This is a genomic window from Croceibacterium soli, assembly GCF_009828065.1.
GTDB classification, from domain to species: domain Bacteria; phylum Pseudomonadota; class Alphaproteobacteria; order Sphingomonadales; family Sphingomonadaceae; genus Croceibacterium_B; species Croceibacterium_B soli.
Genome location: NZ_WTYK01000004.1, coordinates 1 through 53490, shown reverse-complemented (window position 1 = coordinate 53490; position 53490 = coordinate 1). Strand labels below are relative to the sequence as shown.

Sequence of the window (53490 nt, the reverse complement as noted above, 5' to 3'; positions counted from 1 at the left end):
GGGTTTCCGGACTTGCCGATCGCGTCGATCAGTTCGCGCCGGGTCAGGACGCGGTTGGGGTTCTCCGCAAAGAAGCGCAGCAGGCGGAACTCGTTGGGGCGCAGGGTGACCGCCGCGCTTTCCCAGAACGCCCGTTCGGCGACGAGGTCGATCCGCAAGTTGCCGGCGCTGATCACATGGCCGGCGCCGCGCCAGCCAAGCGAGGGGTGCAGCGCGAGCACGCGGTCGAGGATCGTCTGCCGGTCGACCGAACCGACCAGGTAATCGTCGGCCCCGGCCCTCAGGGCGCGGCGGCGATCCTCCGGGTCGTCGCGTTCGAGCACCATGGTGATGTGCGCGTCCTCGGTCCGCGGATCGGCGCGCAGGCGGCGGCACATTTCCAGCCCGGAAAGATCCGGCATCACCCAGTCGACGAATACCCACACCGCGCCTTCGAGCAGCATCGGCGGACCATCGGCCGTGAGCCGCCGGAACGCGAACAGGGTATCGTTGTGTTCGAAATCTTCGAATGTTTCCGCGGCACTGTCTGTGGCGAGAATGATGACACGATCCATACGCTGGCAATTTCCCCTGCTTGGGGCGCCGTTGTGCGTCGGCGATATGACTCACTTATGACGACGGAGACGGTGCCGTTCGGCGAATTTGCGAGCTGGCCGTTCCCGCCCCTTAAACCTGCCGCGCTCGCGCCGTTCAGAAGAGCACAACCTGAGACAGGAAGGACCGGTGTTGGAGTCGGGACTGGCAACACGCTGGCTGAAGAGAGGCCCCAGGCCGCCCACCGCGGGCAGTTCCGCAGATGCGCCGGAAACCAGGCTCGCCCGCCTGGCGGGGGAATCGCGCCGCGAGCTGCTGACGGCGATCAGCGAGTTCATGATGCTGCATCAGCTGGCGGTCAGCCCGGAGAACCTGTCGGCCGCCTACAACGCCGTTTCGGGCGCGTCCCCCAGCCTGACCCGGCGCGTCGCCGCGCGGATCGCGGAGGGGGAGCCGGTGACGCAAGGCTGGCTGCAGGAGGCCAGCGGCATTCTCGACACGGAAGCGGAGGACGAAGCCTCGCGGCGGCTTTCGACCGAGCTCGACCGCTCGCTGAACCTGTTCGAGCGCAGTACCAGCGCGGCGCGGAGCGCGACCAGCGAATACGGCGACCAGCTCGACCGGCAGGTATCGCGGCTGTCCAGCGGCGGAGTGGGCGAGACAGTTCGCGAACTGGCGGTCCTGGCGCAGCAGATGGCCGAACGCGCGCGCATCGCCGAGGGCGAGCTGCGCGCCAGCGAACGCGAGGCCAAGGCGCTCCGCCGCCGGCTCAACCGCGCCCGGCGCGAAGCGGAGCGGGACCATCTGACCGGCCTGCCCAACCGCCGTGCCTTCGAAACCGAGATGGCCCGGCAGTACGCCGAAGCCAGCGAGCAGGGCCACAAGCTGAGCGTCGCCTTCTGCGACATCGACCGCTTCAAGCTGATCAACGACCGGCATGGTCATGCGGCCGGCGACCGGATCCTGAAGCTGATCGCGCAGACTTTCACCGCCATTTCGGACAACAACTGCCACGTGGCGCGCCACGGGGGCGAGGAGTTCGTCCTGCTGTTCCGGGGACAGAGCGTGCGCGAGGCGATGAGCCGGCTCGACGCCGCGCGGGAGGACTTGGCCGCGCGGCGGCTGGTCAACCGCGAAACGGAAAACCCGGTGGGTCAGGTCACCTTCTCCGCGGGGGTCGCCGATGCGCTGGCCTTTCCCACGCCGAAGGAGGCCTTGCGGGCCGCCGACCTGGCCCTCCTCCGCGCGAAGGACGAAGGGCGCAACAAAGTCGTCGCCGCCGACTGCTCCGTGTAGCGGAGCTCAGGCGGCGCGGGCCTCCAGGAGGCCGGCCTGGATGGCGATCCGCACCGCGTCGGTGGAGGATCGCGCGGCGAGCTTCTTGACCACCCGCTTGCGGTAGATTTCGACGGTGCGCGTGCTCAGGCCGAGGTTCGCGGCGATTTCCTTGCTCGAATTGCCCTGGACGAGCGCGAGCAGGACTTCGTTCTCGCGCGCCGTCAGCGTGCGCGTGAGGGCCCGGGCGGCGGCTTTCTGCTGCTCCTCCGCGCGGCGGCGCTCGCCCACTTCGGACAGGCGCTGCAGCGAGAGATCGAGCAGCCCGATGTCGAAGGGCCAGCGGAGATAGTCGATCGCGCCCGCGTGGAGCGCGCTGACGATCCGTTCGGGCCTGGGCTCGTCGGAGTAGAGCGCCACCGGAAAGTAGCGGCCGCGGGTCCGCGCCTGTTCGAGCAGGCTCGCAAGCTCGTCGCGATCCTCGATTTCCATCATCAGGACCGGGCCTTCGGCGGGCAGACCCCCGAGGAATTCGCCCACGTCTTCGTAAATCTCCGGGTGGAGGGCGCGCGCCAGGAGATCGCGGGAGATCTGCGCGCGGCGCCGGAAGTCGAAATCGATCACGTGCACATGCGTGGCTTCGGGCATCGGCGGAAGGGCTCTCCTAAGGGAAGTCCGTCGCGCCAGAACGGCGCCGCCGGTGCTTAGTGCTTCTGCGCGGGGACCGCACCTGCCGGCGGGCGGATTTCCACGGTGTCGCGGCCTCACGGGCGGGCGTGGAGCGCCTTTTCGATATCGACGAGGTCCTGCCGCACGGAAGCGAGCAGTTCAGGCTGGAAGTTCACGACGCTGCCCAGCACCGCGTGGCGGGCGGCGCCGTACATCTGCAGCAGGGCTCCGGCCAATGGCGCATTGCGGTCCACGCCCATCTCGAGCGCGGTGATCGCCGTCAGCGCGCGGGTCAGCGCCTTGCTGCGGCCGGCGGCATCGCTGCGCTGGTGAGCGAACAGCGCCCCGCCAAGGCCGGTGATGGCGTGTTCCAGGCACAGCTGGACCAGCGCGGCGGTGTCGCCGCCCTGGACGCGCGCGTCGAACACGCTGCGGCGGTAGGCCTCCTTCGGATCGGTCAGCGCCAGCATCTCAATCCCTCTGCGAATTCCACGCGTCGATCTGCGACTGCAGGAACGACAGCGTCGATTTCGAGGCACTGATCCGGGTGTCCGCGGCCGCGAACCGGGAGACGAGCGTGGCGCGCAGGCGTTCCTGCTGCTCGGTCAGCTTGGCTTCGGCCTTGTCGAGCTGGATCGACTGCTTCTGATAGCGCGCGATCGAGCCGCCGAGGGAGCCGGGATCGCCGGTGACGGAGGCCGCGCGGGAAACTTTGTCGAACGTCGCGTAGACGCCGTAGAGCCCCGCCGTGAACATCGCGGCGGCGCCGGCCGGATCGGCCTCCAGCGCGGCCTTCAGCCGGACGGTGTCGAGCCGGAAGCTCCCGTCCCGCTCCGTCGCCAGGCCCAGGTCCGCCAGGGTGCGCGGGGTGCCTTCGGCCGCGTTCGGCATGATGACCTGACCCGCGAGCTCGGAGAAGGTCCGCTTCAGGGCGCGGGCGCCTGGATCGCGGGCGAGATCGCCGCCCATCGGGTCGGTCGCGGTGCGCAGTTCCCCGGCGATCTCGTTGAGAGCGCCTGCAAGGTCCTGCATCGCCGTGGTGATGTTCGCGACAGGGCTGGAGAAGCCGATCGTGGTCGGCGCGCCGGCGTTGGTGCCGGTCAGCTTCAGCGACAGGCCCGGAGCAATGGCGCCGGTGGTGTTGCTGGCGCTGGACATCGCCAGGCCATCGAGCTTGAACTGCGCGTCGGCGGACGCCGCCAGCAGGCGAGCCGGGTCGCCGCCGGCCGAAGGGTTCCAGGCCAACGCGGCCAGGCCTTCCTCGCCCGCCGTCTCGGCAGCTTCGACGATAAAGCCGTTCTGCGCGCCTTCGGGCCCTTTGAGCACGAGTTGCGCGCCTTGCGAGGTCTGCGCGACGTAGGCGGTGACGCCGGCCTTCTTGGCGTTGATCGCATTGGCGATGTCCGCCAGCGTCGATCCGCTGGCGATGTCCACCGTCACCGCGGCGTGGGAGGTATCCTCGGTGAACGCCGAGCCGCTGGTCTGGCCGAAACGGAAGGTGAGCGATCCCGCGCCGACCACGTCGGTGGAAGCGGCAAAGGCGGGGCTGGCCAGCGTCTGCGTCTTCGCGAGCGACAGGACTTCCAGGCTGTAAGTGCCGGAGCCGGTCGCCCCCGCCGGGCTGGAGGCGGTCGCCACCGAAGCGTTGGCCACGGTAGGAGTGACTGCGAGGTCACCCGTGCGGACCCGGTCCCCCAGCGCGCCGGCCAGGAGCGAAAGCGAGCTCTTGAGCGAGGAGGCGGTCGATATCTGCCGTTCGAGTACGTCGCCCTGCGCAGCCAGGCGATCGGCGCGAAGCTGGAACTGCGCATCGGCGAGGTTGTTCGCCAGCGCGACCATGTCGACACCGCTCCCCCCACCGAGGGCGAAAGCTATGGAAGAGGTTTGCGTCATGGAAAGGAGAACGACGCCCGCGCCGGCCGCTTAAGAGGCCAGCCGCCCCTCGGCGTCGAAACGCAGCTCGACGGGGACTTCGATGGCCGGGACAGGGCGGTTCTCCCCGCGCTTGAGCGAGAACACGAAGGCGAGCACCGCAGCGATCGCGCCATAGAGCTCCTCGCGGATCGTCTGGTTCTCGCGCGTGGTGAAGTAGACCGAGCGGGCGAGCTGCGGGAATTCCAGCATCGGCACGCCGTATTCGCGGGCCAGCTCCTTCATCGCCTGGGCCTTGTCGCCGCGGCCCTTGGCCAGGACCAGCGGGGCCGATGCCTTGTCCGGATCGTAGATCATCGCCACGGCGAAATGGCTGGGGTTGGTCAGCACGAACTGCGCCTCCCGCATCGCGCCCGCGACACCGCCGGCGGCGATTTCCCGCTGGCGCTGGCGGCGGTGCGCGCGGGCTTCGGGCGAGCCTTCGGCTTCCTTGTTCTCGTCACGCATTTCCTGCATGCTCATCATCAGCCGCTTGTTGCGGCGGACCATCTGGATCGGCAGATCGACCAGGGCGATGAGCACGAGCCCGCCGGCAAGGGCGAAGAGCAGCGAGGTCAGCGCGCCCCAGCCGGCGGAAAGCTGCTGCGAGAGATTTCCGCTGCCCATGCCGGCGATGGTCTCCAGCCAATTGCCGCCCCAGGCGTAGGCGATCGCGCCGAGCAGGACGATCTTGAGCAGGCCCTTGCCCATTTCGATCCAGCCGGTCGGGCCGAACATCCGCTTGAGGCCGGAGAGCGGGTTGATCCGCGAGCCCTTGAAGGAGAGGTTCTCGCCGACCCAGCGTCCGTCGCCCGGGCCGAGCTGGGTGAGCAGCGCCAGCAGGGCGATGGGCGCGGCAACCGTGACCACCGGCGGCAGTGCCGCCATGAGCCCGATGGTGAGCATCTGTCCGGGGCGGAAGTCGACCAGGTCGGAGCGGCCGAAGGTCAGCCCTTCGCGCATCAGGGCGCCCATTTCGCTCAGCAGCCAGGGGCCGGCGAAGGTGAGCCAAGCCGCCCCGAACAGGACCGCCGCCGCGGTGGCGAACTCGCGCGAGCGCAGCACGTCGCCCTTGCCGGCGGCATCGCGCTTGCGCTTTTCTGTCGGGGCAAAGGTCTTTTCGCCGCTCTCGCTCATCGCAGCAGGACGCTTTCGGTCTGGCCTAGCGCCACGTCGATCAGGTCGGCGAACTGGTCGTAGAGGATCGGGGCGGCGATGATCAGCGCTGCGATCCCCGCCAGGACGCCGGCCGGCAGGCCGAGCGCGAACAGGTTGAGCGCCGGGGCGGAGCGGCTGAGCACGCCGGTGAGGACTTGCACGAGCAGAAGCACCAGCGTGACCGGCAGGGCGATCCGCACCGCCGTCTCCAGCATCGTCCCGGCGAAGGAGGCGATCATCTCGAACCGCGCGGCGCCGAGCCAGGTGTCGCCGGGCGGGAACACGCGGTAGCTTTCGACCAGCAGCCCGATCCAGTGAAGATGCGCGCCCATTGCCAGGAAAATCAGCGTCAGCACGATCGTGAAATACTGGCCGAAGGCCGTCGTCGAGCCGCCGCCGCTGGGGTCGGCCGAGATGGCCATGCTCATGCCCATGCCGCCGCTGATCAGCTCGGCGGCGACGGCGGGTGCGGCGAAGGCGATCTGCAGCACGAAGCCGAGCGTCAGCCCGACCAGGACTTCGCCGGCCACGGCGAGCAGACCGTCCGCCGAGAGCAGGGCGGGCGGGGCGGCCACGGGAAACCAGGCGGCCACGAAGATCGCCAGCGCGGCGGTCACCGCCACCCGCACGGTCATCGGCACGGAAGCCGCGCCGAAGAACGGCGCGGCAACCAGGGCCGCGCCTATCCGGGTCATCAGGAAGACCATGCGCCAGAATTCCTGCTCGATGGCGCCGAGACCGAAATCGAGTGCGATCACCGGCCGATCCTGGCGATCTCCGCGAAGATCTCCTGCATGAAGTCTCCGACCAGGGTCATCATCGAGGCGCCGAACAGCACCAGCACAAGCGCCGTAGCGGCCAGCTTCGGCACGAACGTCAGCGTCTGTTCGTTCACCGACGTCGCCGCCTGCACCAGTCCGACGACAAGGCCGACGGCCAGGCTGGCGAGCAGGATCGGCGCGGCGACCAGCGCGGTGGTCCACAGCATGCGGTCGGCCAGCGAGAGGAGGATGGGAAGATCGTCCATGGCCGGTTATCCGAAGCTGGCCGCGAGCGAGCCCATCAGCAGGGCCCAGCCGTCGACGAGAACGAATAGCAGCAGCTTGAACGGCAGCGAGACGAGCATCGGGCTCATCATCATCATGCCCAGGCTCATCAGCACGCTGGAAACGACGAGGTCGATCACCAGGAACGGCAGGAACAGCATGAAGCCGATCTGGAACGCGGTCTTGAGTTCGCTGGTCACGAAAGCCGGCAGCAGGATCGAGAATGGGACGTCCTGCGGCGTGCGGAACGCCGGCGCCTCGGCGATCTCTGCGAACATCTCGAGGTCGTTCTCGCGGGTCTGGCGGATCATGAAGGCGTGGAACTGGTCGCCGGCGATGGAGATCGCTTCTTCCGCGTTGATCTGCCCGGCCGAATAGGGGGCGATCGCGGCGTCGTTCACCCGCTCCAGAGTCGGGGCCATGATGAACAGGGAGAGGAACAGCGAAAGCCCGATCAGCACCTGGTTCGGCGGGGACTGCTGCAGGCCGAGCGCCTGGCGCAAGATCGCCAGCACGATGATGATGCGGGTGAAGCTGGTCATCATCAGGACCAGCGCCGGCAGGATCGTCAGCAGCCCCATGATCAGCAGGAGCTGCAGCGACAGGCTCAGCGGCTCCCCGCCGGCGCCGCCGAGCTCGCCGAAGGCGCGGTCGAGCGCGCCGGGCACCACGCCTTGAGCGTGGGCGGCAACCGGAACGGCCACGGCGCCCAGCGCGCCGAAAAGGGCGGCGAGACGCTTCACGCGGCGTTCTCCAGGGTCGTGCGGGCGGGGGCCTCGGCCAGGCGAGTCATGCCGTGGCGCGAGGTGGAGACCAGGATTTCGCGCCCGTGGAATTCGATCACGGCCAGTCGCATCGTGGGGGAGAGCATCGTCGATTCCACGATGCGCACCGCCTTGGTGCCGCCCTGCGGCGCGCCGAAGCGGCCCTGCATGCGCTGGGCCAGCTTGAGGCTGCCCCAGATCATCAGCCCGATCAGGGGCAGCAGGACCAGCAGCTTGAGAACGTACCAGAACATCAGGCGGCCTTTTCGACCTGGGCGGCGGTGACCTGGATCGGCGGCGCGCGGCGGTCGCGCGGAGCTTCGCCGCGGCCGCTGCCGACCAGCTCGAGGATGCGCAGCCCGAAGCGGTTGCCCTCAGCCACGACTTCGCCGCGGGCGATCAGCTTGCCGTTGACCATGACGTCGAGCGGTTCGTCCGTCAGGCGTTCGAGCATGACGACGCTGTCCTCCGCCAGCTCGAGCACGTCGCGCAGGCTCATCTGCGCACGGCCGAGCTCGACCGTCAGGCGGACGTCGATGTCGTGGATCAGGCCAAGTCCGTTGGCGGAGTCGATCATTGGTTTTCCTTTCCGGAGAATGTCTGGGTGATCTGGAGGGCGACCTGGTCGTCGACCTCGCCGATGGAGCCGCGGGCCAGGACGATGTCGCCGATGCGCAGCGGAACGTTGCGGGCGACCATGATCGGCAGCACGTCGCCAGGCTGGAGATCGGCCAGGCGGTGCAGCGGCACTTCCATGTCGACCAGGGTCGCGCTCGCGGTCAGCGGCAGGCCGGCGAACGGCGCTTCGTGCGCTTCCGCTTTGCGTGGCTGGGTGGCCCGGCGCGGAGTGTTGCGGGGGAGCAGCGCGGCGAGGGCTTCGGTCTCCAGCGCTACGCCGATGCGCCAGGGGCGGGTGTCGCCGACTTCGAGCTCCAGCAGCGAAAGTTGCGCCTGGGCCTCGAACGGGCAAAGCCGCGCCGCATCGGAGCCGCGCTCGCCGGGCTGGAAGTCCACTTCGGGCAGTTGGGCGGCGATGGCTGCGAGGATCTGCTTCTCGAGACGTCGGGCCAGGAGTTCGGCGGATGTCGGCAGTTCGGCGGGCAGCTTGTGCTCGACGATGCCGGTGCCGCCGAACGTGCGGTCGAGCTGTTCGAGCAGCGCGCGCGCTTCGAGCGAGAGCAGCAGCTGGCGCTCGTCGGCGCCGAAGCGATGGAGGCTGTTCGCGGCGATCGGGCCGCAGGCTTCGCCGAGCTCCGCCCGGGTCACGGAGCGGACGCCGAGGGAGCGGAGCTGCAGGGCCGGATCGCTGCACGCGGCGGCGAGGGCGGGGCGCAAGGTGCCCGCCAGCCGCTCGCCGAAGCGTTCGAAATCGGCGGAGAGGTCGGCCGGCGCGGCCCTCCGCTTGAGGAGGGCGTCGCAATGGCCGGCCGTGCGCCGATCGCGCTCGCTGGAGCCCTCCTGGGTCATTGGACGATGAAGGTCCGGAAGTGGACGGCATCGACGCCGCCGAAGCCTTCCTGCTCGACCAGGACGTCGTTGACGGCCTTGGTCAGGCGCTTCTGCAGGCGCTCCTTGCCCTCGGGCGAGTAGATGTCCTCCTCCGGCGTGTCGGCCAGGGCCACCAGGATGCGCGAGCGGATCGCCAACTCGTGCTCGGCCAGCCACATCAGCACGCGGCCGTCGCGACGGGTGGAAGCGGCCAGGCTGACCTGGACCAGCGCGTCGGTGTTCCTGAGGTTGGAGGTGAATTCCTCGGCGAAGCTGTGATAGGCGGTGCGGTACTTGCTGCCGCCTTCGCCGTAGACCACGGGGGCGGCTTCCTTGCCTGCCTTGGCCGGCGGGGCGAAGCTGTCTTCCTCGCCCTTGAGCACGAGTTGCGGGCCGGCCTCCTCGGCCTTGGCAGGCTGGTCGCCGAGGATGCCGGCAGCCATGAGACCGAACACCGTGCCGCCGCCGGCGCCGGCGAGCAGGACGCCCATCAGCAGCATCTTGAAGAGCTTCGGCCTCTTCTTCGGCTGGGCGGACTTGTCGTTCTTGTCACTCACGGTGGGTTCCTCGTCGGTGTGCTGGTTGGGTGTCAGGCGAAGATGCCGGCGCGGGCCGTGTCGCCGTTGCCGGAGGGGCTGCCATGCCGGGCAGAGCGGCGCTGCTGCGCCTGGTCCTGCCTTTCGGGATGGCGCTGGGCGGAGTTGCCGCCGGTAGCGTCGCGCTCGGCCGCGGCCCCGCGAGGCTGAGCTTGTGACTGGCTTCCGCCGGTGTGGCTGTCGGTGGTGGCAGCGGCGGCGCTGCGTTCGCCCACGGCGGCGGCGACGGCGCGGTGCGCGTCGGGATCGCTGGCCGAAAGGCGAACCGCGAGCTGGCCGTCGCGCTGCTGGTCGAAGCTCAGCGAGATCTCGCCGAACTCGTCATGGGTCACGGCCAGGGCAGCGGCGGTCGGCGCGAAAGCCTCGCGGGCCGCGGCAAGGCGCTCGACGACGCGCGTCAGGTCCTGCAGCGCATCGCTGTGCAGCGCGGGCCGGGCGGTCTCGACCGGCCTGCCGGCTTGCGAACTCTCGGCTGGAAGCGACTGTGCGGCAGCGGCGGACGGTGCCTGCGGCGCAGCCTCGACCGCTGCCGCCTTGGCGAAGGGCAGTCCCTCGACGGCGGGCTCGCGGACCTTGGCCGGCTGGACCTCTGTCTCGGTGCGGAGCTGACTGGAGGAGGAAGGCGCAGCCGGTTCCGGTGCGACTTGGATCGCGACGGAGCGTCCCTCGGCCTTTTCGCCGCTCTCGCGCCTTGCCGGCGCAAGCAGGGCGGCGGCTGGCAGCGACAGTTCGGCAGCAGCCGACGTGGCTTGTCCCGCGGCAGCGTGGGTGGGTTTCGGGCCTGCCTGGGCAGTGTCCGAGGCTGGCATGGGCGAGGGGGCTTCACCGCCCTCCTGCTTCGCCTGCGCCGCAAGTGCGGGAAGCGGCAGGTCCGTCCGGCCCGGTGTCGCGGGCGCAGCATGAGCGCCGGGCTGGGCCGGTTCGATATTTGCGGCGAGGGGCGTCTCGGGCGCCAGCATGGTGACCGGCGCCTGGAGGAGAGGCGCGAGGTCCGCGTGATCCGCGGTCGGAACATTCGCCCCGATTTCCGCGCGATCGTCGCTACCTTTGGAGACTTCGGCAGGAAGATCGGCAGGACCGTCGGCCGGCAGATCGGCAAGAGCGGCGGCAACGTCCGGCAAGTTTTTGCCGGTTTTTGTTGGGACCGGCAACCGGACGTCGCTCGCCGGGGCCGTGGAGGGCTCTTCGGCCGGGGCGACGAGCTTTGCCTCGCCGGCGCTCGGCAGGAGATCGAGGGACTGCAGGACGGCGGAAAAGGCGCTCTTCGCTCCCTCGCCGCCGGGGGCGGACGCCGATGCGTCGCCAGCCTCCGTGGAGGTGTGGGATTTCGAAATTGAGAGTGCCAGAGAGATCATCGACTTGTTCGTCCGCCGTTGTACCTCCCCGTCTATTCAAGATGCGTGCCAGCTTTCCTCACAGGGATGCGGTCGTCCTTGCCGGCTTCCTCCAGAACGGAGCGATGAAGCACCTTGCGGCCCTCTTCGGCGCGCTGGCGGCGGCGCTCGGCGGCGGCGAGATCGGCCATTTTGCCGTCGGCTTGCTGCCGGGCATAGTCGGCCTGCTGCGCGGCGGTCCGGCCGAGATCGCGCAGATGACTGCCGAGTACGGTCGCGCTGCGGAGATCGGTGCCGTCCTGCGACTTGTCGCGCAGGGCGTAGAGCTGGGCCAAAGATCGGGTGCGTTCGGAGAGCTGTTCGAGCTTCACCCGCACGGCTTCCGCCTGGAAGGCATCGAGCGCGGCTTTGCGCTGCTCGGCCGATCGGACGCGTTCGATCAGGTGCGCGCGGCGCAGGCGCGCCTTGTCACTGCCCATGGCCCATGAGCTGCGCGAGCTGGTCCATCGAGTCCTGCAGCGCGACGTGCTCGCCGCCGGCCTGGGAGAGGAAAGCGGCGATCTGCGGTTGCAGGGCGATGCCGCGGTCGATGATCGGATCGGCGCCGGCACGGTAAGCGCCCATCAGCACCAGGTCGCGGTTGCTCTCGTAACCCGAAACGAGCGCGCGGAAGCGGCGCGCGACAGCGCTCTGTTCTGGCGGCACGACATCGCTCATCACACGGCTGAGCGAAGCGCCGACGTCGATCGCCGGATATTGCCCGCGCTGGGCCAGCTCTCGCGAGAGCACGATGTGGCCGTCGAGGATCGAGCGGGCGGTGTCGACCACCGGATCGTTCTGGTCGTCGCCGTCGGCGAGGACGGTGTAGATCGCGGTGATCGAGCCGCCGCTTTCGGCCGAATTGCCGGCGCGTTCGACCAGCTTGGTCACGGTCGAAAGCGCCGAGGGCGGATAGCCGCGCGCCGCGCCGGGCTCGCCCAGCAGAATGCCGATCTCGCGCGCCGCATGGGCGATGCGGGTGAGGCTGTCCTGGATCAGCAGGACCCGGCGGCCCTGCGCGCGGAAGTATTCGGCCAGCGAAGTGGCGAGAAGAGCGCCGCGCAGGCGCAGGTTGGGTGCGTGATCGGCCGGAACCGCGACGACGGCGGTGCGGGCGGCCGCTTCGCCGTTCATGTGGCGGGAAACGAAGTCGGAAACCTCGCGCGCACGCTCGCCGATCAGGCCGACGATCACGATGTCGGCTTCTGCGCCGCTGGCGATCATGTCGATCAGCACGGACTTGCCGACGCCCGACCCCGCCATGATGCCGACGCGCTGGCCGATCCCCAGCGTGGTGAGGGCGTTGATCGCGCGGATCCCCGTGTCGAACGGCTCGCGCACGCTTGCGCGGTCGAGCGCGCCGGTGCGCTTTCCGCCGGAGGGCCATTCGGCCATGCAGCGCAAAGCCGGACCTCCGTCGATCGGCTGGCCGAGCCCGTCGACCGCGCGCCCGAGATAGGCGGGGCCGACCGGCAGCATCCCGGGCCGCCCTTCGGGGCGCACGGGAACGCCCGGGCGCAGCAGGACGCTGTCGCCGAGCATCATCATCATCGTGCGGCCGTTGCGGAAGCCGATCGCTTCGGCCGTCAGCATCGTCCCTTTGCCGTCGTCGATGCGGCACAGGCCGCCGATCGGCACCGAAAGCCCGCTGACCTCGATCAGGCCGCCGTCGCAGGCGGTCACCCGGCCGAAGCGGCGCGGGCTCAGGTCGACCGGCGACATCGCCAGGCCGCCGAGCATCTCATCGAACTGCCTCAGCACTCGCGAAAGGCCTCGGCTAGGATCCGCCGCCATTGCGCCGGACCGTCCTCGATGCCGCCGTCGGCGGTCTCGATGCGTAGCCCGCCGCGCTCGACTGTCGGCTCCGCCTCGACCGCAAGGCCTTCCGGCAGCCGGTCTCTGACCAGCGCAAGATCTTCCGGATTGAGCAGCACCCGGCGTTCGTCATGGGCGCGCTGGAGCATTCCGGTCGCTTTCTCGACCCGCGCGGCGAGGCCTTCGGGGTCGATGGCCACAGGCATGATCGTCGCTTCGCAGAGCGCGAGCACGGTCTGCCGCAGGCGCTCCCGCAGTTCGGCTTCGCTGTGTTCGTCGAACTGGGCGAAGGCGAGCTCGATCGCCCCGCGCTGCGCCTCGCGCTCGCGCTCGGCAAGGAGTGCGGCCTCCATCGCGTGGGCGCTGCCTTCGGCGAACCCCCGCTCGTAAGCCTCGACCACGGGGTCCGGCGCTGCAGCGGTGGAAGCGCGGGCCAGCATCGGCGAGAAGCGGGTGTCGCGGGAGAAGCCGCCGCGGCTGCGGAGCAGGTCGAGCGGAAGGCTAGACATAGTCTTCCTCCCCGCCGCCGCTGCCGAACACGATGGTGCCTTCGGCGGCGAGACGCTTGGCGACCGCAACGATCGCCTTCTGCGCCGCTTCGACTTCGGTCCGCTTGATGCGGCCGCGCGCCTCGATCTCGTCGCGTAGCCCATCGGCCGCGCGGCTGGACATGGCTTCGAAGAAGTGATCGCGCTTGTCGGGTTCGATGCCCTTGAGGGCGTCGATCAGCAGCTCGCTCTCGATCTCGCGGAGCAGGGCGCCGGTCATCTTGGTGTCGAGTTCGAACAAGTGCTCGAACTTGAACATTTCGTTCTCGAGATCGCGCGCGAGCTGCTTGTCGATCTTGCCGATCGCCGGCATCACGCGTTTCTCTACGCTGCGCGCGGCGTTGTTGATGATCTCGGCGGCTTCGCGCACGCCGCCCATCGTCAGCGGGGCCTTTCCGTGGGTCCTGGCGATCTTGGCCGCCAGGGTTTCCTCGAGGATGGTGATCGCCTCGGGCGATACCGGGCCCAACTTGGCGATGCGGTGGACCACCGGGGTGTGCAGTTCCTCCGGCAGGCCGGCAAGCACCGCCGCGGCGGCGACCGGCTCCAGCTGGACCAGCAGGACCGCGATCGCCTGCGGATGCTCGTCCGCGATCAGCGGGATGAGAACTTCGGGCTCGAGCCACTGCGCCAGCTCCAGCGCGGGCGTGCGCGGACCTTCCTGCGGCGGGGCCACGCGGCGCATAAGGCTGTCGGCTTTCACCTCGCCCACCGCGCTCGTCATGATGCGGCGGACGTTCTCGACCCGGTCGTGCGAAGCGATGCCGGACCGGCCGGCGGATTCGGCGAAGCTGCTGATGGCAGCGGCGATCGCGCCAGGCCCGATCTCTCCCATGGCGCACATCTTCGCGCCCAGGGTCCGCAGTTCGTCCGGTGACAACCCGGCCAGAAGACGCGCCGCGTCCTCTTCGCCGAGCAGCATGACCATGACCGCGGCGCGGTCGGGCCCCTCGGCGGTCACTTCGGCCAGGGCGCTCATCGCGCGGCTCCTTCGTTGCCTTGGGCTTCGCCGAGCATTCGGCGCAGCGCCTGCAGGGCATCGTCAGGCTGTTCGCGGACGATGCGCTGGGCGAGCTCGATCTGGGCGGAGAGCCGCTCCCGATCGGGCATTTCGCTGAACTGGCCGGCCGAGACCAGCGCCTGGCGCCCAGCGATCATGCGCGGCTCGCCGCCGCCGGCTTCTTCGGCTTCGCTCTTGCGGCGGGTCAGCGCCTTCACGATCGGGCGCACGGCCAGGAACAGAACCAGCAGGACCGCGATCAGCGCCACGACATTGCGCAGGATGGTGCCGAACCAGGCGGTTTCCCAGAAAGGCACGGCTTCGATCTCAGCAGCCTGGAAGGGGCGGACGATCACGGCCACGGTGTCGCCCCGTTCCGGGTTTGCGCCCACGGCGGCTGCGACCAGACGTTCGAACTTCTTGAAATCAGCGGCCTTGGCGCCCTTGAGCGCATCCTGGTTGAGCGCCACCGCCACGGACAGGCGCTTCACGCTGCCCGGGGTGATGTTGGACACGGCGACTTCGCGGCCGAGCTCGAAAGTCCGGGTAGCGCTGCTTTCGCCGCTCGCCTGCGGGGCGGCCGGCGCCGCTTCGCCGTCGGGCGCGTCGGGGCGGGCTTCGGCCGCTGCGGGCGGGGTGTTGGCGAGCACGCCAGGGACGCCGATCGCGCCGCCGGCGACTGCCTGAGAGCGCTGCGTCGTCTCGCGGCGGATGGCGCCGTCCTTGTCGTAGCTTTCGCGCGCGGAGGTGACTTCGTTCATGTCGAGCTCGACCTGGATCTCGCTCGAGAAGTTGCCCGTGCCGATCATCGGGGAAAGCAGCTGCTCGACCTGCATGCGCAGCTTGCCTTCGATCCGCGATTGCAGCTCGAGCCGGTCGGAATCGGCGTTCTTCGCCTGCGACAGCAAGCGGCCGTGCTGGTCGACGATCTGCACCGCGTCGATCGTCAGGCCCGGCACCGATCCGGCGACGAGGTTGGCGATCGCGTTGACCTGCGAATCCGCCATCTGCCGGCCGCGCGCCATGCGCACCATGACCGAAGCGGTCGGCGCCAGGTTCTCGCGCACGAAGACCGAGCGTTCGGCCCGGCCGAGGTGCACGCGGACCGCCTCGACGCCGTCGATTTCCATGATGGTGAGGGTCAGGTCGCGCTCCTGCGCGGCCCGCAGCCGGTCGCCTTCGAGCGTACGGCTGGCGCCCATCGGCAGCGCATCGAGCATGTCCGTGCCGCTCTCAGGCGCGGCGAGCGCTCCGTCGGAGGCCACGAGCATGCGCGCGCGGTAGAGATCGTCCTCCGCCACGGTCAGCGCGCCGGTGGCGCTGTCGATCGTGTAGTCAATGGAGGCCTTGTCGAGCGCGCCGACCACTTCGGCCCGCTCGGCATCGCTGAGCGAGGAGTAGAGCACGCGCTGCGGTGCGGGCGAGAGGCCGGCCCAGACCAGCGCGAGCAGCCCGACCCCGGCGACACCGGCGAACCAGGGCAGCGCTTTCCTGACCGGCGGCTGGGCAGCGAAGGCGCCGAGCCGGGTCAGGACCGATCCGCCCCGCGCGTCGCGTAAGGGGGTGAGCAACGATCCGGAGGCGTTGGCTGCGGGTACCAGTTCGCTCATCTATCAGATCCCGATCCGCATGATTTCTTGGTAGGCGGAGAGCAGCTTGTTGCGGACCTGCAAGGTCGCCTCGAAAGCGACACCGGCTTCCTGCCTGGCGAGCATGACTTTGGCGATGTCGGTCACTTCGCCGCGTTCGTACTGCGCGCTCAGGTCCGAGGCCTTGCTCTGCGTGGCGCTGACCCCGTCGAGCGCGTTCTTCAGCGTGTCGGCGAAGCCGCCGCCGGGTTCGGCCGGCGCCTGACTGCCTTTCGCCTGATGCAGTTCCTGCAGCAGGCTCGAACGATCGATGATCTGCTGGCGAAGCGAGATAATCTGCTGGACCGATCCCGCGCCGCCTATTCCGTTGACACTCATCCACGGCCTCCCATCGCAAGCCCGGCTTCACGGAACGATGCCAGGCGATACCGCAAAGTCCGCTCGCTGATGCCGAGCTGGCGCGCCGCTTCGGCGCGGCGCCCGCCGCAGGCGTCGAGCGTGTCCATGATCGCCCGCGCTTCGGAAAGCTGGACGACCTTCGAAAGCTTGGCGCCGCCCGGGGCTTCCGGCTCCGGCGCATTGCAAACGGGTTCCGGCGCGCGCTCGACCAGACGGGCGGCCCGGTCGAAGACGATGTGCTCGGCCATGATCATGTCGCCGGTGCCGGCCAGGACCAGCGCGCGGCGCATGACGTTCTCGAGCTCGCGGATGTTGCCGGGCCAGCCGTGCTGCTTGAGCATCGCGACCGCGGCGTCGGCGATCCAAGGCACGGTGCGGCCCTGCGGCACGTGGCGCAGCAGCATGGCAAAGGCGAGCGGCACGATGTCCGCGGGCCGGTCGCGGAGGGCGGACAAGGCCATCGGGAACACGTTCAGGCGGTAGTAGAGATCGGCCCGGAAGCGCCCTTCCTCCACCTCCAGCGGCAGGTCGCGGTTGGCGCAGGCGATGATCCGGACGTCGATCTTGACCGGCGTGGTCGCGCCGACCGGCACGACTTCGCTTTCCTGCAGCGCGCGGAGCAGCTTGGCCTGGAGGGACAGCGGCATCTCGGCGATCTCGTCGAGCAGCAGCGTCCCGCCCTCGGCGGCGCGGAAGAAGCCTTCGCCGCCAGTATTGGCGCCGGTGAAGGCGCCCTTCTGGTGGCCGAACAGCAGCGCTTCGAGCATCGTTTCCGGGATCGCCGCGCAGTTGATCGCCACGAACGGCTTGTCGCGGCGCGGGCTGCGCTCGTGAATGAAGCGGGAGAGGACTTCCTTGCCGGTGCCGGTCGGGCCGTTGATCAGGACCGGGATGTCGGTCGCCGCCAGGCGGTCGGCCAGCGCCAGGACCGAAAGCGATTCCGGATCGGCCGCGATCGGGCCGCCCTTCGCGGAGATCAGCGCCACGAGCGCGCCGAAGGTGGCTTCGGAGGCAGGGTCCTCATAAGTCAGCGAGGCCCCGGAGCCCGAGCGGACGATCGACGGCGCTTCGGCGCGGGCGATGGAGAGCGCATTGGGCAGGCCCCGCGTCGCCGCTTCGGCCGCGTCGCCGATCTGTACCGGGTTGGGCGGAAACAGCGAGGACGTTACCCCCGCCAGCTTGCCCGCAAGTGCCGCATGAACTTTCTCGAACCTCTCGGTCCGCTGGATCGATCCCACGTTGGCCCCCTGATTAACCAAACCCCTTGAGAGGGCAAATGCGGGCCGATCATGCAAATTTGCATTAAGGTTAACGTACCCATTTATACGTACGCGCGGATACTTATTCGCCCTGGGAGGCGAGCAGCACCCTAAAAAATTCCGGGGCAGTGCCGGTCTGGGTTCCAGCTGCCAATCGTGGAGGGGATCTCTGGGCAGCCTCGTTCGACACCTCTCGGGAGATTTCAAATGTCCATTATCAACACGAACATCAGCGCCATGAAGGCTGCTAACTCTTCGGCCCAGGCCAACAAGGCCCTCGGCACCGCGATGGAGCGCCTGTCCACCGGCAAGCGCATCAACAGCGCCAAGGACGACGCCGCCGGCCTCGCCATCGCCACCTCGATGACCTCGCAGGTTCGCGGCATGAATCAGGGTATCCGCAACGCCAACGACGGCATTTCCATGGCGCAGACCGCGGAAGGCGCCCTCAACGAAGTCACCAACATGCTGCAGCGCCAGCGTGAGCTGACCGTGCAGGCGTCGAACGGTTCCTATTCGGCCGACGATCTCGCCAACATTCAGTTGGAGATGGACGCCCTGACCACGCAGATTGGCAGCGTCCTGACCAATACCGAGTTCAACGGCCAGAAACTGTTCGACGGCACTGCCGGTTCGGTATCGATCCAGGCTGGCGCCAACGCCACCGACACGGTCACCCTCGACCTTTCGGCCAACCTCACGACGCACGCGGATATTGCGGCCGCTGCAGCGGTAGACGTCACGGCGCTGGCCGGTGACGGCAGCGAGCTCACCACGTTCGACGATGCGATGAAGGTGATCTCCACCACGCGGGCCAGCCTCGGTGCGTCGCAGAACCAGCTCGAATCGGCTATCAACAACCTGAGCAACAACGTCACCAACCTGTCCGACGCCCGCTCGCGGATCGAGGACACGGACTACTCGGCCGAGACGACCGCGCTCGCCAAGGCGCAGATCCTGAGCCAGGCTTCGACCGCGATGCTGTCGCAGGCCAATCAGAGCCAGCAGAACGTGATGTCGCTCCTCCGCTGATCGATCCCATCGATCGGCTCTCCAGGGCCCGGCGCTTCCCCAAGCGCCGGGCCCATTTTTTATGCGCATTGGGGCGGGCGAAAGCGCGCGGCTGCCGCATGGACCCTGAAACAAGTTCAGGGTGACGATGGGGGCCTGGGTTGAGCTCACGGAACTCTGCCACCTCCCCTTGCAGGGGAGAATCGTACGGCTACCGATCAAGCCGGGAGCGGCGAAGGAGCCCCCTCCTCTTCAGAGGAGCGGGTTGGGGGTGGTGGAGGCACCGCGACGCCTCGCCAACCGCAGCACCACCCCCGTTGCGACTAGGTTCGCCTGCGGCTCACCAAGTCTCGCTGCCCCTCCTCTGAAGAGGAGGGGTGTCGTCCAGCGCCACGCGCGCAACGCCTTCGTGCCTTTGTGCCTTCGTGTGTCAAATACCCGCGGGGTACTGCCTCCTTTTAGGGGAGGGAGTAAACTCGCGCAGGCGCGCCCCGGGGGCGTCCGTCAGTGGCTGCTAAATGGACCCTGAAACAAGTTCAGGGTGACGATGGTAGCTACGGGAGATGGTAGCTACGGGAGATGGTAGCTACGGGAGATGGTAGCTGGGGTGAGGCGGGCGGGAGCAAGGCCCCAACTCCGTCATCCTGAACTCGTTTCAGGATCCATCCCGCCCCAACCTTCGGGCTGCCACTCCTCGAGCATACACAACCCGTTCGTCCTGAGCTTGTCGGAGGACCGGGGCGTCGCACGAAGTTCGTGGTTCGACAGGCTCACACGAACGGTAGGGGGGCAAGCGGTCGCGAACCCTACTTCATCAGCAGGATGGAGATCCGGCGGTTGCGAGGGTCCTGGGGGTTCTTGGCGATCAGCAGCTCGCGGTCGGCGACGCCTTCGATGCGGCGGAAGCGGGCTTCGGCGATGCCGCTGCGCATGAGCGCCTGGCGGGTCGCCTCGGCGCGGCCGGCGGAGAGGGACCAGTTGTTGGCCTTCAGGCCGCTCTTCCACGGCAGAGCGTCGGTGTGCCCGCGGATCGTCAGGTCGCCCAGTTCCGGGCGGACGGCGTCGGAGATCACCCCGATCAGCGCCGCGGCATCGGCCGTGAGCACGGTCGTGCCGAGCACGAACATGGAGAAATCGGCATCGTCGACCAGATCAATGCGAACGCCTTGCGTCGTGTCGACCATTCGCACCTGGCGGGTCAGACGGCGGAGCCGCTCGCTTTGCTCGAGCTTGCTCTGCACCCGCTGGCGCATGCGGCTGATCGCGCCTTCCTTCGGGCCGCCGGTGGCGTCGCGCGGGATCGTGAGCGAGCGGCTGCCGGTCTGGCTGGCGCGGTGAGGGTAGTTGTCTGGATCGGTCAGCGACGCTCCGCCGAGCAGGCCGGTGGAGCCGGCGCTCTGTTCGCGGGTCTTCACCAGTGTCGGGGTGAAGTAGTCGGCGAGGCCCTTGCGCTGGTCCTCGGTCGTGGAGCCGAGCAGCCAGAGCAGCAGGAAGAACGCCATCATCGCGGTCACGAAATCGGCATAGGCGACCTTCCACGCGCCGCCGTGATGGCCGGCGGCGACCACCGTCACCTTCTTGACGATGATCGGCGGCAGATCGTTGCGCCCGGCTTTCGAGGCCATGTCAGCGGCCCCGCAGGCTGTCGAGCAGCTCGGACAGGCCCGGGCGGAAGGCGTGGCTCAGGCCAGAGCGGGCGCTTTCCACCACCAGCGGCTGGGGATAGCCGTTCAGCGAGGCGACGATCACCTGCTTCACCGCGTGGAAGATCTGCTCGTCCTGCTCCAGCACTTGCTTGAGGCGGGAGGAGAGCGGGCCGACGATCCCATAGGCCAGCAGCACGCCGAGGAATGTGCCCACCAGCGCCGAGCCGATCATCCCGCCGAGCACCGCCGGCGGCTCGTCGATCGAGCCCATCGTCTTGACCACGCCCAGCACGGCCGCGACGATGCCGAGCGCCGGCAGCGCATCGGCGAGCGACTGAAGCGCGTGCTGAGGTTCGTGGATCTCGTGGAAATGCGTCTTCATCGCATTGTCCATGACCTCTTCGACCGCGTGGGTTTCGAGGGTGCCGGAGGAAACGACCAGCAGCGTCAGGGTGTCGGCGATCAGCGCGATCAGCGGCTTGTTCGCGAGGAGGTTGGGGTACTCGGCGAAGATCGCGGAATTTTGCGGCTCCGCCACGTGCGCTTCTAGCGCGACCGGCCCGTCCGTGCGCATCAGCTTCATGAGCTTGGTGGTCAGCGCGATCGCATCGATGTGATCCTGCTTGTTGTGGCGCGGACCCTTGAAGATCTTCTTGAACGAGCCGCCGATAGCCTTCAGCTCGTGCAGCGAATTGCCGGCGATCATCGCGCCCAGGGCCGCGCCGCCGATGATCATCATCTCGTGCGGGATGGCGTGCATCACCGGGCCCAGCGCTCCGCCGGTAAGAGCGAAGCCCCCGAACACCATGACCAGCAGGACTACGATACCGATCGCTGCGTACATCTCGATTGTGACCCTTCGTTCTTCGTATCAGCGCATCATGCCGAACAGCGACAGGCCGGACAGGCGCACGAAGCTTGCCTGGCTCGCCTCCAGCACGGTCATGACTTCCTGCAGACGGGTCATCGTGGCCGCGAGATTGGCACCGCCGACCGCGGCCTTCTCGTCGGCGACGAGCTCGCCGTTGGCCTCGCGCCGCTGGTCCATGATTTCGATCCAGCTCAGGCGCCCGCCGACAACGGTCTGGGCAGTGGTCACTTTGTCGAGCCCGGCGTCGAGGCCCGCCAGGGCGGCGCTGGCGGCCGCGCTCGAGTCACCGCCGCTCTGGAGCGCGCTGGCGAGGTTGCCGAGCACGGCGAAAATGTCGGTCGTGGTGCCGTCGACCTCGAACGCGAAAACTTCAGGCCCGGTGACTGCAGGATCGACTGACTGGCCGTCGCCGAGGCCGATCAGGTCGGCGCCGTCAGTGCCGACGTAGGTCGCACTCGTTTCGTCGTAAGTGTAGGCCGCGCCCGTCGCCTGCCCGCCGAACAGTGCGTGGCCGGCGGCGTTGCGGCCGTTGGCGATGGAGAGGAGGCTTTGCCGCAGGCCGGCCAGCTCGCCGCCGATGGCGGATCGCTGCTCCGGGCTGATCGTCTGGTTGGCAGCCTGCATTGCAAGCTCCTTGGCGCGGATCACCACGTCGGCGATGGAGCCGAGAGCCTGGTCGGCGATCTTCAGGTCGGTCTGCGCCCGGCCGGAGTTGCGCTGGTCGATCTGCGCCAGGCGCTCGCCACGTTCCAGCATGCGCATGCGCGCCGCCGCGACGGGATCGTCGGAAGACTTCGCAAGCCGTTCGCCGCTGCCGATCTGCTGCTGCAGCTTTTCGGCCTGGGAACGCAGGCCGCCGATCTGCCGGGTCGCCCGTTCGTAGAATGCGCTGGTGCTCAAACCGATCATCGTCCGATTCCGATCAGTGTGTTGAAGATGTCGCTTGCCGCCTGCATCGCCCGGCCGGAGGCCTGGAACGCCTGCTGGAACCGCATCAGGTTGGCCGCCTCGGTGTCGAGATCGACGCCGGACTGCTGCTCGAGCGAGATGCGCGCGGAAGCCGCGATGGAGTCGAGCGCCTCGTAAGTCACGCCGCGCCCGGCCACCTGGCTTGAGATGTCGAACAGCAGGGCGCTCATGCTTTTCGCTGCACCGCCTGCGTCGAGCGCCTGGCGCAGGGCCGCCAGGTTGCTGGAGTCGATGCTACCAGCCGGCGCACCGGCCGGAGCAGTGGCGAGAGCTGCGCCGCTGGTCGCGACGAGCCTGAGACCGCCGGCGCCGGCGCCGGCGAACAGCGGTTGGCCTGGGTTGCCGTCGGCGTCCGTGCCGTTTGCCTGGGCGGTGTTGACCGTCTCCGCGATGGCGGCAGCGAGGGTGTCGAGCCGCGAGCGGGTCTGGGCGATCTGGTTCAGCGCGAGCGCGCTGCCGGACAGCGAGCCGCCGGAGGGGACAATGGCGGCGCCATCGACGGCGAAGGACACCGTGCCGTCGGGCGCCGTGGCCATCGACAAGGCCGCCGAAGTGCCGCCGGTCACCAATGCGGGGCCGTTGCTGCCGCCGGCCTTCACGGTGACGGTGCCGTCGGGGGCGAAGCTGGTGGAGATGTTGACCGTGCCGCTCAGGCGCTCCAGCAGTGCGTCGCGCTGGTCGAGCAGCGAAGCGCGGTCGCTGCTGCCCTCACCCGCTCGGGACAGGCGCAAGTTCACCCGGGCGAGTTCGCCGCTGACGATGTTCGCGTCCTCGACCGCCGCGCTCGCATCGAAGCGGGCGCCTTCGCCTACCGCGTCGAGGCTCTCGGCGGCGATGTTGAACTTGCGGGCCATAGTGTCCGCGCTGGCGAGAACGGCGGCGCGCTGCGAGGGATCGGACGGGTCGGAAGCGAGCTGCTGCAGCGAGGCTTCGAATTCGACGATCGCCGAATAGACGCCGGCCTGCTCCACGGCGCTTTCGATGTTCTGCAGGCCACGCAGTTCGGTGGCCGCGCGGGTGAGATCGCTGTTGGTGCGCCGCACTTCGGCCTGGCGGAACAGATCCACGTTGCGGTCGATACCGGCGACCCGCGCGCCGGACAGCGACAGATCGCCGGTGCGCAAGTTGCCGCCCGAGGCGGAGACTTCCTCCATCCGCACGCTGCGGCGGACGTAGCCGTCGCTCGAAGCATTGGCGATGTTCTGCGCGGTCACATCCAGCGCGCCGCGCGCTGCGCGGGCGCCGCTGGCCGCGATCGTGAGGAGGTCCGATGCCATGGCCTAGTTCTCCGGTCCCATGAAGCGGGCGAGCTGCGCCTCGATCGATGCGGCAAGGCCGATCGCGCCGGTGCTGGAGGCGATTTCGGCGAAGCGCGCGTCGCGCATCTCGGCGAAGGTTTCCTCGCCCTGGCCGCCGAACAGGTCGTCTCCGCCGAAGTCCGCGCTTCGCGCTGCGGTGAGCATCTGGCGCAAGAAGATCGCTTCGAACTGGCGCGAGGCTTCGGCCAGACGCGCCCGGTCGCTTCCTGCCGCGGGAGCAGCGGGAAGCGCGGAGGCGGCGGCGGTGAGGGCGGTGGGGGTCGTCATATCACCACCATCTCGGCCTTGAGCGAACCGGCCTGCTTGAGAGCCTCGAGGATGGCGACGAGATCCGATGGGCTGACGCCGAGCATGTTCAGCGCGTCGACCAGCTCGGCCAGCGAAGCACCGGGATCGAACAGGGCCACGCGGTTGGGTTCCTGCACCACATCGATGGTGCTCGATTCCTCGAACTCGGTTTCGCCCCGGCTGAAGGGTTCCGGCTGGATCACCATCGGAGCCTCGTCGATGCGCACGACCAGGCTGCCGTGGCTGATCGCCGCCGGCGCCAGGCGCACGGCGCTGGAGATCACCACCGTTCCGGTGCGGCTGTTGACGATCACCTTGGCGGCGCTTTCCGCCGGATTGACGTCGAGCATCTCAATCGCCGCCATCATTCCGGCGCGGTCGTTGGCGCCCGGGGGCAGCCGCAGGGCCAGGGTCACGCCGTCTTCGACCATCGCGGTGCCGGGATAGCGGCTGTTGATGGCGTCGCGCACCCGCGTGGCGGTGAGGAAGTCGGCCTGGAACAGGTTCCAGCGCAGGATGTCCGAGCTGTCGAAGCCCGTGGCCACTGCCCGCTCCACGCTCGCGCCGTCGGGGATGCGGCCGACGGTCGGCACGTTGACGGTCAGCTTGGAGCCGTCGCGGCCCGACACGCCCAGCCCGCCGACGGCGAGGTTGCCCTGGGCCATCGCGTAGACCTGACCGTCGGCGCCGTAGAGCGGCGTCAGGACCAGGGCACCGCCGCGCAGCGACTTGGCCTTGCCCATGGTGGAGACGGTGATGTCGATCCGCTGGCCGGGCTTGGCGAAAGCAGGCAGCTCCGCGGTGATGATCACCGCCGCCGCGTTCTTCAGCGCCGGGCTGGCGCCGGGCGGCAGCTGCAGGCCGAAGCGGTCGGAGACGCCGCGCATGGCCTGCGTGACATAGGCGAAGTTGTCGTCGCCCGTACCGTCGAGCCCGACCACGATGCCGTAGCCGGTGAGCTGGTTGGAGCGGACCGACTGGAACGTGCCGAGATCGCGGATCCGTTCGGCCTGCGCCGGGCTGGCGAACAGCGCCAGCGTGGCGGCGGCGGCTATGATGAGGTGCTTGATCATGGCCGGCCTCAGAACGGGGTCACGGTGTTGAAGAAGCGCGACAGCCAGCCTTCGCGGCTCGCCCGCTGGACCGCGCCTTTGCCCGCGTAGGTGATGTAGGCGTCGGCGATGCGGTGCGAGGGCACGCGGTTGTCGTGGTCGAGATCCGCCAGGCGGACGATGCCGGAGAGCTGGATCCACTCCTCGCCCTGGCTCAGCTGCATCACCTTCTCGCCGCGGACAAGCGCGGTGCCGTTGGGCCGGACTTCGACAATGGTCACCGTGATGTCCCCCCTGAACATGCTCGTCTGGGCCGCGTCTCCCCCACCATTGAACGACGATGAGCCGCCGGAATTAAGAACCCCGGGATCGAACGAGAATGGACCGGCGCTGGGCGGGGTCAGCGAGATGCCGCCGTCGCGCTGCTGGTTGGAGCTGGCGGACTTCGATGTCTGGGTGCGCTCGAGCAGGACCACGGTGACCAGATCGCCCACGCGGCTGGCTCGCAACCCGTAGTGCAGCGGGGCATAGCCGGCAGCGGCCTGGTAGATCGCGCCGTCTGCCGGCGCCTGCGTGTAAGGCGGCGGCGGGGGCAGCGCGGCGGCGAAGCCGGCGGGCCGCTCGTCTCCGCAGGCGCAGAGCGCCAGCAGCGGGGCGAGGGCGGCCATGCGGTGGAGGATCTTGCGGTTCATGGTCACAGCGTCTGGTTGGCGTTGCGGAGCATCTCGTCGACGGCGGAGACCATCTTCGAGCTGATTTCGTAGGCGCGCTGGCATTCGATCATGTCGACCAGCTCTTCGACAATGTTGACGTTGGAGGATTCCAGCATGCCCTGGCGGATGTTGCCGCGGCCGTTCTCGCCGCCTGGGGCGAGCTGGACCGCGCCGCTGGCGGCGGTTTCGACCAGGAAGTTGTCACCGATCGCCTGGAGCCCGGCGGGGTTGGCGAAGCTGGCGACCTGCAGCTGGCCGAGTTCGGCCGGCTCGGCATCGCCCGGGATCGACGCGGTGACCGTGCCGTCCGGCGAGACTGCGATCGCGCCGGCGCCTTCCGGCACGGTGATCGCCGGCTGCACGACATAGCCCTGCTGGGTGACGAGCTGGCCTTCGGCGGAGCGGGTGAAGTTGCCGGCGCGGGTATAGCCGAGCTTGCCGCCCGGCAGCTCGACCTGGAAATAGCCTTCGCCGTCGAGCGCGAGATCGAGCGCGTTGCCGGTGGTGTTGAGCGCGCCTTGCGTCACGACCTGGCTGGTCGACTGCACGGCCACGCCGGTGCCGAGGTTGAGCCCCGAGGCATAGGCCGTTTCGCCCGACGAGCGCTGCCCGGCGACGCGGGCATCCTGGTAGGCGAGGGTCGCGAAGTTGGCGCGGTCCTTCTTGAAGCCCGTGGTGCCGACGTTGGCGAGGTTGTTGGCGATGACGCGCATGCGCGCATCCTGAGCCTCGAGCCCGGTGCGGGCGACCTGGAGAGCGGAAGTGGGCATTGCTTATGTTCCTTTCGTCAGCTCAGTCTAGTCAGCTCAGGCGCATCAGCTGCGCGCTGCCTTCGTCGCACTCGCGTGCGGTGGCGATCAGCTTGCTGCGCATGGCGAAGAGCCGCTGCGCATCGATCATGGCGACCAGCACTTCGGTGGATTTGACGTTCGACTGCTCGAGCGATCCGGTGAGGACCGTGGCCTCCTCGTCGGTCGGCAGGATCCCACCGCCCTCGACCCGGAGCAGCCCGTCCAGGCCCTTGGCGATGGGGCTACCTTCCCATCCGGCCAGCTTGATGCGGCCGATTTCCTGCGGCGGCTGATCCGGGGTTGCAGGATCGGTGACGGACACGGTCCCGTCCGGCGCGATGGAGGGCTTGGCCCCCAGCGGCACCGTGATCGGCCCGTTGGCGCCGAGCACCGGCCGGCCTTCGCCGTTGACCAGCGCGCCGGTCGGCGAGATCGACAGGTCGCCGCGGCGCGTATAGGCCTCGCTCCCGTCTTCCGCCTGCACCGCCAGCAGGGCCTTGCCCTCTATGGCGATATCGAGCGGCTGGCCGGTCCGGACCACCTCGCCGGCGTCCATGCTGGCGCCGCGCACTTCCGCCTGCTGCATCGCGCGCGCTTCCAGGCTGTCGCCTTCGATCGTGATCGCTCGCTGGTCGAGCAGTTCGGCGCGGAAGCCGACAGTCTGGGCGTTCGCCATGTTGCTGGCGATCACCCGCTGCTGGTTCATCGACGCCTGCATGCCCGAAAGCGCGGTGTAGATCAGCCGGTCCATGGCCTATCAGGTCCTGAGGTTGATGACCGTCTGCGAAATCTGTGTCGCAGTATCGATCGCCTTGGCGTTGGCCTGGAAGTTGCGCTGCGCGGTGATCAGGCCGACGAGTTCCTCGGCGATGTCCACGTTGGAGCGTTCGAGCGCGCCGGAGAGCAGAGAGCCGTACTGCCCGGCTCCGGGCGCGCCGTACTTCGCCGCACCGGAGATGCCGGTCGCTTCCCAGTTCGACGAGCCGACCTGCTTGAGGCCGGTCGGCGAGATGAACGAGGCGAGGGCGACAGTGCCGACGACCTCGAAGGTGCCGTCGGCATACGTGGCAGTCACCGCCCCGTCGCTGCCGACCGTCACGCCGGCGAACTCGGCGCCGTCCGCGTTGGTGGCGGGGATCTGCGCGTCGACCGGCGTGGTCGAAGTAATCGTGCCGTCGGCATCGGTCGGGAAGACCTGCAGGCGGTTGTTCAGGCCGTCGTTGATGTAGCTGGCCTCATCGATGCCGAAGCCGCCGTTGCGGGTGTAGAGCGTCTTGCCGCCTTCGGCCGAGCGCATGGTGAAGAACCCGTCTCCGGTCAGCGCCAGGTCGAGCGCGCCGCCGGTCTGTTCGATCGGGCCGAGCGCGAAGTTCTGGCTGATCGCCTCCAGCGTAGCCCCGATGCCCTGGATCTTGCGCGGGTCGCTCTGCGCCGAGCCGGCGACGACGTCGGCGAAGTCCGTGCGGCCCTTCTTGAAACCGTTGGTGTCGACGTTGGCGATGTTGTGGGCGATCACGCCGAGTTCGGTCTGGGCGTTCTTGAGGCCGTTAAGCGAAGTGTAGAAGGACATGACATGGGTCTCCTGTTCATTCTGTGGGGCTGGACGCTGCCTGAGCGGCGGCGAGCACATCGAGCTTGTCGGAAATCTTCTGCAGCGTGGCGTTCACGTCGTTGATCCCGGCGAGCGAGGAGAACTGGGCCATCTGCGCCAGCATCTCCTTGTTATCGACCGGATCGAACGGATCCTGCTGCTGCACCTGCACGGTCAGCAGGCGCAGGAAATCGCTCTGGCCAAGCGACGCGTAGTCGCGGCCGGTGGCGCCCGGCGTGCCGGGCACGGTGGGCGCGGCCCTGTTCGTGACTACGGTCATTTCATCCTCATCGTTTCGAGCATCAGTTGCTTGGCGGTGGAGAGCGCCTCGACCATGTTCTGGTACTGGCGCGAGGCTTCGAGCATCTCGACCATCTCGGCGTTCTCATCGACGGGCGAGGCCCAGACGTCGCCGTTCTCGTCGGCCAGCGGGTGGCCCGGATCGTGACGGCGCACAGGCGCCACGTCGGCGCGCTGGACGCCCGCGACCCGCACCGAACTGAGGCCGGTGGCGGCGTCGAGCTGTTCGGCGAAGACCGGGCGCAGCGGGCGGTAGGCTTCGCCTTCGCTGGCTGCGATGCTGCCGGCGTTGGCCAGGTTGGAGGCGGCGGCGTTCATCCGCACGAGCTGCGCCGACATGGCGCGCTGCCCCAGCTCGAAAATGGTCATCGGGCCGGGCATGTCACTCGCCCCTGATCGCGCGGGTGACCGTCTCCACCCGGCCGCGCAGGAAGCCCAGCGTGGCGGTGTAGGCGACGGCGTTCTCGGCAAAGGCGGACTGCTCGGTCGCCATCTCGACAGTGTTGCCGTCGAGGCTGGGCATGACCGGCACGCGGTAGCGGGTAGCGGCGCCGACGGACTGGGTCTCATCGGCGCCACTGAGCCGCGCCTGAAGCGCGGCGGAGAAATCGATGTCCTTGGCCTTGTAACCGGGCGTGGCGGCATTGGCGATGTTCGATCCGAGCACGCCCATGCGCTGCGCCCTGATCTCCAGCGCCGCCCCGTGAATACCGAAAAGACCTTCGCTCATGACAGTCTCCAGACTTGTTCGAGCAACCATCAGCAAGGAGCGTGCCAATTGGGATTGCGAGGGCCGGGGTAGGTTCCCGATCCTCCCCGGCACGGGGAGGGGGACCATCCGAAGGATGGTGGAGGGGGCCCGCCACAGGCACGAGGCACCAGGAGGCGGGCCCCCTCCGTCACCGGCCTGGGGCCGGCGCCACCTCCCCGTGCCGGGGAGGATTGAGGGGGGCTTGGATTTCCACGACCAGGCGGCAAGCGCTTGCCGGAAGCGGCAAAGTTCCGCCGAACCCTAAATTGCCTGCGCTGGCGCGCCGTTCTTCCCAATCGAGGAGAACAATTGGTCATGACGAATCTGTTCGATCCGCTGTCGCTTGGGATCGTGCTCGGGGGTACATTGGCAGCGGTGCTGCTGCGCTGCGGCTGGCGCGACAGCAGCAGTGCGCTGGCCGCGGTGGTGCACCTGTTCGCCAGGCCGTTCGACAGCGACCGCGTGCGCGCGGAACTGGCGGTGCAGATCCAGGAGATCGACCGCGACGGCCTCCTGCGAGCGCAGCCTCACCATTTCGGCGACGGCGAGTTCGACGAACTGAGCGATACCCTGATCCGCCGCCGTTCCGTCCAGAGCCTGTACGACGAGCACGAGCGCTACCGCTGGCGCCGCGCCGTTACAGCCGGGACCGCAGGGCGCGTGCTGGCGGAGGCTGCCGACCTGGCGCCGGTCCTCGGCCTAGCCGGCACGCTGCTGTCGCTGAGCGGCCTGTCCACGATCGCAGAGGGCGACTATGGGCGCGCGATCGGCATGGCAGTCATGACCACGCTCTATGGCCTGGTTGCCGCGAACTTCCTGTTCGCCCCGCTGTCCGCCGCCGTGGAGCGCCGGGCGCAGTCCGAGGAGAAGGCGCGGCAGGCTCTGCTCGACTGGCTCGCGGGGGCAATCGAGCGGTCCTGCAATCCGCCCGAAGCGCCCGCCGCTAAAAGAGCCGCCGCATGATCGCGGGCGTACGCGGGAACTGGCAGACGATCATCGCCGACCTCGCTCTGATCCTGTTCATGGTCACCGCGGCGGCGATGGGATCGAAAAGGCCAGAACCGGCGGGAAATCCACTCCCCGCCGAGGGCGAGCCGCTGGCGATCTATCGCCCGCACCGGCAGGCGCCGCCGCTCGGCGACTGGCTTGCCGCACAGGCGCCGGACGAGCGGCAGCAGGTCACGATCATCGGCCGTTACCGCGATGGCGATGCACGGATCGCCGCGGATGCCGCGCTCAAGCTTGCATCGGAAGCAGAGACGCGCGGAGTGCGCCCGCGCATCGTGATCGAGCCGGCGGAGAGTTCGGATCTCCTCGCGGTGCTCGCGTTCGACATCCCTGCAGACTGGCACGGCGATTGCAACGCGGCAGGCACGAATGGCGCCCCGCGCCCGCCTGGAAAGGACAAGACATGCGATTGATTCCGATGCTCGCTTCCGCCGCCGCGCTCGGCACGGCAATGCCCGCGTCCGCTGCCGGCTTCGCCGATCCGGCCGAAATCGACCGCGCCGTTGCGCAATTCGCCGGGGCGCCGACCGGCTCCCAGGGCGGGGCCCGCCTGCCGGTCGACCGCCGGCTCAAGCTCTCGCAGTGCCTGGCGCCGCTGGCGCTCGAGTGGTACGGGCGGGCGCGGGACACCGTGCTTGTCCAGTGCCCCGTGTCCGGCGGCTGGCGTCTGTTCGTGCCGATCGAGGCTGGTCCCGCTGCCGCCGCCAGAGCGGAGAAGGCCGTAACGCGCGGCGAAGTCGTATCCATCGCGGTGCATGGCAGGGGCTTCGTCCTGTCGCGCCAGGGCGAGGCCCTGGAAAGCGGCGCGGTGGGGGATTGGATCCGCGTCCGCCCGGCAGGTGCGAAGCAGGACACCGTTCGCGTGCGGATCCTGCAGCCCGGCAAAGTCGGCATGGAATTGCCGTAAGCGGCAAGATTTCGTCGGCGGGCCTTAAACGTCCGGCGCAGCGGCCGTTCTCTCATGCGGGAATTGAACGGAGCCGAACGATGGACCGGATCGACATGCAAGGGCCGAATGGCATTTCGTCCCGCCTGAAGGGGAAGGGACCCGCTCCCGTCACCCAGGCGGAGAGCGTTCGTCCGGCGGCAGGCGGGATTGCCAGGCAGGGCGACGCCTCCGCGGCGAGCATCGTCTCTGCCGGTACCGAAGCGCCTGTCGACAGCGCCCGCGTGGCCGAACTCCGCGCCGCCATCGAACAGGGCCGCTACAAACTCGACCCGGCGAAGACCGCCGACGCGATGATTGCCGCAGGCTTCCTGTCGAGGAAATGACCATGACCGAGAACAAGCCGCTCCGTGAAACGCTCCGGCAATTGCTTGCCTTGCTTGAAGGAGAGCGGCAGGCGCTTGCCGAATTGGACCTGGAGCGCATCCTGACTTGCGCGGACGGCAAGCTGGAGCTCTGCAATCGGATCGAGATGCAAGCGCAAGGCCGGCTCGACGAGGAATGCAGTGGCCTGCTCGACGCGGTGGCTCGCCTCAACGAGATCAACCGCAAGCTGCGCAACCTGATCGCCGCCAATGTCGAGACCCGGCTTGGCGCGCTGACCGGGCGGATCGGTGTTTATGACTCCGGCCGCCCGGCGGCACTGCGCGGGATGCAGCGCTAAACCTGTTTGGCATGGATGTTGCTGAGATCCTGGCGAAGCAATTCGCAAGCCGGGGGATCCAGTGTCCGCAGTTTCAGCAGTCCAGCGGGGAGAGGTGCACAGCGCGATTGCGCGGGCTTCCGCTGCGACCGGCGTCGATTTCAATTATCTGCTCGCCCAGGCCAAACTCGAGTCCGGATTGGATACGAACGCCCGCGCCGGCACCTCCAGCGCCGCCGGCCTGTACCAGTTCATCGGCGGGACGTGGCTTGAAACGCTCGACCGCCATGGCAGCACGCATGGGCTCGGCTGGGCCGACTCCCTGATTTCCCGCCGTGGCGGCCGGGCGGACATCGCCGACCCCGCAGTCAAGGCGGAAGTGCTGGCGCTGCGCTTCGATCCGAACGTCTCCGCCCTGATGGCTGCGGAGCTGGCGCGCGACAACGCCGCCGAACTGAGCGGCTTTCTCGGCCGCGAACCGGATTCCGCCGAGCTCTACCTGGCGCATTTTCTCGGATCGGGCGGCGCGAAGACCTTCCTCGGCGCCTTGCAGGACAGCCCGCATGCATCCGCCGCCGGGCTCTTCCCGAAGCAGGCCGCGGCCAATCGCCCGATCTTCTACGACGGCGCCCGGCCCCGTGCCGTGGGCGAGGTGATGGACCTCCTGCGCAGCAAAGTCGCAGCCGCGATGGAGGGCGGGGCAGCCCTGCCGCCATCCGCCGGCGGCTATGCCTATTCGCCCGCGCAGGCCACTTTCACGCATGCCGCCGCTTCCTTTGCCGAAGCGCCCGCGCCTGCTCGCCGCCCATCGATGGCCGAGACGCTGCAGGCGACATTCGGCGGAGCGGCCATGGATGGCCGCGCGGCGCAGCGGATCGGTGACGCTTACGGCAAGTTCAAGGCGTTCGGCCTGTGAGCATCCGCAGCTTCATGTCCCCCGCCGTGGCCCTGCCGGCCGGCATCCTGACCATCATCGTCCTGATGGTGGTGCCGATCCCCGCCGTGATGCTGGACGTGTTCTTCGTCCTCAACATCGCGCTCTCCGTCGCCGTGCTGATGGCGGCGATGAATGCTGCGAAGCCGCTCGACTTCTCCTCGTTCCCCTCGGTCCTGCTGTTCGCCACACTGCTGCGGCTGGCGCTGAACGTCGCATCCACCCGCGTGGTCCTGCTTTACGGGCACGAAGGAGAGGCGGCCGCCGGAAAGGTGATCGAGGCTTTCGGAGCCTTCCTGATCGGCGGCAACTTCGCCGTCGGCCTGTTCGTGTTCATGATCCTGATGATCATCAACCTGATGGTCGTCACCAAGGGTGCCGGGCGCGTCTCCGAAGTGTCGGCTCGCTTCACGCTCGACGCCCTCCCGGGCAAGCAGATGGCGATCGATTCGGACCTCGCCGCAGGGCTGATGACGGCCGACGAAGCCAAGGCGCGCCGCCGCGAGATCGCCACCGAGGCGGATTTCTACGGCTCGATGGACGGCGCCAGCAAGTTCGTGAAGGGCGACGCCGTCGCCGCGCTGCTGATCCTGTTCGTCAACATCGTGGCCGGCCTGGTATTGGGCATGGTCTCCCACGGCCTCTCCGCCGGCGATGCCGGCCAGCTTTATGTTACCCTCGCCGTGGGTGACGCGCTGGTCGCCTCGGTTCCCGCACTGCTGTTGTCGATCGCCGCGGCGGTCATCGTCACCCGCGTGTCCGATACCCGCGACCTGACCGGGCAGATCGGCGGCCAGTTCGCCGATCCGCGCATCTGGCTGCCGGTGGGCTGCATCCTCGCGGCCATGGGCATGATCCCGGCGATGCCGCAGTCGATATTCCTGCCGCTCGCCGGTGGAGCGTTCCTGCTCTGGCGCGGGCTCAGGCGACGGGAGACCGCCGCGGCAGCGTTCGCCAGCGAGCCGCCGGTGAAGGCCGACCCCGCGAGGATCAGCATCGACGAAGTGTCCGAGCAGGCGCTGGTCACCATCGAGCTCGGCTATGGCCTGGTCCATCTGGCCGACGAACGCCGCGGGGCGCCGATCGTCGCGCGGCTTACCGGCCTGCGTCGCCAGCTCTGCCAGTCGTTCGGCTTCGTCGTTCCGCAATTCCGCATCAAGGACAGGTTCGATCTGGCGCCGGACCGCTATCGCATCACGCTGGGCGGTGCGCCGCTCGGCTCCGGCCAGTTGCGGCCGGACTTGATGCTGGCGATCGACACCGGCGAGGCCGGCGCGGCAACGACATTGCCCGGGGAAGTGACCGTTGATCCCAGCTTCGGCTGCCCGGCGATCTGGATCGAGCCCGGCGCGCGCGATCTCGCGGTCGCCGAAGGGTATCTCGTGGTCGACGCGGAAAGCGTCATCGCCACGCACGTCAATCAGCTGCTCTCCGCCCGGCCGCAGGAGCTGCTCGGGCCGGACCAGGTGCGCGAGCTGCTCGACTCCGTGCGCGAACGCCACGCGCAGCTGATCGAGACCATCACGCCGCAGCCGCTTTCGCTCGCCGCGATCACCCGGCTGCTGCGCGCGCTCCTGGCGGATGGCATCTCCCTGGCCCATCCGCTCCCGGTCCTCGCCAGCCTGTCGCAGGCCGCCCAGCAGACGACCGATCACGAGCGCCTGATCGACATGCTCCGCGCGGATCTCGGGCCGATGCTGGTGGGCGCGATCTGCCCGCCGGACGAGCGCCTGCCGGTCATCACCCTGGCTGCGGAGCTGGAGGAGATGGTCGTGAGCGGCCTGCAGGATCCCAGCTCCGGCCAGATCATCATCGAGCCCGATCTCGCCCGCTCCATCGGCGAGCGGATCGCGGCCATCCTTGCGAGCCGCCCCCCCGGCGCCGGCATGCCGGTGCTGATCGTGCAGCCCCGCGCGCGCCGGCCGCTGGCTGCGCTTCTCAGGGTACGAGCGCCGGGCTGCGCCGTGCTGTCCATCAACGAATTGCCCGCCGCCCAGCCGATCGAGGTGATCTCGGTCGTCGGCGGCGAAAGCGAAGCCGCGCCGCAGCTTGCCAGCGATGCCGGCGCCGAACTGCATGAGAGGGAGCCTCTGGCAGCATGATTCAGGATCATTCCCATTTTTCCGCGACAAAGGCCTATCGCGGCGCCGTCGGCGACCGGGTCAACCGGTTCCTACCGATGGTCCGCAAGCTGGCCTGGCACCTTTCGGGCAGCGGCGGGCCGACGGTGGAGGTCGACGATCTCGTGCAGGCCGGCCTCGTCGCGCTGACCGAGTGCGCCCAGAAACACGACGGGCCGAGCGAGGACGGTTTCGCCGCCTACGCCAAGTTGCGCGTGCGCGGGGCGATGGTCGACATGCTGCGCAGCAGCTCGCCCGATCCGCGCGGCGCACGGGCGAAGCGCAAGCGGATCGAGCAGCAGCAGGCGCGCCTCGCCGCGATGCTCGGCCGCGAGCCTTCGGCTGCCGAGTTGGCCCAGGCGCTGGGCATGGACGTGGACGAACTGCACCGCTTGCGCAGCGGGCTTGCGGAGACGCGGCTCAGCTCGATCGAGGAATGCTACTCTGAAAGCGACAGTGCTTTTGCCGCGGACGAGCCCGATGCCGAGAACCTGCTGCTGCAGCAGGAGGATCGCGAGCAGCTGATCGCCGCGATCGGCTCCCTGCCGGAGCGGCACCGGCTCGTGATCCAGCTCTATTTCGTCGAGGAGCTCAACCTGGCGGAGATCGCCGCCGTACTCGGCGTCAGCGTGCCGCGGGTGCATCAGTTGAAGGCTTCCGCTCTGGAAAAGGTGCGGGCGGCGATAGCCGACGACAGCTAGGGGGTGGCGCACGGGCGCGGCTTGTGTTCTGAGTGCCGCCGAGCAACTCGAAGGACGCTATGACCGTTTTCGACTGGGCCGATCCCTTCACCCTCGACGACCAGCTGAGCGAGGAGGAGCGGATGATCCGCGACGCCGCGCACGGCTTCGCGCAGGACGTGCTGCAGCCGCGGGTGATCGCTGCCTACCGCGACGAGGTGGATGCACCGGAGCTGTTCCCGCTGATGGGGCAGGCCGGGCTGCTCGGAGTGACCGTTCCGCCGGAGTTCGGCGGGGCAGGGGCGAGCTATGTCGCTTATGGCCTGGTCGCGCGTGAGATCGAGCGGGTCGATTCAGGCTATCGCTCGATGGCATCGGTGCAGTCGAGCCTCGTGATGTACCCGATCCACGCCTACGGCTCCGACGAGCAGAAGGCCCGATACCTGCCGGGCCTCGCCAGCGGAGCGCTGATCGGCTGCTTCGGCCTGACGGAGCCGGATGCCGGTTCGGACCCTGGCTCCATGCGCACCGTCGCGCGGAAGGACGGCGACGGGTTCAAGCTCTCCGGCACCAAGACCTGGATCAGCAACTCGCCGTTCGCCGACGTGTTCGTCGTTTGGGCCAAGAGCGAGGCGCATGGCGGCAAGATCCGCGGCTTCGTGCTCGACAAGGGCATGAAAGGCCTCAGCGCGCCGAAGATCGAAGGCAAGCTGTCCCTGCGCGCCAGCACGACCGGGGAGATCGTGATGGACGAGGTGGCGGTCGGCGCCGAGGCGCTGCTTCCCGGCGCCGAAGGGCTCAAGGGGCCGTTCGGCTGCCTTAACCGGGCGCGCTACGGCATTTCCTGGGGCAGCATGGGCGCGGCGGAATTCTGCTTCGCGGCAGCCCGGAGCTACGGGCTGGAGCGCAAGCAGTTCGGCAAGCCGCTAGCGGGCAACCAGCTCTACCAGAAGAAGCTCGCCGACATGGCCACCGAGATTACCCTTGGGCTGCAGGCGAGCATGCGGGTCGGGCGGCTGATGGACGAAGGCCGCTTCGCGCCGGAGATGGTCAGCCTGGTGAAGCGCAACAACGTCGGCAAGGCGCTCGAGATCGCCCGCGCGGCCCGCGACATGCACGGCGGCAACGGCATTTCCGAGGAGTACCAGGTCATCCGCCACATGCTGAACCTGGAAACGGTCAACACTTACGAGGGCACGCACGACGTCCACGCGCTGATCCTCGGCCGCGCGATCACGGGGATCGCGGCGTTTTGAACTAGCCGTCTGTTCGTCCTGAGTTCGTTGAAGAAGGAGAGGGCGCGCCAGTCGTGGTTCGACAGGCTCACCACGAACGGACAGGGCGGGGGCGTACTCCACCAACGTTCGAACGGGAGTGGGTGATTGTCCTTCCCCAACATCCGTTCGTCCTGAGCTTGCTGAAGGACGGGTGGCACCACGCACCAGCCAGGTCTAAAGCGAGTCTGCTCCCGGCTGCCTGTCCGGATGGGCGGCGGCTACCGCCTCGACTGCCATCGCATTCTTCGCCGCCGCCACGAGCCGCGGGTAAGGCGTGCAATCGGCCCCGAATCGCTGGGCGGAATAGTACTGCGGTACCAGATGGCAGTCGGCGAGCGTGAGCGTGTCGCCGAAGGCGAAGCGGCCGCCGTGGCGGGCGATCGTCTGTTCCAGCGCTGCAAAACCCTCGGCGATCCAGTGGGCGGTCCAGGCGTCGATCGCCGGCTGTTCCTGGCCGAGCGGGCCCTTGAGGTGCTTGAGCACGCGCAGGTTGTTCAGCGGATGGATGTCGCAGGCGACCGTCATCGCCATGGCGCGGACGATTGCCCGTGCGGCGGCAGTGCCGGGCAGCAGGGCCGGCTCGGGATATTGCTCTTCCAGCCACTCGAGGATTGCCGACGACTGGGTGAGGACGCCGTATTCGGTCTCCAGCGCCGGCACGAGACCTTGCGGGTTGAGGGCCGTGAACGCCTCCGACTTCTGATCCCCGGCGCGCAAGTCGACCAGCGCCTGCTCGTAAGCGACGTTCTTGATGTTCAGCGCGATGCGCGTGCGATAGCTGGTGCCGGAGCGCCAGTAGCCGTGGAGGACCAGCTTCCCGCTCATCCGGCGATCCTTGCCCGGCATTCGCCGAAGCCGATGGTGCGGAAGCCTTCACGCACCGCATGGGCGGTCATGATCACTTCGTCCCCGTCTTCCAGGAAGCTGCGCGTTTCGCCGTTCGCCAGAGTTATCGGGTTCTTGCCGCCTTCGCTCAGCTCCAGGAGGCTGCCGAACGTGTCGCGGCTCTCGCTCGAGAGCGTGCCGGTGCCGAGCAGGTCGCCCGGCTGGAGGTTGCAGCCGTTGACTGTGTGGTGGGCGACGAGCTGGGCGGCGGTCCAGTACATCGCGGTCATCGGACCCCTGCTGAGCCGCTCCGGCGGCAGCCCGGCATCGCGCATTTTCGCGGTGAGCAGGTGCACTTCCATCTCGATGGCATAGGCACCTGCGGCCTGATCCTGCTCATCCAGCAGGTAAGGCAGCGGCGCCGGGTCGCCTTCCGGGCGCGGTGGCTGGGCCACGCGGAACGGCGCAAGCGCGGCGCTGGTCACCACCCAAGGCGAGACGGTGGAATGGAAGTTCTTGGACAGGAACGGACCCAGCGGCTGGTATTCCCAGGCCTGCAGGTCGCGCGCCGACCAGTCGTTGAGGATGCAAAGCCCGGCGATGTGCTCCGCGGCCTGGGCGATCCCGATGTCGCTGCCGAGCTCGTTCGAGCCGCTGGTCCAGATACCCATCTCCAGCTCGTAGTCGAGCCGCTGGGAGGGGCCGAACACCGGGCCTTCGCCTTCCGCCCCCTTGCGCTGGCCCTGCGGCCTTCGAACGTCGCCGCCGCTCGGCCTGATCGAGCTGGCGCGGCCGTGGTAACCGATCGGCACGTGCTTGTAGTTCGGCAGCAGCGGGTTGTCCGGGCGGAACTGCTTGCCGACGTTCGTCGCGTGATGGATGCCGGTGTAGAAATCGGTGTAGTCTCCGACCGCGAATGGCAGGTGCAGCGTGACGTCCTGCATGCGTATGAGTGCGGGCAGGACCATGTCTCGCCGGCTCTCGTCGGTGATCAGCCGGAATACGCCCCGGCGCAGGGCGTCTGCCGCGGCATTGCCCCCTGCGAACAGCGCATTGAGCGTTTCGCTGGTGGCCAGCCGTGCGGCGTCGGAGGCGTCGCCGTCGAGCAGCAGGGCCACGCCGGCGAGGTCGAGCACATAGTTCCCGATCGCCACCCCTCCGCGCTTGCCCCCGTCGGGCGGCGAGAAGATGCCCAGCGGCAGGTTCTGCGGCGGGAATTCGGCGTGTTCGTCGGCGCCGTCCACCCAACTCGCGGCCGCGGGATCGTGGGTCTCGTTCGTTTGGGTCATTCGGAGAGTCTCGCCTTCTCGAAGCCGCGCCAGCACTCGTCGTAATCCGGCTGGAGGGTCGGCAGTTCCATTGCCGCAGCAGTGGGGCGGATCACCCAGCGGCTTTCGAACATGAAGGCGAGCGTGTCTGCGAGCTTCACCGGCTTCAGATCGGCCGCCATGGCGCGGCGGACAGTCTCGGCATCGGGGCCGTGGCCGTTCATCTGGTTGTGCAGCGACGCGCCACCCGGCTCAAACCCGCCGCCTTCCTTGGCGTCGTAGGCGCCGTGGATCAGGCCCATGAACTCGCTCATGACGTTGCGGTGGAACCACGGTGGGCGGAAGGTTTCCTCGGCCACCATCCAGCGCGGCGGGAAGATCACGAAATCGCAATTGGCGGTGCCGTGGATCTCGCTCGGGCTGGTGAGCACGGTGAAGATCGACGGGTCCGGATGGTCGAAGCTGACCGTGCCGATGGTGTTGAAGCGGGCGAGGTCGTAGCGGCAGGGCGCGCTGTTGCCGTGCCACGCGACGACGTCGAACGGCGAGTGGCCGATCGTGGTGCGCCAGAGGCGGCCCTGGAACTTCTGCACTATCTCGTGCTCGGCCTCGATATCCTCGAACCAGGCCACCGGCGTTTCGAAGTCGCGCGGATTGGCGAGCCCGTTGGCGCCGATCGGGCCGAGGTCCGGCAACTGGAACGGCCCGCCGTAGTTTTCGCAGACGTATCCGCGGCTTGGGCCATCGAGCGCGACGCTGAACCGCATACCGCGCGGGACGAGTGCGATATGACCGGGCGGCACCTCCAGTCTGCCGAGCTCCGTGACGATGTGCAGCGTGCCCAGCTGCGGCACGATCAGCAGCTCGCCGTCGCTGTTCTGGAACGCCCGCCGCTCCATCGAACGGCTGGCGGAATAGAGATGGATGCCGATCCCGGTCGCCGTGCCGACGTCGCCGTTTCCGCCGTAGGTTACCAGGCCTTCCAGCCAGTCGCACGGCGGCTCCGGCAGCGGCAGCGGGTCCCAGCGCAGGCGGTTGGGGCTGACGGGATCGATGAACGGGGCGCTCCGCAGGGCCTCGAAGCCGGCGAGCGGCTCGTAGGGCGCGTGCTCGGCTAGGGGACGCATGCGGTAGAGCCAGGAGCGACGGTTCTCCGCCCGGGGCGCGGTAAAGGCGGTGGTCGAGAACTGCTCGGCATAAAGCCCGAACGGTGGCCGCTGCGGGCTGTTGCGCCCGACCGGCAGCGCGCCCGCGACCGCCTCGCTGGCGAAATGGTTGCCGAACCCGGACTGATAGTTGGTCATGAAACTATCTCCTTGGCTTTCGATATTCCGGTGCGGGCTGCTAATCAACTCCGCAGAAATTGCATTTGGCGGGAGGATCGGCGAAGCCGGAGGGCGATGAGTCAGCGTTCCCTCCCTCCGTCCGGCGACCACTGTGCGCTGCTTCACGCCGCCGGCGGCGAGGCGGCGCTGTGCACGCTCGTCGGCATCGATGGCAGCTTCTCGCGCCGGGTCGGCACGCAACTGGCGGTCTCCCGCGACGGGACCCGCGCCGGCGACATGGCCGACAAGTGCCTCGACGACGAGCTGGTCAGCCAGTCGCTCGCCGCGATGGCGGAAGGGCGGCCGCGCCTGCTGCGCTACGGCCGCGGATCGCCGGCGGTGGACTTCCGCCTGCCGTGCGGGTCGGGGCTCGACATCCTGATCGATCCCGCGCCGGACCGGGCAGCGCTGGCCAGTTGCATCGCCGACCTCGATGCGCGCCGCGAGGCGGCTCTGCCGCTTCCTCTGCCCGAGGATGCGGCGCCCGGGCTGCTCGGCGAACGCCGTTACGTTCCCCGGCTGCGCCTGGTGCTGATGGGAGCAGGGATCGAGAGCGCGGCGCTGGTCCGCTTGGCCGCGGCTCAGGGCATTCCGGTCGAGTGGCGCGAGCCGGGGCAGGGGCTCTCGCTGGGCCAGGCGCCGGGCGGCGTGGCCGCCGATGCCTGGACGGCGGTGCTGCTGCTGTTCCACGATCACGAGTGGGAGCATGCCCTGCTCGACTGGGCTCTCGGCACGCCGGCGTTCTACATCGGGGCCCAAGGCGGCGCGCCGGCACGCGAGGAGCGGCTCCGGCGGCTCAGCGCAGCGGGGCACACCGATGCCGAGCTGGCGCGCATCACCAGCCCCGTTGGCCTGATCCCCCGCGCGCGCGACCCCGCGGTGCTGGCGCTGTCCGTGCTTGCCGAGATCGTCGGCGCATACGAGGGGCTCCACCCGCACCGATGAGCGGCCTCGCGATTGCGATCCTCGCTGCCGGCAGCGCCAGCCGCTTCGGCGGCGGCAAGCTGGACGCGGAGCTTGCCGGCAAGCCGCTGGGGCGCTGGGCGCTCGATACTGCGCTGGAGGTCGAGCACGAGCGGCTGGCGGTGGTGGTCGGCGATGCGGTGCCGGAGTTCGCACGGGTGGCCGGGTGCGAGGTGCTGGTGAACGACCGTGCCGGGGAAGGGCTGGGCACCTCTGCCGCGCTGGCGGCGAAGTGGGCTGCCGAGAGCGGCAGCGAGGCGCTACTGATCCTGCTCGCCGACATGCCGCTGGTCTCGCGGGCTACGCTTGGGAGGCTGGCCAGCGCCGCACTCGCGGGGACGCCGGCTTCGGTCCATTATCCCGAAAGGCAGCCCGGGGTGCCTGCCGCCTTCCCGGCGGTGCTGTTTCCCGCGCTGCAGATGCTTTCCGGTGATGTCGGCGCTGCGCGGGTGCTGCGCGGGCGGACGGATGTGATGATGACCGAAACCGCGACGGATGAACTGCTCGATGTCGATCGGCTAGAGGAGCTGGCGGAAGTCGCCGAACTACTCCGCCGATCCCAGCTCCGTTCGTCCTGAGCCTGTCGAAGCTCGCGCGCCCGTGGTTCGACAAGCTCACCACGAACGGAGTGGGTAGGCTCCCCATCCACCCCCGTTCGTCCTGTCATCCACCCCCCGTTCGTCCTGAGCCTGTCGAAGGACGGGAGCGCTGGGCCAGTCGTGGTTCGACAGGCTCACCACGAACGGCGGTGGGTGAGGGCCCCATCCAACGTCCGTTCGTCCTGAGCCAGTCGAAGGACGGGAGCGCTGGGCCAGTCGTGGTTCGACAGGCTCACTACGAACGGGGAAGGGTGAGGGCCCCAACCAACGTCCGTTCGTCATGAGCTTGTCGAAGGACCAGAGGCGCTCCCGTCCGTGGTTCGACAAGCTCACCACGAACGGGGCATCCTGGTTCCTAAGCGAACAGCTTCCGGTCGATCGGCAGGCTCCGCACGCGCTTGCCGGTGAGGGCGTGGAGCGCGTTGGTAAGCGCCGGGACGACCGGCGGGAGGGCCGGTTCGCCGAGGCCGGTCGGCGGGTTGTCGCTCTTGACGAACTCGACGTCGATCGTGGGCGTCACCGGCATGCGCGGCAGCGGATAGTCGTGGAAGTTCGACTGCTGCACCGCGCCGCCTTCGATCTTCACCGCCAGGCCGAGCGCCTGGCCGATGCCGTCGATGATCGAGCCTTCGATCTGGTTGAGCGCGCCGTGCGGGTTGATGATGTGCTTGCCGACGTCGCCCGCAGCCCAGACGTGGTGGACGACCGGCTGGCGGGAGCGGGACAGGCTCGCCTCGACCACTTCCGCGAAATAGCCGTTGTGGCTGAAGTAGAAGCCGAAGCCCTTGGCGCGGCCCTCTGCGGCAGGCGTCGACCAGTCGGCCATCTGCATCGCCTTCTCGATCACGCCGATCGCCCGCTTCGGGCTGAAGCCGGGGCTCTCGCCGCCGAAGCCGCGCTGCATCGGCTCGTCCGGCTTGCCGCGCAGGAGTGACAGCAAGAGGGTCGGCAAGTCGCTGCCCTGCTCCGCCGCCACTTCGTCGAGGAACGACTGGAACACGTATGACAGCGCGTTCGACTGCGGCGCGCGCAGCGCGCCCATCGGCACGCGGCTCTCCATCTGGGAGACCGTGTACTTCAGGTTCGGCACGTAGCCGGCGGGAAAGACCTTCGGGCCCATCTGGGCGAACATCGGGATCTCGCCTTTCGTGGAGAACGTCACGAAGTGATCCTCCAGCCCGGTCAGCTTGCCTTCGGCATCGATCGCCGCGCGGAACTTGTGCCACCCGGCCGGGCGGTAGAAGTCGCTGCGCAGGTCGTCCTCACGGCTCCAGATGAGCTGGATCGGCGTGCCCTTCTTGCGGGCGGCAATAGCCGCCGCCTGGTGCATGAAGTCGTTGGTCAGCCGCCGGCCGAAGCCGCCGCCCATGCGGGTGATGTGGACAGTGACCTTCTCCCCCGGAACGCCCAGCATCTTGGCGACGCCCTGGTGGCCGGACTGCGGCATCTGGGTCGGCGCCCACATCTCCACCGAGCCGTCTTCCTTTACCAGCGCGGTGCAGTTCTGCGGTTCCATCGGCACGTGGGCCAGGAACGGGTAGTGGTATTCGGCCTCGATCACCTTGGCGGCACCGGCGAATGCGGCGGAAACGTCACCTTCCTCGACGATCGTGTCCTTCGGCGGCTCGGCCCACAGCTTCTTCGCCTGGGCGTCGTAATTGGCGCTGCTGTGCGAAGCCCACTCCCCGGTGTCCCAGTCGATCTTGAGCTTCTCGCGCGCCTTGTTTGCGATCCACCAGTTGCCGGCGACGATGGCGACGCCATCGACCAGCTCCGCCGGATTGTCGCCGCCTTCGATCACGAACACGTCTTCGACCCCGGGCACGGCCTTGGCCGCTTCGAGGTCGGCGGAGCGCAAGCGGGCGCCGAACACCGGCGCGCGTTCGAACGCGGCGTACTTCATGCCCGGAAGCTGCGTGTCGACGCCGAAGATCGGCTCCCCGCGCACGATCTTCGGGCTGTCGATCCCGCCGATGGCGCGGCCGATGATGACGAAGTCCTTCTCGTCCTTCAGCGGAACCTTGGCCAGGTCCGGCACCTTCGACTTGGCGGCGGAGGAGGCGACCTGGCCGTAAGTCATCGTGCGGCCGCTCGCCGGATCGGTGATCGTGCTCTTCGAAGTGCGCAGGCCGGCCGGGGCCACGCCCCATTCCAGCGCGGCGGCTTCGAGCAGCATCTGCCGCGCGGCGGCGCCGGCCTGGCGCATCGGCAGCCAATTCATCGGGGTCGACATGCTGCCGCCGGCAAACTGGAAGCCGTACTTGGTCGGGTGGTAATCGGATCCGACGATCTTCACCTGGTCCCAGTCGGCATCGAGTTCCTCGGCGATCAGCATCGGCAGCATCGTCTTGATGCCCTGGCCGATCTCCGGGTTCTTGCTGACGATGGTGATCACGCCGTCAGGCGCGATCGAGACGAAAGCGTTGAGCTCCGCGGCTCCACCGCCGGTTGCCGCCTGGGCCATGCCGGGCAGGGTGACGGACAGGAACAGCCCGCCGCCGGCGAGGGCGCCGGCCTTGAGCAGCGAGCGGCGCGAAAGCTGCGCGGTCTGGGCCAGCTCACGCATCGGCGGACACTCCGTTGGCGGCGACTTCGGCAATCGCGGCGTGGATACGCTTGTAGCAGGCGCAGCGGCAGATGTTGCCGGCCATTGCCGAGGTGATCTCGTCGCTGGCGGGCGAGGGGTTCTTCGCCAGCAGGGCGGTGGCGTTCATCAGCTGACCGGCCTGGCAGTAGCCGCACTGCATCACGTCCGCGTCCAGCCAGGCCTGCTGCAGCGCACGGCCGACAGGGCTTTCGGCCAGGCTCTCGATGGTCGAGACCTGCTTGCCGGCGAGCGAACTGACCGGGGTGGAGCAGGAGCGCGTCGCCACGCCGTCCACATGGACGGTGCAGGCGCCGCAAAGGCCGACGCCGCAGCCGAACTTGGTGCCGACCATGCCTAGCTCGCCGCGCAGGGCCCACAGCAGCGGCATGTCGTCGGGCACGTCGAGTTCGCGAGTCTCGCCGTTGATGGTGAGCTTGGTAGGCATCCGATCCCTCCGGGAAGTGTTTGACAATGTCTACAAGGTTTGGCCGCGCGTGGAAAGCCGCAACGGTCGCTGGTCGCGGCCGATCTCCACGAGGATGTCGGCCCGTGCCGGCAGCTCGGCGAACATGTGCTCGGTAAGGCGCTGGTAATGGGCCAGGAAGCGGTCGAGGGCCGCCTGGTCCATCACCGCCGGCCCGGCGCCGAGCTTCTCTTCCTGCAGCCGCCGGTTGGCGCGGACCGCTTCGAAGTCCCGCACCTCGAGCATGATCAGCAGATCGATTCGCGCGAACAGTTCGGCGTAGTCGGTGGCCAGGCGGCGGTTGACTTCGCGGCGCCAGGTGCCGTCGGGGTCTTCGTCGCGCTCCAGGCCATTGAGCGGCTCGCCCAGGGCATAGGACGGCTGCGGTGCAGCTCCGATGCACCAGCCTTCGAACAGCACGACGTCGACCGGGCCCGGGACGTGGCGGCTGGCCGAGTCGCGATCGTCGGCGGCCTTGTCGAAGCGCGGAAGATCCGCTGGTTCGCCCGCCAGCAGCCGGTCGAGCACCGCCATGCCGAGCGGCACGTCGTGGGTGCCGGGCACGCCACGAGTGGCGAACAGGGGGTGGACGCTCGCCGCCAGGGCCCGGCGCTCAGCGCGGGTGAGGTAGAGGTCGTCGAGCGAGAGCGTGACGGCCACGAGGCCTCGCTCCCCAAGCAGCACCTCCAGGAAGCGGCACACCGTGGACTTGCCGCTGCCCTGCGCGCCGTTGATGCCGACGAGGAGCGGGCGCTTGCCGTCCTTCCGCCGGGCGATCTCTTCCGCCAGCGGCCGCCAGTACTGCTCGACCACCTCGGCATAGTCGTCCGGCAGCCGCTCGGCTTCGATCAGCGCCCCAATTGACTCGCTGCTCATGCCACGCGGTCGGGAAGCGGCTCGCCTTCGGCCCAGGCGATCACGTTCGCCAGCGCGCGCTCGCCCATCGCGGTGCGCGTCTCGCGCGTCGCGCTGCCGAGGTGCGGCAGGAGGACCACGTTCTCCAGTCCGAGCAGTTCCTGCGGCACTTGCGGCTCTGCCGGATAGACGTCGAGCCCAGCGCCGGCGATCCGTCCTTCGCGCAGGGCCGCCGCCAGCGCCGCGTGATCGACGATCCCGCCGCGCGCGGTGTTGATCAGGTATGCGCCGGGTTTCATCGCCGCGAGCGCCGCATCGCCGATGAGGTTCTCGGTCTCGCCGCCGCCGGGCACGTGGAGCGAGACGACATCCGATGCCCCGAGCAGAGCGGTCAGGTCCGGGTAGAACTCGGCGCCCAGCTCGCGCGCAATCTCGGGATCCGTTTCGCGGCGGGCGTAGTACGCGATCTTCATGCCGAAGCCGTGGTGCGCTCGCCGCGCGGTGGCGATGCCGATCCGACCGAAGCCGACGAGGCCGAGCACTTTGTCCTTCAGCGAGGAGCCGAGCAGGTGCGTCGGCCGCCAGCCGGACCAGGCGCCGGCGCGCAGCTCTCGCTCGCCTTCGCCGGCGCGGCGGGCGGCCATCAGGATCAGCGTCAGGGCGATGTCGGCGGTCGCGTCGGTCAGCACGCCGGGCGTGTTGGTGACGGCGATGCCTTTGGCTTTGGCTGCACCCACGGCGATATGGTCGAAGCCGACGCCGTAGTTGGCGATCAGCTTCACCCGGTCGCCACCGCGGATCACCTCGGCGTCGATCCGGTCCGACACGGTCGGGCAGAGCACGTCATACTCGGCCATCGCAGCGGCCAGTTCGGCCTGGCTCAGCGGGCGGTCAGCTTCGTTGAACGTCACGTCGAACCGCTCGGCGAGCTGGCGTTCGACCGCCTCCGGCCAGCGCCGGGTGACGAGGACTCTCGGGCGCGCCACGTCAGGCCTTCTTCGTGATCTTCTGGGTCTCTGCCTGGGTCGAGGCAGGGCCGGTGTTCCGCTTGAAGATGCCGCCGCCGGCGGCCTGCGGCTTCATGAACAAGTCGGGATCGCCTTCGCGCTGCTCGAGGCCGTAGAGCTCCTGCAGGCCGGGGTGACGGCCGAGGCCGCCGAACAGGTCGCGGCAGCGTTCGATCCAGTCGCGCAGCGGGTCTTCCGGCGAAAGCGGCGGCGTCCGCGCGACGGAGGCGAGCCACAGGATCGAGCCGAGGATGCGGTAATCGGCGTAGTTCGGCTCGCTGCCGCCGAGCCACTCATGCTCGCGCAGCGCCAGGCGCAGCGGCTCCAGGCTGGCGGAGATCGCCGGCAGGCGGTTCTCGCGGCCTTGCTGCATCTCCTCCAGCTTCTTGCCGAGCATCACCTCGCGGCTGGTGGTGACGTATTCCTGATCCTGCGGCAGCGAGAGATCGCGGTAGTCGGCGCAGAAGCAGCGCATCCACGGCCCGGTGGCCGCGCCCCAGAACCAGGCGTCGAGCGCGCGCGTGAGGGCGGCGATGCTCTCGTGCGGGATCAGCAGCGGCCGGTCGGGGTACTTGCGGTCGAGGTATTCGACGATGCCCCAGCTATCGAGCACCCATTCGCCGTCGTCGACGATGGCCGGCAGGCGCTCGGTCTTGCCGCCGGTGCGCTCCATGATCCCGGTGAAGCCGCCGTCCACCACGTCGAGTTCGAAGCCCTTGTGCTTCACGGCGTACTTGGTCGCCCAGACGAACGGGCTGATCGTGCAACCGCTGGCGAGTTGCAGGTCGTAGAAGGTGATGGTGTTGTTCGTTGCCACCGTGGGAGGCTCCTCTCGAGATCGATTTTGTTCGATTGCTATGGGTTGGGCGAGCAAAAGGAAAGTGCCGGGTGCACTGGCGAGCCGCTTTCGGCTGACTTACACCAAGGCCATGGCCGAAATCGCATCCGTTTCGCTCGCCCACCCGCTGGAGGAGTTCGCCCGCGAGCTGGGCGATTCCTTCGAGGAGTTCGGCTTCGCCATCGTGCGCGACCACGGCATTCCGGCGGACTTGATCGGGCAGGCGGAGGCGGCCTCGCGCGCCTTCTTCGCGCTGCCGGACGGCGTAAAGCGGCGCTACCATCTCGCGGGGCAGGGCGGGGCCCGGGGCTATACGCCGTTCGGCACCGAGCGGGCCAAAGGGGCCGCGGTGCAGGACCTCAAGGAGTTCTGGCACATCGGCCGCACTTTGCCGCGGGGCGATCCATTGGAGCGGTTTATGCCGCCCAATATATGGCCCGACGAGGTGTCGGACTTTCGCGGAACGTTCGAAACGTTGTTCGGCACCTTCGAGGAGAGTGGCGGTCGGATCCTCTCGGCCATCGCGATCTATCTCGGGCTGGAACGGGACTTCTTCGCGCCGACGGTCGATCAGGGCAATTCCGTGCTCCGGCTGCTGCACTATCCGCCGGTACAGCCCGGAGCCGAAGGTGCCGTGCGCGCCGCGGCCCATGAGGACATCAACGCCATCACCCTCCTCCTCGGAGCCGAGGAGGCGGGGCTCGAACTGCTGGCGAAGGACGGGCGCTGGCTGCCGGTCTCTCCGCCGCCGGGCGCACTGGCGGTCAATATCGGCGACATGCTCCAGCGGCTCACCGGCCGGCGCTTGCGCTCCACCACACACAGGGTGGTCAATCCGGCGGGCGAGGCGGCGCGGCGTTCGCGTTACTCGATGCCGTTCTTCCTGCATTTCCGGCCCGATTTCCTCATCGAGCCGATGTACGGGAGCGGCGGGGAGCCGATCACCGCGCACGATTATCTCCAGCAGCGCCTGCGGGAGATCAACCTGGCCTAAGATCCTCCCCGTGCCGGGGAGGATTTTAGTGGCCGAGCTTGGCTTCCTCGAGCTTGACCATGCGCCACAGGGTTTCGGTGACGGGCACCGCCACTCCCGCTTCGCGGGCCGCGAGGACGATCGCGCCGTTGATGGCGTCGACTTCGGTGCGGCGGCCGGCTTTCACGTCCTGCAGCATCGAGGCTTCGTGATCGGCATGGTCGGTGACGGAGACCACGGTCAGATCGTGAATCGGCTGCGGGTCGACCGCCACGCCGCTTGCGTTGGCCGTGGCCGCGCCTTCCTCCACGACAGCGCGGATCATCGCCTTGCTTTCCTCGTGCGCGCCGAGGAAGCCGGGGGTGCGGCGGGTGAGGGCGCAGAGGGGGTTCATGGCGGCGTTGAAGATCGCCTTGGACCAGACCGCGGTGTGGATCTCCGGCTCCAGCGAGGCGGACAGGTCGCCCTCGGTCAGCAGATCGGCGATGCGGCGGGCAAACTCCGGGTCGGCGCCGAAGGCCGGATAGAGCTTCGTCCCGCCTTCGCCGTGGCTGCGCACTTTGCCCGGCCCGACCAGATCGGCGGGCAGCGAGCTGACGCCCACGAGCACGCGGTCCGGGGCGGCGTGTTTCGCCAGCCGCGCATCGTTGCCGAGGCCGTTCTGCAGGCTGAGGAGGTGCGTCTCGGGCCCGATCGCCTGGGCGATCCCCTGCAGGGCCGTGTCGGTGTGGAACGTCTTGGTGAACACCACTACGAGATCGGCGACATTGGGCACCTGCTCGGGCAATCGTGCGGGGATCGGCAGCAGTTCCGTGCCGGAGCGGCGCTCGAGCTCCAGCCCTCTCGCGTTGATCGCCTCCACGTGTTCGCGGTTGACGTCGACGAGGGTCACGGCGCAGCCGGCGCGGTGCAGGGCGGCGCCGTAGAGACAGCCCATCGCGCCGGAGCCCAGGATCAGAACGTTCATTGCGCGGCATCCTCCAGGAAGCCGCTGCCGAGCAGCAGCAGCAATTTGACGTCGATGGCGTTGCCGCGCGCGCGGTGCTCGGCCACCGTCTCCGCGACACGGTCAAGCGGGACGCGCAGGACCACGATATCCTCGTGCTCGGTCCCGCCGCCATGGCCGACCTGGCTGAGGCCGGTGGCCTTCACCAGCGTGAAGCTCTCGCTGAGCATGCCGGGGGAGGAGCAGAACTCGCCTAGCTCTTCCCACTGGGCTGCGCGGTAGCCGGTTTCCTCTTCAAGCTCGCGGATGGCGCTTTCCAGAGCGTTCTCGCCTTCGGTCTCGTCACCGATCAGCCCGGCCGGAAACTCGAGGCAGAACCTGCCCAGGGGCACGCGGTACTGCTCGACCAGGATCACCTCGCCGGCGTCGATCGCCAGGATCACGGCAGCGCGCATGCCCCCCGGCCGGCCGGCATATTCCCAGCGGCCGCGGCGCTTGGCTTCGACGAACTTGCCGGCCCATTCGGTCTGTTCGGGGGCATCGGCATCGGGGGGGAGGGGGCGTTCTGACACGCCCGGGTTCATAGCTCGATCAGCCGGTCTGGCAACTCGTTGATGTCGTCCTCGGCGCGCGGAAAGTGTTCGGCGAGGACCGCCCCCACGCGCTCCACGGCGGCGATCATCCCCTCGGCGAGGCGGCCCTGCTTCAGCTCCGCCAGCATTGCTGCCATCGCCTCGCCCCAGACCTCGTCATCGACTTTCGTCACGATCGCCTCGTCCGCGACGATCTCGGCACGGTGTTCCCGCATCGAGAGATAGATGAGGATACCGGTGCGGCCGTGCGTGCGCCGCTCGGCGCCGACCTTGAACAGGTCGATCGCGCGGCCGAGGGCCCGGCGGGTCTTGATCGTGCCGGGGATCAGCGCGAACTTGAGCGGGGGCCAAAGCTGGATCGCCCAGGCCGCGGCGAACTTCAGGATGCCGACCGCCAGCGCCAGGCTGAAAACCTGCTGCGGCGTCCACTCGTGGTTCCACCCGCCGAGCATGCGGTCGACCACACTGAGGTAGAAGTCCGGGAAGAAGGCCAGGAAGGCGATCGCGGTGAAAGCGACGATCGCCGCCCACGCAAGCGCGACATCGCTGTACCCGTCCGAACGGTCGGCCACGACGGTGACGATCTCGCCGGCCGTCTGCGCCTCCGCGCGGGCTACCGCATCGCTGACCGCCTTGTGTTCGGCTTCGCTGAGATAGGCCATTACCAGCTCCCCGATGCGCCGCCGCCGCCGAAGCTGCCGCCTCCGCCGCCGAAGCCGCCGCCACCGAAGCCGCCGCCCCCGCCGAAGCCGCCACCGCCGCCCCGGCCGCCGCTCATGGCCGCGTTGATCGCGCTCCACAGGATCACGTCGCCGACGACGCCGGCCGCCCCGGCCGCGCCGCCCCGGCGATAGCGCCGGCCGCCGACGCGGCGCAGCATCGGCAGGACCACGAAGAAGAACAGCAGGGCCATCCAGATGAATGCGCCGGCGGGGAAGCCGCCGCGGCTTTCGGCGCGGCGCTCGGTCGCCTGCGCGGCGATCGCCTGCGCCTCTTCCGGCGGGAGCTCGAGGTGCTGGATGATGCGCTCGGCCCCGGCAACGATGCCGCCGGGCATGTCGCCTTCGCGGAAGCGCGGCAGGATGTCCTGCTCGATCACGTCGTAGGCCAGGCCGTCGGGCATGATCGCTTCGAGCCCGTAGCCGACTTCGATCCGCACTTTGCGCTCATTGGGCGCTACCAGGAGGATGATGCCGTCGTTGTTCTCGGCATCGCCCAGGCCCCAGTGGCGCCCGAGCTGATAGCCGTAGTCGGAGATCTCGTTGCCCTCTAGGCTGGGCACCGTGGCGACGACGAACTGCCGCTGGTTGGCTTCCTCGAACGCGTCGAGCCGGGCGGTGAGCTGCGCCTCCGTCGCGGGATCGAGGATGTTCGCCGCGTCGACCACGGGTGACGTGCCGCGGTCGGGAAACTGCGGCTGGGCGCTCGCCGCGCTGCCGGCAAGCGACAGGCAGAGAGCGCCCAGCAAGGCGATCAGGCGGGGCAATGCGCCCATCTGCCGATCAGTTGGCTGCTGCGGCGGGAGTGGCCGCCGGAGCAGGAGCGGGGGCATTGTCGTTGGCGCCGGCCGGCGCGGCGCCGTTGTTGCCCGGGCGCATGTCCAGCGTCGGAGCGACTTCAGCGCCCGGTGTCACTGCTTCGTAGGGCGTCAGCGGATCGGCGCCGTAGATGATGTTGGCGGCGATGATCGAGGGGAAGGTGCGGATCTCGGTGTTATACTGGCGCACCGCCTCGTTGTAGTCGCGGATGGCCACGCGGATGCGGTTCTCGCTGCCTTCGAGCTGGGTCATGAAGCGGCCGAAGTTCTCCTGGCTGCGGAGCTGGGGATACTGTTCGACCGACACGAGCAGGCGGCTGAGCGCGCTGCCGAGCTGGTTCTGCGCCTGCTGGTAGCGCTGGACGGCGGCCGGATCGTCGAGATCCTCGGCGCTGATCTGCACTTCGGGCCGAGTGGCGGAGGCGCGCGCCTGGATCACGTCGTTGAGCGTCTGGCGCTCCTGCTCCGCCGAGGAGAGGACGATTTCCTGCAGGTTGGGGATCAGGTTCGCCCGCTCCTGGAACGCGGCCTGGACGTCGGCCCACTTGGCCTTGGCGGCTTCCTCCGCCGTCGGGACCGAGTTGACCCCGCAGGCGGACAGCGCGGCGGCGCCGGCGATTGCCACGGCAAACCGTACGAGGCGGGTAGCAAGGGACATGGACATCTGCGGACCTCCCAGAGAATGGTGTATTGCCTAGATAGCACGCTTCACGGGCGGTTCAAGCGAACGTCTTGTGAGGCGGGCGCGGCGGTGGCAACGGTTGCGCCATCAAGAGTTGAGGAGCGGCTGTGTTCCAGGAATTCAGGAAATTCATCGCGCGCGGCAACGTGCTCGATCTGGCGGTCGGGGTGATCATCGGCGCGGCGTTCGGCCGCATCGTCACCTCGTTGACCGAAAGCATCATCATGCCGCTGATCGCGGCGGTGTTCGGCGATGTGGATTTCTCCAACTATTTCATCCGCCTCGGGCCGGTGCCGAAGGACTTCTCGGGGAACGCCACCAATTTCGCCGAACTCAAGGCGGCCGGGGTGCCGGTTCTCGGGTACGGCGATTTCCTGACCCAACTGGTGGATTTCCTGATCATCGCCGCCGCGCTGTTCCTGCTGCTCAAGACGGTCAACCGCGTGCTCGACGAGATGCAGGAACGGCAGAAATCGACCGCCGACAGCTCGAAAAGCCCGGAACTGCCGACCGATCCCCAACTCGACGTGCTCAAGCAGATCCTGGCGGAGCTGAAGAAGGGCGAGAGGCCGGGGACGTGAGGCCCTGGGAGGCGCCACCGCTCGCCTCCGCCAGAACCTCGCCTGCGGCGGAATGGATCCTGAAACAAGTTCAGGATGACGAGGGTTTTTGTTCGGTATGACGTTGTTCTGCGACGGAGAATTCTCGGCCTGCCCTATCCCTCATCGGCCCCCCATCACCTCATTGTCACCCTGAACTCGTTTCAGGGTCCATGTGGCAGGCCGGCGAAGGCGTCTGCTGGCACGCACCGACAGCGCACCTCGCTATTCCCCTCAGGGAGGATCGTGAAACCGCTCACTTCACATTAAGCTGCGCTTGCCTATATAGGGCTCTGCCGGTCTCGGCCGGCTATGGCGATAAAATGCGGTGTGCAATAGGCACAGCGGACCCGGGGGCAGTACCCGGCGGCTCCACCACAAAGCTCGGTTCGCCGAGGTTCGTGACGGGGCCGAACCAGGATCGACGTGTGTTGAAAGGCATCGTTTTCGCTCGGGCTGAGTAACCCGTTAAAGGCTCAAAAACCCACAAGTGCCAATGATAATGAAGCACTTGCTCTCGCTGCGTAACCTGACGGCCTAACGGCCTGACATTACAAAGCTAGAGCACGGTTCGGACCGAACCGGGTAACAGAATCGGAAACCGGGGGCCCGGGGGAGCCTAGCAACAGAATCCCCCACCTAATCCTCTACATCTCCGTCATGCTGGGCGTCTTGCGCGCCCCTTCCTCCGCACGCGCTGGTGCTACCACCGCAGGCTCATTGCCCGGCTGCTACATGGACCCTGAAACAAGTTCAGGGTGACGAGAAGGGGTGGGACAGCATGCAAGAAGTCGTCATCCTGAACTTGTTTCAGGATCCATCTCTCGGCGCAGGCGTGAGGGCGGCTGGGGAGTCGTGACGCCTCACCGGCCCATCCGTGCACGGCTGCCAGATGGACCCTGAAACGAGTTCAGGGCGACGATGATAGGTGCGCAGTTACGGCTGATGGCCGCCGTCATCCCACGGAACCGCCATCCGGAGCAAACCCGCCATCACGCGAAAACCCGCCATCCCGCGAGGGCCCGTCATCCGCGAAGGCCCGTCATCCGCGAAGGCCCGTCATCCGCGAAGGCCCGTCATCCGCGAAGGCCCGTCA

The 53490-nt window shown here is 68.5% G+C and carries 61 protein-coding genes and 1 other RNA gene (1 of these 62 only partly in view); 16 read left to right on the top strand and 46 right to left on the bottom strand.

The window, feature by feature from the left end; translation table 11 throughout:
* Positions 1–554 carry the 5' portion of a response regulator transcription factor gene (locus GRI75_RS08000; RefSeq protein ID WP_160746447.1) on the bottom strand. Its footprint begins 118 nt before the window's first position, so 554 of the gene's 672 nt are visible here — the first part of the coding sequence; its start codon is at positions 552–554; the stop codon falls past the left edge of the window.
* A 316-nt stretch (positions 555–870) separates the two neighbouring features.
* Between GRI75_RS08000 and GRI75_RS07995 the strand changes: the two genes are divergently transcribed.
* Entirely contained in the window at positions 871–1830 is a 960-nt protein-coding gene (locus GRI75_RS07995) for a GGDEF domain-containing protein (protein WP_235911415.1), read from the top strand.
* Positions 1831–1836: 6 nt separating this feature from the next.
* Here the strand turns inward: GRI75_RS07995 and GRI75_RS07990 are convergent, their stop codons facing one another.
* The 19 genes from GRI75_RS07990 to GRI75_RS07900 form a co-directional block, all read right to left on the bottom strand.
* On the bottom strand, positions 1837–2457 hold the full coding sequence (locus GRI75_RS07990) for a response regulator transcription factor (RefSeq protein WP_160746446.1): 621 nt from the start codon (positions 2455–2457) through the stop codon (positions 1837–1839).
* A gap of 116 nt (positions 2458–2573) precedes the next feature.
* The gene (locus GRI75_RS07985) at positions 2574–2948 is read right to left on the bottom strand and encodes a flagellar protein FliS (protein ID WP_160746445.1); all 375 of its coding nucleotides are present in this window, start codon (positions 2946–2948) and stop codon (positions 2574–2576) included.
* A gap of 1 nt (position 2949) precedes the next feature.
* A complete protein-coding gene (gene fliD / locus GRI75_RS07980; protein ID WP_235911414.1) occupies positions 2950–4317 on the bottom strand; it encodes a flagellar filament capping protein FliD in 1368 nt (455 codons plus the stop codon).
* An 84-nt stretch (positions 4318–4401) separates the two neighbouring features.
* Positions 4402–5526, bottom strand: a complete 1125-nt coding sequence (locus GRI75_RS07975) for an EscU/YscU/HrcU family type III secretion system export apparatus switch protein (protein WP_160746443.1) — start codon at positions 5524–5526, stop codon at positions 4402–4404.
* Positions 5523–6305, bottom strand: coding sequence for a flagellar biosynthetic protein FliR (gene fliR / locus GRI75_RS07970; protein WP_160746442.1), 783 nt, complete (start codon positions 6303–6305; stop codon positions 5523–5525). The genes GRI75_RS07975 and fliR overlap by 4 nt, the downstream gene beginning before the upstream one ends.
* Positions 6302–6574: a flagellar biosynthetic protein FliQ gene (locus GRI75_RS07965; RefSeq protein ID WP_160746441.1), complete on the bottom strand. Its 273-nt coding sequence runs from the start codon at positions 6572–6574 to the stop codon at positions 6302–6304. Before GRI75_RS07965 ends, fliR begins: the two co-directional genes overlap by 4 nt.
* A gap of 6 nt (positions 6575–6580) precedes the next feature.
* Positions 6581–7336 (bottom strand): flagellar type III secretion system pore protein FliP, encoded by a 756-nt coding sequence (gene fliP / locus GRI75_RS07960; RefSeq protein WP_160746440.1) that lies wholly within the window; start codon positions 7334–7336, stop codon positions 6581–6583.
* Complete coding sequence (locus GRI75_RS07955; RefSeq protein ID WP_160746439.1) at positions 7333–7611, bottom strand: flagellar biosynthetic protein FliO; 279 nt, start codon at positions 7609–7611, stop codon at positions 7333–7335. The genes fliP and GRI75_RS07955 overlap by 4 nt, the downstream gene beginning before the upstream one ends.
* On the bottom strand, positions 7611–7934 hold the full coding sequence (gene fliN, locus GRI75_RS07950) for a flagellar motor switch protein FliN (RefSeq protein ID WP_160746438.1): 324 nt from the start codon (positions 7932–7934) through the stop codon (positions 7611–7613). The genes GRI75_RS07955 and fliN overlap by 1 nt, the downstream gene beginning before the upstream one ends.
* Positions 7931–8824: a flagellar motor switch protein FliM gene (locus GRI75_RS07945; protein ID WP_160746437.1), complete on the bottom strand. Its 894-nt coding sequence runs from the start codon at positions 8822–8824 to the stop codon at positions 7931–7933. Before GRI75_RS07945 ends, fliN begins: the two co-directional genes overlap by 4 nt.
* Positions 8821–9402 (bottom strand): flagellar basal body-associated FliL family protein, encoded by a 582-nt coding sequence (locus GRI75_RS07940; RefSeq protein WP_160746436.1) that lies wholly within the window; start codon positions 9400–9402, stop codon positions 8821–8823. Before GRI75_RS07940 ends, GRI75_RS07945 begins: the two co-directional genes overlap by 4 nt.
* 32 nt (positions 9403–9434) lie before the next feature.
* On the bottom strand, positions 9435–10796 hold the full coding sequence (locus GRI75_RS07935; protein WP_160746435.1) for a hypothetical protein: 1362 nt from the start codon (positions 10794–10796) through the stop codon (positions 9435–9437).
* A gap of 32 nt (positions 10797–10828) precedes the next feature.
* Complete coding sequence (locus tag GRI75_RS07930; protein ID WP_160746434.1) at positions 10829–11254, bottom strand: hypothetical protein; 426 nt, start codon at positions 11252–11254, stop codon at positions 10829–10831.
* A complete protein-coding gene (locus GRI75_RS07925; protein ID WP_407925137.1) occupies positions 11244–12575 on the bottom strand; it encodes a FliI/YscN family ATPase in 1332 nt (443 codons plus the stop codon). The genes GRI75_RS07930 and GRI75_RS07925 overlap by 11 nt, the downstream gene beginning before the upstream one ends.
* The gene (locus GRI75_RS07920) at positions 12569–13138 is read right to left on the bottom strand and encodes a FliH/SctL family protein (RefSeq protein WP_160746433.1); all 570 of its coding nucleotides are present in this window, start codon (positions 13136–13138) and stop codon (positions 12569–12571) included. Before GRI75_RS07920 ends, GRI75_RS07925 begins: the two co-directional genes overlap by 7 nt.
* On the bottom strand, positions 13131–14156 hold the full coding sequence (gene fliG / locus GRI75_RS07915) for a flagellar motor switch protein FliG (RefSeq protein WP_160746432.1): 1026 nt from the start codon (positions 14154–14156) through the stop codon (positions 13131–13133). The genes GRI75_RS07920 and fliG overlap by 8 nt, the downstream gene beginning before the upstream one ends.
* A complete protein-coding gene (gene fliF / locus GRI75_RS07910; RefSeq protein WP_160746431.1) occupies positions 14153–15787 on the bottom strand; it encodes a flagellar basal-body MS-ring/collar protein FliF in 1635 nt (544 codons plus the stop codon). Before fliF ends, fliG begins: the two co-directional genes overlap by 4 nt.
* Positions 15788–15790: 3 nt before the next feature.
* Complete coding sequence (gene fliE, locus GRI75_RS07905) at positions 15791–16144, bottom strand: flagellar hook-basal body complex protein FliE (protein ID WP_160746430.1); 354 nt, start codon at positions 16142–16144, stop codon at positions 15791–15793.
* The gene (locus tag GRI75_RS07900) at positions 16141–17424 is read right to left on the bottom strand and encodes a sigma-54 interaction domain-containing protein (protein WP_235911413.1); all 1284 of its coding nucleotides are present in this window, start codon (positions 17422–17424) and stop codon (positions 16141–16143) included. The genes fliE and GRI75_RS07900 overlap by 4 nt, the downstream gene beginning before the upstream one ends.
* Before the next feature lie 207 nt (positions 17425–17631).
* Between GRI75_RS07900 and GRI75_RS07895 the strand changes: the two genes are divergently transcribed.
* The gene (locus GRI75_RS07895; protein WP_160746429.1) at positions 17632–18456 is read left to right on the top strand and encodes a flagellin N-terminal helical domain-containing protein; all 825 of its coding nucleotides are present in this window, start codon (positions 17632–17634) and stop codon (positions 18454–18456) included.
* A 785-nt stretch (positions 18457–19241) separates the two neighbouring features.
* On the opposite strand, the gene GRI75_RS07890 is transcribed toward GRI75_RS07895, so the two are convergent.
* Genes GRI75_RS07890 through flgB form a run of 13 tightly spaced genes read right to left on the bottom strand, consistent with a single transcriptional unit; the run spans position 19242 to position 28705 of the window.
* Positions 19242–20060 (bottom strand): flagellar motor protein MotB, encoded by an 819-nt coding sequence (locus GRI75_RS07890; RefSeq protein WP_160746428.1) that lies wholly within the window; start codon positions 20058–20060, stop codon positions 19242–19244.
* Between the two features lies 1 nt (position 20061).
* Positions 20062–20925 (bottom strand): flagellar motor stator protein MotA, encoded by an 864-nt coding sequence (gene motA, locus GRI75_RS07885; protein ID WP_160746427.1) that lies wholly within the window; start codon positions 20923–20925, stop codon positions 20062–20064.
* A 27-nt stretch (positions 20926–20952) separates the two neighbouring features.
* On the bottom strand, positions 20953–21861 hold the full coding sequence (flgL, locus tag GRI75_RS07880; RefSeq protein WP_160746426.1) for a flagellar hook-associated protein FlgL: 909 nt from the start codon (positions 21859–21861) through the stop codon (positions 20953–20955).
* A complete protein-coding gene (gene flgK, locus GRI75_RS07875; RefSeq protein ID WP_160746425.1) occupies positions 21858–23198 on the bottom strand; it encodes a flagellar hook-associated protein FlgK in 1341 nt (446 codons plus the stop codon). The genes flgL and flgK overlap by 4 nt, the downstream gene beginning before the upstream one ends.
* Before the next feature lie 3 nt (positions 23199–23201).
* Positions 23202–23507 carry a rod-binding protein gene (locus GRI75_RS07870; RefSeq protein WP_160746424.1) on the bottom strand — a complete coding sequence of 102 codons (306 nt, stop codon included), beginning with the start codon at positions 23505–23507 and terminating at the stop codon, positions 23202–23204.
* On the bottom strand, positions 23504–24601 hold the full coding sequence (locus GRI75_RS07865; protein ID WP_160746423.1) for a flagellar basal body P-ring protein FlgI: 1098 nt from the start codon (positions 24599–24601) through the stop codon (positions 23504–23506). Before GRI75_RS07865 ends, GRI75_RS07870 begins: the two co-directional genes overlap by 4 nt.
* 8 nt (positions 24602–24609) lie before the next feature.
* On the bottom strand, positions 24610–25272 hold the full coding sequence (locus GRI75_RS07860) for a flagellar basal body L-ring protein FlgH (protein ID WP_160746422.1): 663 nt from the start codon (positions 25270–25272) through the stop codon (positions 24610–24612).
* 2 nt (positions 25273–25274) lie between these two features.
* Entirely contained in the window at positions 25275–26063 is a 789-nt protein-coding gene (gene flgG, locus GRI75_RS07855) for a flagellar basal-body rod protein FlgG (protein ID WP_160746421.1), read from the bottom strand.
* A 31-nt stretch (positions 26064–26094) separates the two neighbouring features.
* The gene (locus GRI75_RS07850) at positions 26095–26835 is read right to left on the bottom strand and encodes a flagellar basal body rod protein FlgF (protein ID WP_160746420.1); all 741 of its coding nucleotides are present in this window, start codon (positions 26833–26835) and stop codon (positions 26095–26097) included.
* A gap of 6 nt (positions 26836–26841) precedes the next feature.
* Complete coding sequence (locus GRI75_RS07845; protein ID WP_160746419.1) at positions 26842–27654, bottom strand: flagellar hook-basal body protein; 813 nt, start codon at positions 27652–27654, stop codon at positions 26842–26844.
* Between the two features lie 16 nt (positions 27655–27670).
* Positions 27671–27955, bottom strand: coding sequence for a flagellar hook assembly protein FlgD (locus tag GRI75_RS07840; RefSeq protein WP_160746418.1), 285 nt, complete (start codon positions 27953–27955; stop codon positions 27671–27673).
* Positions 27952–28344 carry a flagellar basal body rod protein FlgC gene (flgC, locus tag GRI75_RS07835; protein ID WP_235911412.1) on the bottom strand — a complete coding sequence of 131 codons (393 nt, stop codon included), beginning with the start codon at positions 28342–28344 and terminating at the stop codon, positions 27952–27954. The genes GRI75_RS07840 and flgC overlap by 4 nt, the downstream gene beginning before the upstream one ends.
* A 13-nt stretch (positions 28345–28357) precedes the next feature.
* The gene (gene flgB, locus GRI75_RS07830) at positions 28358–28705 is read right to left on the bottom strand and encodes a flagellar basal body rod protein FlgB (RefSeq protein WP_160746416.1); all 348 of its coding nucleotides are present in this window, start codon (positions 28703–28705) and stop codon (positions 28358–28360) included.
* Positions 28706–29041: 336 nt separating this feature from the next.
* Here flgB and GRI75_RS07825 point away from each other — a divergent pair, with 336 nt between their 5' ends.
* From GRI75_RS07825 to GRI75_RS07785, 9 genes are all read left to right on the top strand, one after another.
* Positions 29042–29689, top strand: coding sequence for a MotA/TolQ/ExbB proton channel family protein (locus GRI75_RS07825; RefSeq protein WP_235911411.1), 648 nt, complete (start codon positions 29042–29044; stop codon positions 29687–29689).
* Positions 29686–30147, top strand: coding sequence for a hypothetical protein (locus GRI75_RS07820; RefSeq protein ID WP_202389658.1), 462 nt, complete (start codon positions 29686–29688; stop codon positions 30145–30147). Before GRI75_RS07825 ends, GRI75_RS07820 begins: the two co-directional genes overlap by 4 nt.
* Positions 30138–30641 carry a flagella basal body P-ring formation protein FlgA gene (locus GRI75_RS07815; RefSeq protein ID WP_235911410.1) on the top strand — a complete coding sequence of 168 codons (504 nt, stop codon included), beginning with the start codon at positions 30138–30140 and terminating at the stop codon, positions 30639–30641. The genes GRI75_RS07820 and GRI75_RS07815 overlap by 10 nt, the downstream gene beginning before the upstream one ends.
* Positions 30642–30721: 80 nt before the next feature.
* The gene (flgM, locus tag GRI75_RS07810) at positions 30722–31006 is read left to right on the top strand and encodes a flagellar biosynthesis anti-sigma factor FlgM (RefSeq protein WP_160746414.1); all 285 of its coding nucleotides are present in this window, start codon (positions 30722–30724) and stop codon (positions 31004–31006) included.
* A gap of 2 nt (positions 31007–31008) precedes the next feature.
* A complete protein-coding gene (locus GRI75_RS07805) occupies positions 31009–31344 on the top strand; it encodes a hypothetical protein (RefSeq protein WP_160746413.1) in 336 nt (111 codons plus the stop codon).
* A gap of 94 nt (positions 31345–31438) precedes the next feature.
* Entirely contained in the window at positions 31439–32239 is an 801-nt protein-coding gene (locus GRI75_RS07800; RefSeq protein ID WP_160746412.1) for a lytic transglycosylase domain-containing protein, read from the top strand.
* Between the two features lie 14 nt (positions 32240–32253).
* On the top strand, positions 32254–34359 hold the full coding sequence (locus GRI75_RS07795) for a flagellar biosynthesis protein FlhA (RefSeq protein ID WP_160746722.1): 2106 nt from the start codon (positions 32254–32256) through the stop codon (positions 34357–34359).
* The gene (locus GRI75_RS07790; RefSeq protein WP_160746411.1) at positions 34356–35078 is read left to right on the top strand and encodes a sigma-70 family RNA polymerase sigma factor; all 723 of its coding nucleotides are present in this window, start codon (positions 34356–34358) and stop codon (positions 35076–35078) included. Before GRI75_RS07795 ends, GRI75_RS07790 begins: the two co-directional genes overlap by 4 nt.
* Positions 35079–35137: 59 nt before the next feature.
* The gene (locus tag GRI75_RS07785; RefSeq protein WP_160746410.1) at positions 35138–36313 is read left to right on the top strand and encodes an acyl-CoA dehydrogenase; all 1176 of its coding nucleotides are present in this window, start codon (positions 35138–35140) and stop codon (positions 36311–36313) included.
* Between the two features lie 195 nt (positions 36314–36508).
* Here the strand turns inward: GRI75_RS07785 and maiA are convergent, their stop codons facing one another.
* From maiA to hmgA, 3 genes are read right to left on the bottom strand one after another with little or no spacing between them, the layout of a single operon-like run.
* Positions 36509–37159 carry a maleylacetoacetate isomerase gene (gene maiA, locus GRI75_RS07780; RefSeq protein WP_202389657.1) on the bottom strand — a complete coding sequence of 217 codons (651 nt, stop codon included), beginning with the start codon at positions 37157–37159 and terminating at the stop codon, positions 36509–36511.
* On the bottom strand, positions 37156–38448 hold the full coding sequence (gene fahA / locus GRI75_RS07775; protein ID WP_160746409.1) for a fumarylacetoacetase: 1293 nt from the start codon (positions 38446–38448) through the stop codon (positions 37156–37158). Before fahA ends, maiA begins: the two co-directional genes overlap by 4 nt.
* The gene (gene hmgA, locus GRI75_RS07770; protein ID WP_160746408.1) at positions 38445–39731 is read right to left on the bottom strand and encodes a homogentisate 1,2-dioxygenase; all 1287 of its coding nucleotides are present in this window, start codon (positions 39729–39731) and stop codon (positions 38445–38447) included. The genes fahA and hmgA overlap by 4 nt, the downstream gene beginning before the upstream one ends.
* A gap of 96 nt (positions 39732–39827) precedes the next feature.
* Here hmgA and GRI75_RS07765 point away from each other — a divergent pair, with 96 nt between their 5' ends.
* Together GRI75_RS07765 and GRI75_RS07760 are read left to right on the top strand one after the other, a co-directional pair.
* The gene (locus GRI75_RS07765; RefSeq protein WP_160746407.1) at positions 39828–40697 is read left to right on the top strand and encodes an XdhC family protein; all 870 of its coding nucleotides are present in this window, start codon (positions 39828–39830) and stop codon (positions 40695–40697) included.
* Entirely contained in the window at positions 40694–41293 is a 600-nt protein-coding gene (locus tag GRI75_RS07760; RefSeq protein WP_160746406.1) for a nucleotidyltransferase family protein, read from the top strand. The genes GRI75_RS07765 and GRI75_RS07760 overlap by 4 nt, the downstream gene beginning before the upstream one ends.
* 376 nt (positions 41294–41669) lie before the next feature.
* Here GRI75_RS07760 and GRI75_RS07755 read toward each other — a convergent pair whose 3' ends face one another.
* Genes GRI75_RS07755 through GRI75_RS07735 form a run of 5 tightly spaced genes read right to left on the bottom strand, consistent with a single transcriptional unit; the run spans position 41670 to position 47043 of the window.
* On the bottom strand, positions 41670–43880 hold the full coding sequence (locus GRI75_RS07755; RefSeq protein WP_160746405.1) for a xanthine dehydrogenase family protein molybdopterin-binding subunit: 2211 nt from the start codon (positions 43878–43880) through the stop codon (positions 41670–41672).
* Positions 43873–44346 (bottom strand): (2Fe-2S)-binding protein, encoded by a 474-nt coding sequence (locus tag GRI75_RS07750; RefSeq protein ID WP_160746404.1) that lies wholly within the window; start codon positions 44344–44346, stop codon positions 43873–43875. The genes GRI75_RS07755 and GRI75_RS07750 overlap by 8 nt, the downstream gene beginning before the upstream one ends.
* A gap of 30 nt (positions 44347–44376) precedes the next feature.
* Complete coding sequence (locus tag GRI75_RS07745) at positions 44377–45240, bottom strand: kinase (RefSeq protein ID WP_160746403.1); 864 nt, start codon at positions 45238–45240, stop codon at positions 44377–44379.
* Positions 45237–46205, bottom strand: coding sequence for a 2-hydroxyacid dehydrogenase (locus GRI75_RS07740; protein ID WP_160746402.1), 969 nt, complete (start codon positions 46203–46205; stop codon positions 45237–45239). The genes GRI75_RS07745 and GRI75_RS07740 overlap by 4 nt, the downstream gene beginning before the upstream one ends.
* Position 46206: 1 nt before the next feature.
* Positions 46207–47043, bottom strand: coding sequence for a beta-etherase (locus GRI75_RS07735; protein WP_160746401.1), 837 nt, complete (start codon positions 47041–47043; stop codon positions 46207–46209).
* Positions 47044–47155: 112 nt separating this feature from the next.
* On the opposite strand from GRI75_RS07735, the gene GRI75_RS07730 reads away from it, so the two are divergent.
* A complete protein-coding gene (locus GRI75_RS07730) occupies positions 47156–48058 on the top strand; it encodes an isopenicillin N synthase family dioxygenase (protein ID WP_160746400.1) in 903 nt (300 codons plus the stop codon).
* A gap of 25 nt (positions 48059–48083) precedes the next feature.
* Here the strand turns inward: GRI75_RS07730 and GRI75_RS07725 are convergent, their stop codons facing one another.
* The 5 genes from GRI75_RS07725 to GRI75_RS07705 are packed head-to-tail and all read right to left on the bottom strand — an operon-like array spanning position 48084 to position 51771.
* Positions 48084–49004 carry a ketopantoate reductase family protein gene (locus GRI75_RS07725; protein ID WP_160746399.1) on the bottom strand — a complete coding sequence of 307 codons (921 nt, stop codon included), beginning with the start codon at positions 49002–49004 and terminating at the stop codon, positions 48084–48086.
* Positions 49001–49555, bottom strand: a complete 555-nt coding sequence (locus GRI75_RS07720; RefSeq protein WP_328597949.1) for an NUDIX hydrolase — start codon at positions 49553–49555, stop codon at positions 49001–49003. The genes GRI75_RS07725 and GRI75_RS07720 overlap by 4 nt, the downstream gene beginning before the upstream one ends.
* An 8-nt stretch (positions 49556–49563) precedes the next feature.
* On the bottom strand, positions 49564–50238 hold the full coding sequence (locus GRI75_RS07715) for a TPM domain-containing protein (RefSeq protein WP_160746397.1): 675 nt from the start codon (positions 50236–50238) through the stop codon (positions 49564–49566).
* Positions 50238–51071 carry a TPM domain-containing protein gene (locus GRI75_RS07710; RefSeq protein WP_160746396.1) on the bottom strand — a complete coding sequence of 278 codons (834 nt, stop codon included), beginning with the start codon at positions 51069–51071 and terminating at the stop codon, positions 50238–50240. The genes GRI75_RS07715 and GRI75_RS07710 overlap by 1 nt, the downstream gene beginning before the upstream one ends.
* 7 nt (positions 51072–51078) lie before the next feature.
* Complete coding sequence (locus GRI75_RS07705) at positions 51079–51771, bottom strand: LemA family protein (protein ID WP_160746720.1); 693 nt, start codon at positions 51769–51771, stop codon at positions 51079–51081.
* 131 nt (positions 51772–51902) lie between these two features.
* Between GRI75_RS07705 and mscL the strand changes: the two genes are divergently transcribed.
* The gene (gene mscL / locus GRI75_RS07700; protein WP_160746395.1) at positions 51903–52376 is read left to right on the top strand and encodes a large conductance mechanosensitive channel protein MscL; all 474 of its coding nucleotides are present in this window, start codon (positions 51903–51905) and stop codon (positions 52374–52376) included.
* A gap of 274 nt (positions 52377–52650) precedes the next feature.
* Positions 52651–52997, top strand: a transfer-messenger RNA (tmRNA) gene (gene ssrA, locus GRI75_RS07695).
* Positions 52998–53490 lie beyond the last annotated feature (493 nt).

What these genes read in the sequence shown, in the direction of transcription:
- GRI75_RS07730 (WP_160746400.1), top strand. Translation starts at nt 47,156, where the DNA reads ATGGCCGAAATCGCATCCGTTTCGCTCGCCCACCCGCTGGAGGAGTTC.
- GRI75_RS07795 (WP_160746722.1), top strand. Translation starts at nt 32,254, where the DNA reads ATGTCCCCCGCCGTGGCCCTGCCGGCCGGCATCCTGACCATCATCGTC.
- GRI75_RS07805 (WP_160746413.1), top strand. Translation starts at nt 31,009, where the DNA reads ATGACCGAGAACAAGCCGCTCCGTGAAACGCTCCGGCAATTGCTTGCC.
- GRI75_RS07985 (WP_160746445.1), bottom strand. Translation starts at nt 2,948, where the DNA reads ATGCTGGCGCTGACCGATCCGAAGGAGGCCTACCGCCGCAGCGTGTTC.
- GRI75_RS07845 (WP_160746419.1), bottom strand. Translation starts at nt 27,654, where the DNA reads ATGTCCTTCTACACTTCGCTTAACGGCCTCAAGAACGCCCAGACCGAA.
- GRI75_RS07760 (WP_160746406.1), top strand. Translation starts at nt 40,694, where the DNA reads ATGAGCGGCCTCGCGATTGCGATCCTCGCTGCCGGCAGCGCCAGCCGC.
- GRI75_RS07975 (WP_160746443.1), bottom strand. Translation starts at nt 5,526, where the DNA reads ATGAGCGAGAGCGGCGAAAAGACCTTTGCCCCGACAGAAAAGCGCAAG.
- GRI75_RS07890 (WP_160746428.1), bottom strand. Translation starts at nt 20,060, where the DNA reads ATGGCCTCGAAAGCCGGGCGCAACGATCTGCCGCCGATCATCGTCAAG.
- GRI75_RS07750 (WP_160746404.1), bottom strand. Translation starts at nt 44,346, where the DNA reads ATGCCTACCAAGCTCACCATCAACGGCGAGACTCGCGAACTCGACGTG.
- fliN (WP_160746438.1), bottom strand. Translation starts at nt 7,934, where the DNA reads ATGATCGACTCCGCCAACGGACTTGGCCTGATCCACGACATCGACGTC.
- GRI75_RS07955 (WP_160746439.1), bottom strand. Translation starts at nt 7,611, where the DNA reads ATGTTCTGGTACGTTCTCAAGCTGCTGGTCCTGCTGCCCCTGATCGGG.
- fahA (WP_160746409.1), bottom strand. Translation starts at nt 38,448, where the DNA reads ATGACCCAAACGAACGAGACCCACGATCCCGCGGCCGCGAGTTGGGTG.
- GRI75_RS07930 (WP_160746434.1), bottom strand. Translation starts at nt 11,254, where the DNA reads ATGGGCAGTGACAAGGCGCGCCTGCGCCGCGCGCACCTGATCGAACGC.
- GRI75_RS07990 (WP_160746446.1), bottom strand. Translation starts at nt 2,457, where the DNA reads ATGCCCGAAGCCACGCATGTGCACGTGATCGATTTCGACTTCCGGCGC.
- flgC (WP_235911412.1), bottom strand. Translation starts at nt 28,344, where the DNA reads ATGACCATTTTCGAGCTGGGGCAGCGCGCCATGTCGGCGCAGCTCGTG.
- hmgA (WP_160746408.1), bottom strand. Translation starts at nt 39,731, where the DNA reads ATGACCAACTATCAGTCCGGGTTCGGCAACCATTTCGCCAGCGAGGCG.
- fliE (WP_160746430.1), bottom strand. Translation starts at nt 16,144, where the DNA reads ATGAGTGTCAACGGAATAGGCGGCGCGGGATCGGTCCAGCAGATTATC.
- GRI75_RS07785 (WP_160746410.1), top strand. Translation starts at nt 35,138, where the DNA reads ATGACCGTTTTCGACTGGGCCGATCCCTTCACCCTCGACGACCAGCTG.
- GRI75_RS07825 (WP_235911411.1), top strand. Translation starts at nt 29,042, where the DNA reads ATGACGAATCTGTTCGATCCGCTGTCGCTTGGGATCGTGCTCGGGGGT.
- GRI75_RS07860 (WP_160746422.1), bottom strand. Translation starts at nt 25,272, where the DNA reads ATGAACCGCAAGATCCTCCACCGCATGGCCGCCCTCGCCCCGCTGCTG.
- fliF (WP_160746431.1), bottom strand. Translation starts at nt 15,787, where the DNA reads ATGAGCGAACTGGTACCCGCAGCCAACGCCTCCGGATCGTTGCTCACC.
- GRI75_RS07790 (WP_160746411.1), top strand. Translation starts at nt 34,356, where the DNA reads ATGATTCAGGATCATTCCCATTTTTCCGCGACAAAGGCCTATCGCGGC.
- GRI75_RS07725 (WP_160746399.1), bottom strand. Translation starts at nt 49,004, where the DNA reads ATGAACGTTCTGATCCTGGGCTCCGGCGCGATGGGCTGTCTCTACGGC.
- GRI75_RS07865 (WP_160746423.1), bottom strand. Translation starts at nt 24,601, where the DNA reads ATGATCAAGCACCTCATCATAGCCGCCGCCGCCACGCTGGCGCTGTTC.
- flgM (WP_160746414.1), top strand. Translation starts at nt 30,722, where the DNA reads ATGGACCGGATCGACATGCAAGGGCCGAATGGCATTTCGTCCCGCCTG.
- GRI75_RS07815 (WP_235911410.1), top strand. Translation starts at nt 30,138, where the DNA reads ATGCGATTGATTCCGATGCTCGCTTCCGCCGCCGCGCTCGGCACGGCA.
- GRI75_RS07935 (WP_160746435.1), bottom strand. Translation starts at nt 10,796, where the DNA reads ATGATCTCTCTGGCACTCTCAATTTCGAAATCCCACACCTCCACGGAG.
- flgB (WP_160746416.1), bottom strand. Translation starts at nt 28,705, where the DNA reads ATGAGCGAAGGTCTTTTCGGTATTCACGGGGCGGCGCTGGAGATCAGG.
- flgL (WP_160746426.1), bottom strand. Translation starts at nt 21,861, where the DNA reads ATGATCGGTTTGAGCACCAGCGCATTCTACGAACGGGCGACCCGGCAG.
- fliD (WP_235911414.1), bottom strand. Translation starts at nt 4,317, where the DNA reads ATGGTCGCGCTGGCGAACAACCTCGCCGATGCGCAGTTCCAGCTTCGC.
- GRI75_RS07745 (WP_160746403.1), bottom strand. Translation starts at nt 45,240, where the DNA reads ATGAGCAGCGAGTCAATTGGGGCGCTGATCGAAGCCGAGCGGCTGCCG.
- GRI75_RS07850 (WP_160746420.1), bottom strand. Translation starts at nt 26,835, where the DNA reads ATGGACCGGCTGATCTACACCGCGCTTTCGGGCATGCAGGCGTCGATG.
- flgK (WP_160746425.1), bottom strand. Translation starts at nt 23,198, where the DNA reads ATGGCATCGGACCTCCTCACGATCGCGGCCAGCGGCGCCCGCGCAGCG.
- GRI75_RS07945 (WP_160746437.1), bottom strand. Translation starts at nt 8,824, where the DNA reads ATGACCCAGGAGGGCTCCAGCGAGCGCGATCGGCGCACGGCCGGCCAT.
- GRI75_RS07870 (WP_160746424.1), bottom strand. Translation starts at nt 23,507, where the DNA reads ATGACGACCCCCACCGCCCTCACCGCCGCCGCCTCCGCGCTTCCCGCT.
- GRI75_RS07895 (WP_160746429.1), top strand. Translation starts at nt 17,632, where the DNA reads ATGTCCATTATCAACACGAACATCAGCGCCATGAAGGCTGCTAACTCT.
- GRI75_RS07715 (WP_160746397.1), bottom strand. Translation starts at nt 50,238, where the DNA reads ATGGCCTATCTCAGCGAAGCCGAACACAAGGCGGTCAGCGATGCGGTA.
- GRI75_RS07920 (WP_160746433.1), bottom strand. Translation starts at nt 13,138, where the DNA reads ATGTCTAGCCTTCCGCTCGACCTGCTCCGCAGCCGCGGCGGCTTCTCC.
- GRI75_RS07755 (WP_160746405.1), bottom strand. Translation starts at nt 43,880, where the DNA reads ATGCGTGAGCTGGCCCAGACCGCGCAGCTTTCGCGCCGCTCGCTGCTC.
- fliG (WP_160746432.1), bottom strand. Translation starts at nt 14,156, where the DNA reads ATGAGCGCCCTGGCCGAAGTGACCGCCGAGGGGCCCGACCGCGCCGCG.
- motA (WP_160746427.1), bottom strand. Translation starts at nt 20,925, where the DNA reads ATGTACGCAGCGATCGGTATCGTAGTCCTGCTGGTCATGGTGTTCGGG.
- GRI75_RS07765 (WP_160746407.1), top strand. Translation starts at nt 39,828, where the DNA reads ATGAGTCAGCGTTCCCTCCCTCCGTCCGGCGACCACTGTGCGCTGCTT.
- GRI75_RS07965 (WP_160746441.1), bottom strand. Translation starts at nt 6,574, where the DNA reads ATGGACGATCTTCCCATCCTCCTCTCGCTGGCCGACCGCATGCTGTGG.
- GRI75_RS07710 (WP_160746396.1), bottom strand. Translation starts at nt 51,071, where the DNA reads ATGGGCGCATTGCCCCGCCTGATCGCCTTGCTGGGCGCTCTCTGCCTG.
- GRI75_RS07705 (WP_160746720.1), bottom strand. Translation starts at nt 51,771, where the DNA reads ATGTCCCTTGCTACCCGCCTCGTACGGTTTGCCGTGGCAATCGCCGGC.
- GRI75_RS07995 (WP_235911415.1), top strand. Translation starts at nt 871, where the DNA reads ATGATGCTGCATCAGCTGGCGGTCAGCCCGGAGAACCTGTCGGCCGCC.
- maiA (WP_202389657.1), bottom strand. Translation starts at nt 37,159, where the DNA reads ATGAGCGGGAAGCTGGTCCTCCACGGCTACTGGCGCTCCGGCACCAGC.
- GRI75_RS07820 (WP_202389658.1), top strand. Translation starts at nt 29,686, where the DNA reads ATGATCGCGGGCGTACGCGGGAACTGGCAGACGATCATCGCCGACCTC.
- flgG (WP_160746421.1), bottom strand. Translation starts at nt 26,063, where the DNA reads ATGCCCACTTCCGCTCTCCAGGTCGCCCGCACCGGGCTCGAGGCTCAG.
- GRI75_RS07840 (WP_160746418.1), bottom strand. Translation starts at nt 27,955, where the DNA reads ATGACCGTAGTCACGAACAGGGCCGCGCCCACCGTGCCCGGCACGCCG.